The 40,466-nt window shown below is 59.4% G+C and carries 36 protein-coding genes and 1 riboswitch; of the genes, 16 read left to right on the top strand and 20 right to left on the bottom strand.

Going from position 1 to position 40,466, the window contains the following annotated elements:
- The first annotated feature begins 580 nt into the window (after window positions 1-580).
- The 5 genes from ppk1 to I2D41_RS04240 all read left to right on the top strand — a co-directional run bounded on the left by ppk1 (window position 581) and on the right by I2D41_RS04240 (window position 6,746).
- Window positions 581-2,989 (top strand): polyphosphate kinase 1, encoded by a 2,409-nt coding sequence (ppk1, locus tag I2D41_RS04260; protein WP_195363657.1) that lies wholly within the window; start codon window positions 581-583, stop codon window positions 2,987-2,989.
- Between the two features lie 98 nt (window positions 2,990-3,087).
- Window positions 3,088-4,416 (top strand): 23S rRNA (uracil(1939)-C(5))-methyltransferase RlmD, encoded by a 1,329-nt coding sequence (rlmD, locus tag I2D41_RS04255; RefSeq protein WP_195363656.1) that lies wholly within the window; start codon window positions 3,088-3,090, stop codon window positions 4,414-4,416.
- Window positions 4,417-4,522: 106 nt separating this feature from the next.
- Window positions 4,523-5,065, top strand: coding sequence for a DJ-1 family glyoxalase III (locus I2D41_RS04250; protein ID WP_055287259.1), 543 nt, complete (start codon window positions 4,523-4,525; stop codon window positions 5,063-5,065).
- A complete protein-coding gene (locus I2D41_RS04245) occupies window positions 5,062-5,643 on the top strand; it encodes a Maf family protein (protein WP_195363655.1) in 582 nt (193 codons plus the stop codon). Before I2D41_RS04250 ends, I2D41_RS04245 begins: the two co-directional genes overlap by 4 nt.
- A gap of 101 nt (window positions 5,644-5,744) precedes the next feature.
- Complete coding sequence (locus I2D41_RS04240) at window positions 5,745-6,746, top strand: P1 family peptidase (RefSeq protein ID WP_195363654.1); 1,002 nt, start codon at window positions 5,745-5,747, stop codon at window positions 6,744-6,746.
- A 372-nt stretch (window positions 6,747-7,118) separates the two neighbouring features.
- On the opposite strand, the gene I2D41_RS04235 is transcribed toward I2D41_RS04240, so the two are convergent.
- Together I2D41_RS04235 and glf are read right to left on the bottom strand one after the other, a co-directional pair.
- Window positions 7,119-8,150: a glycosyltransferase family 2 protein gene (locus I2D41_RS04235; RefSeq protein WP_195232077.1), complete on the bottom strand. Its 1,032-nt coding sequence runs from the start codon at window positions 8,148-8,150 to the stop codon at window positions 7,119-7,121.
- A complete protein-coding gene (glf, locus tag I2D41_RS04230; RefSeq protein ID WP_195363653.1) occupies window positions 8,143-9,345 on the bottom strand; it encodes a UDP-galactopyranose mutase in 1,203 nt (400 codons plus the stop codon). Before glf ends, I2D41_RS04235 begins: the two co-directional genes overlap by 8 nt.
- 231 nt (window positions 9,346-9,576) lie before the next feature.
- Here glf and pta point away from each other — a divergent pair, with 231 nt between their 5' ends.
- Window positions 9,577-10,557 carry a phosphate acetyltransferase gene (gene pta, locus I2D41_RS04225; RefSeq protein ID WP_006234296.1) on the top strand — a complete coding sequence of 327 codons (981 nt, stop codon included), beginning with the start codon at window positions 9,577-9,579 and terminating at the stop codon, window positions 10,555-10,557.
- Window positions 10,558-10,905: 348 nt separating this feature from the next.
- On the opposite strand, the gene I2D41_RS04220 is transcribed toward pta, so the two are convergent.
- The 9 genes from I2D41_RS04220 to rnd form a co-directional block, all read right to left on the bottom strand.
- Entirely contained in the window at window positions 10,906-12,084 is a 1,179-nt protein-coding gene (locus I2D41_RS04220) for an acetate/propionate family kinase (protein WP_195363652.1), read from the bottom strand.
- 164 nt (window positions 12,085-12,248) lie between these two features.
- Window positions 12,249-13,427 carry an acetate/propionate family kinase gene (locus I2D41_RS04215; RefSeq protein WP_006234305.1) on the bottom strand — a complete coding sequence of 393 codons (1,179 nt, stop codon included), beginning with the start codon at window positions 13,425-13,427 and terminating at the stop codon, window positions 12,249-12,251.
- Between the two features lie 120 nt (window positions 13,428-13,547).
- Entirely contained in the window at window positions 13,548-14,708 is a 1,161-nt protein-coding gene (locus I2D41_RS04210; RefSeq protein WP_195363651.1) for an MFS transporter, read from the bottom strand.
- A gap of 119 nt (window positions 14,709-14,827) precedes the next feature.
- The gene (locus I2D41_RS04205) at window positions 14,828-15,718 is read right to left on the bottom strand and encodes a LysR family transcriptional regulator (RefSeq protein ID WP_195363650.1); all 891 of its coding nucleotides are present in this window, start codon (window positions 15,716-15,718) and stop codon (window positions 14,828-14,830) included.
- A gap of 41 nt (window positions 15,719-15,759) precedes the next feature.
- Entirely contained in the window at window positions 15,760-16,095 is a 336-nt protein-coding gene (locus tag I2D41_RS04200; RefSeq protein ID WP_195363649.1) for a histidine triad nucleotide-binding protein, read from the bottom strand.
- A gap of 49 nt (window positions 16,096-16,144) precedes the next feature.
- On the bottom strand, window positions 16,145-16,411 hold the full coding sequence (gene xseB / locus I2D41_RS04195; protein ID WP_006234311.1) for an exodeoxyribonuclease VII small subunit: 267 nt from the start codon (window positions 16,409-16,411) through the stop codon (window positions 16,145-16,147).
- A gap of 42 nt (window positions 16,412-16,453) precedes the next feature.
- A complete protein-coding gene (xseA, locus tag I2D41_RS04190) occupies window positions 16,454-17,905 on the bottom strand; it encodes an exodeoxyribonuclease VII large subunit (protein WP_373161912.1) in 1,452 nt (483 codons plus the stop codon).
- A gap of 115 nt (window positions 17,906-18,020) precedes the next feature.
- The gene (locus tag I2D41_RS04185) at window positions 18,021-18,725 is read right to left on the bottom strand and encodes a zinc metallopeptidase (protein WP_117800356.1); all 705 of its coding nucleotides are present in this window, start codon (window positions 18,723-18,725) and stop codon (window positions 18,021-18,023) included.
- A 64-nt stretch (window positions 18,726-18,789) separates the two neighbouring features.
- On the bottom strand, window positions 18,790-19,923 hold the full coding sequence (rnd, locus tag I2D41_RS04180) for a ribonuclease D (protein ID WP_006234315.1): 1,134 nt from the start codon (window positions 19,921-19,923) through the stop codon (window positions 18,790-18,792).
- A 98-nt stretch (window positions 19,924-20,021) separates the two neighbouring features.
- Between rnd and I2D41_RS04175 the strand changes: the two genes are divergently transcribed.
- From I2D41_RS04175 to I2D41_RS04155, 5 genes are all read left to right on the top strand, one after another.
- A complete protein-coding gene (locus I2D41_RS04175) occupies window positions 20,022-20,939 on the top strand; it encodes a diacylglycerol/lipid kinase family protein (RefSeq protein ID WP_117800358.1) in 918 nt (305 codons plus the stop codon).
- Window positions 20,940-21,336: 397 nt separating this feature from the next.
- Window positions 21,337-23,265, top strand: a complete 1,929-nt coding sequence (locus tag I2D41_RS04170) for a C69 family dipeptidase (RefSeq protein WP_195363648.1) — start codon at window positions 21,337-21,339, stop codon at window positions 23,263-23,265.
- Window positions 23,266-23,665: 400 nt separating this feature from the next.
- Entirely contained in the window at window positions 23,666-24,235 is a 570-nt protein-coding gene (locus I2D41_RS04165) for a hypothetical protein (protein WP_195363647.1), read from the top strand.
- 213 nt (window positions 24,236-24,448) lie between these two features.
- The gene (locus tag I2D41_RS04160) at window positions 24,449-26,200 is read left to right on the top strand and encodes an ABC transporter ATP-binding protein (RefSeq protein ID WP_195363646.1); all 1,752 of its coding nucleotides are present in this window, start codon (window positions 24,449-24,451) and stop codon (window positions 26,198-26,200) included.
- Window positions 26,193-26,939, top strand: a complete 747-nt coding sequence (locus I2D41_RS04155) for an energy-coupling factor transporter transmembrane component T family protein (RefSeq protein WP_195232084.1) — start codon at window positions 26,193-26,195, stop codon at window positions 26,937-26,939. Before I2D41_RS04160 ends, I2D41_RS04155 begins: the two co-directional genes overlap by 8 nt.
- Window positions 26,940-27,064: 125 nt before the next feature.
- Here the strand turns inward: I2D41_RS04155 and I2D41_RS04150 are convergent, their stop codons facing one another.
- Both I2D41_RS04150 and I2D41_RS04145 read right to left on the bottom strand, forming a co-directional pair.
- Window positions 27,065-27,811, bottom strand: coding sequence for an aspartate/glutamate racemase family protein (locus tag I2D41_RS04150; RefSeq protein WP_040358337.1), 747 nt, complete (start codon window positions 27,809-27,811; stop codon window positions 27,065-27,067).
- A gap of 84 nt (window positions 27,812-27,895) precedes the next feature.
- Window positions 27,896-29,152 (bottom strand): carboxylate--amine ligase, encoded by a 1,257-nt coding sequence (locus tag I2D41_RS04145; protein WP_195363645.1) that lies wholly within the window; start codon window positions 29,150-29,152, stop codon window positions 27,896-27,898.
- A 234-nt stretch (window positions 29,153-29,386) separates the two neighbouring features.
- Between I2D41_RS04145 and I2D41_RS04140 the strand changes: the two genes are divergently transcribed.
- Window positions 29,387-30,019, top strand: a complete 633-nt coding sequence (locus tag I2D41_RS04140) for an MOSC domain-containing protein (RefSeq protein ID WP_195363644.1) — start codon at window positions 29,387-29,389, stop codon at window positions 30,017-30,019.
- A 234-nt stretch (window positions 30,020-30,253) separates the two neighbouring features.
- Window positions 30,254-31,387: a coiled-coil domain-containing protein gene (locus tag I2D41_RS04135; protein WP_195363643.1), complete on the top strand. Its 1,134-nt coding sequence runs from the start codon at window positions 30,254-30,256 to the stop codon at window positions 31,385-31,387.
- Between the two features lie 37 nt (window positions 31,388-31,424).
- On the opposite strand, the gene I2D41_RS04130 is transcribed toward I2D41_RS04135, so the two are convergent.
- From I2D41_RS04130 to I2D41_RS04100, 7 genes are all read right to left on the bottom strand, one after another.
- Window positions 31,425-32,798: a serine/threonine protein kinase gene (locus tag I2D41_RS04130; RefSeq protein ID WP_195363642.1), complete on the bottom strand. Its 1,374-nt coding sequence runs from the start codon at window positions 32,796-32,798 to the stop codon at window positions 31,425-31,427.
- Window positions 32,799-32,896: 98 nt separating this feature from the next.
- Window positions 32,897-33,319: a hypothetical protein gene (locus I2D41_RS04125; RefSeq protein ID WP_006234330.1), complete on the bottom strand. Its 423-nt coding sequence runs from the start codon at window positions 33,317-33,319 to the stop codon at window positions 32,897-32,899.
- A 32-nt stretch (window positions 33,320-33,351) separates the two neighbouring features.
- Window positions 33,352-33,795, bottom strand: coding sequence for an FxLYD domain-containing protein (locus I2D41_RS04120; RefSeq protein WP_006234331.1), 444 nt, complete (start codon window positions 33,793-33,795; stop codon window positions 33,352-33,354).
- A 164-nt stretch (window positions 33,796-33,959) separates the two neighbouring features.
- Entirely contained in the window at window positions 33,960-34,229 is a 270-nt protein-coding gene (locus I2D41_RS04115; protein ID WP_195363641.1) for a hypothetical protein, read from the bottom strand.
- Window positions 34,230-34,312: 83 nt separating this feature from the next.
- On the bottom strand, window positions 34,313-34,654 hold the full coding sequence (locus I2D41_RS04110; RefSeq protein ID WP_022094130.1) for a HigA family addiction module antitoxin: 342 nt from the start codon (window positions 34,652-34,654) through the stop codon (window positions 34,313-34,315).
- Complete coding sequence (locus I2D41_RS04105; protein WP_195363640.1) at window positions 34,626-34,907, bottom strand: type II toxin-antitoxin system RelE/ParE family toxin; 282 nt, start codon at window positions 34,905-34,907, stop codon at window positions 34,626-34,628. Before I2D41_RS04105 ends, I2D41_RS04110 begins: the two co-directional genes overlap by 29 nt.
- Window positions 34,908-35,009: 102 nt before the next feature.
- On the bottom strand, window positions 35,010-36,197 hold the full coding sequence (locus I2D41_RS04100; protein WP_229042115.1) for an N-acetyldiaminopimelate deacetylase: 1,188 nt from the start codon (window positions 36,195-36,197) through the stop codon (window positions 35,010-35,012).
- A 144-nt stretch (window positions 36,198-36,341) separates the two neighbouring features.
- Window positions 36,342-36,510, top strand: a riboswitch (Lysine riboswitch).
- Window positions 36,511-36,575: 65 nt separating this feature from the next.
- Between I2D41_RS04100 and dapA the strand changes: the two genes are divergently transcribed.
- The 3 genes from dapA to dapD are packed head-to-tail and all read left to right on the top strand — an operon-like array spanning window position 36,576 to window position 40,377.
- Entirely contained in the window at window positions 36,576-38,885 is a 2,310-nt protein-coding gene (gene dapA, locus I2D41_RS04095) for a 4-hydroxy-tetrahydrodipicolinate synthase (protein WP_195363638.1), read from the top strand.
- Window positions 38,878-39,618, top strand: coding sequence for a 4-hydroxy-tetrahydrodipicolinate reductase (dapB, locus tag I2D41_RS04090; protein ID WP_022094134.1), 741 nt, complete (start codon window positions 38,878-38,880; stop codon window positions 39,616-39,618). Before dapA ends, dapB begins: the two co-directional genes overlap by 8 nt.
- A gap of 39 nt (window positions 39,619-39,657) precedes the next feature.
- Entirely contained in the window at window positions 39,658-40,377 is a 720-nt protein-coding gene (dapD, locus tag I2D41_RS04085) for a 2,3,4,5-tetrahydropyridine-2,6-dicarboxylate N-acetyltransferase (RefSeq protein ID WP_271741649.1), read from the top strand.
- The last annotated feature ends 89 nt before the right edge of the window (window positions 40,378-40,466 follow it).

Genomic DNA, 40,466 nt, shown 5'->3' with positions numbered 1-40,466 from the left:
TCTCGGAAGGCACGTGCAGACCTTTCGTCATGGCCTCCTACCTTTCTTTCGGGCCTTTCGGCCGAATCTCTCAGCGCCCTTCCATAGCGGACGCTGCTTGCTGACAGCTCTAGTTATATCCAAATTCCACCCGCAATTCCACCTCGCCCCCGAACGGTCAACAAAGTGCGATGAACGGTATATCGCATGAGATTCCCCCATAATGTACTTCGGCGTTCTAAAGTAACTTTTCTAAGGTAAACGCTCTTTTTTCCTAAAAACTATTTGCAATTGCATCTCTAAACTTTTGATTCAGAATTGCATAGCTAAATCGGTTTTATGTATATAAATGATGTTTGTTTACGTTTCCGCCTGCATTCAATGATATTCAGCTATCCATCATTCTTATTCACACTTACGTACCAGTTGAGTGAGGATATAGACCGCTTGCAGACGAGCAGGGCGTCAGTCCTATGACTTGTCAGCGTAAGAAGTAGGTAAAGATACCGTTCGCACAATACGTCCGTGCCACAAGTCGACTAAATTGAGACAATAGTGAATAGGGTTAGGCTACCGTCCCCTGCGGGGACTGAACGGACAGATGCATATGCCGAGCAAAATCGAAAAAAAGCAAGCCGCCGCAAAGCTGCGCAAACCGCCTCGCGACTTCTCGTACACGCAGAACCGAGAGCTCAGCTGGCTACGCTTTGACAACCGTGTGCTTGACGAAGCCTTCGATGAGACCGTTCCGCTGTTCGAGCGTCTAAAGTTCGTGTCGATTTTCGAGTCTAACCTCGACGAGTTTCTCATGGTGCGCGTGGGCGGCCTGTCCGATCTGGCAGAGCTCAAAAAGCAACCTGTCGACAACAAGAGCAATATGACCGCCTCCGAACAGGTCGATGCTGTCATGGCCGAAATGCCCGGGCTCCTTACCCGTTGGGAGTCCATCTTTAAGAGCATCGAGGGCAAGCTCGACACCCTGGGCGTTCACCGCGCCCGCATCGATTCGCTTACGCCCGAGGAGCGCACCTTTGTAACCCGCTACTTCCAGGCCTACGTGTCGCCGGTCATCTCGCCGCTGGTCATCGATCCTCGCCACCCCTTCCCCAACCTACGCAATGGCGCGCTCTATCTGGCCTGTGGTCTGGACGGCGCCACCGACGAGGAGAGCCTGCTGGGCCTTATCGAGATTCCCGCCTCGATGAACCGCGTGGTCGAGATCCCCTCGCCCACCGGCACCTACTCCTACATCTTGCTCGAGGACGTCATCCTCGCCTGCCTGGACAGCTGCTTTGGCTCCTATAAGCCGCTGGATCGTGCGCTGATCCGCGTCACCCGCAACGCCGACATCGATCCGGACGGCGAGGGCGTCGAAGAGGAAGAGGACTACCGCCAACACATGAAGCGCATCCTCAAGAAGCGCCTGCGTCTGCAGCCGGTAGTGCTCGCGGTCTCGGGGTCGCTCGAGAAGGCGACGCTCAAGACCATCCGCAAGGCGCTCGAGCTTTCTCGCCGCTCGGTCTTTACCTGCGATATCCCGCTCGACCTGGGCTACGTCTTCGGCATTGAGGGCAAGATTCCCGAGCATCTACGCAACGAGCTGCTCTTTACGCCGTTTAAGCCGCAGCCCAACCCCACCATCGATATGACCCGCTCCATCCGCGAACAGGTGCTGCAGCACGACAAGCTGCTCTTTTACCCTTACGAGGCCATGAATCCGTTCCTGGACCTGGTGCACGAGGCCGCCTATGACCCCGAGTGCATCTCGCTGCGCATCACGCTCTACCGCGTGGCCAAGCAGAGCCGCCTGTGCGAGTCACTGATCGATGCCGCCGAGAACGGCAAAGAGGTCACGGTGCTCATGGAGCTCCGCGCGCGCTTTGACGAGCAGAACAACATCGAGTGGGCCGAGCGCCTGGAAGAGGCCGGCTGCACCGTCATCTACGGCTCCGAGGGCTTTAAGTGCCACTCCAAGATCTGCCAGCTCACCTATCGCGAAGGCATGGCGCTAACGCGTCTGACGCTGCTGGGCACCGGCAACTTTAACGAGAAGACGGCCAAACTCTACAGCGACTTTATGCTCATGACCGCCCACCCCGGCATCGGCGAGGACGCCAACCTGTTCTTCCGCAACCTGTCGCTGGGCAATCTGCGCGGCGATTACCGCTTCCTGGGTGTGGCGCCCGTAGGCCTCAAGCCGCTCATCATGCGCGGTCTGGATCGCGAGATTCAGCGCGCTCTCGCTGGCGAGCCCGCCCGTGTGTTCTTTAAACTCAACTCGCTCACCGACCGCGAGGTCATCGACAAGATCGCCGAGGCATCGTGCGCAGGAGTCCGCGTGGACATGATCATCCGCGGCATCTCGTGCCTCAAGCCCGGTGTTCCGGGCAAGACCGAAAACGTGCATGTCCGCTCCATCGTCGGACGCTTTTTGGAGCACGCGCGCGTCTATGCTTTCGGCGTGGACTCGGACATGATTTACCTGAGCTCGGCAGACATGATGACGCGCAACACCGAGCACCGCGTGGAGATCGCCTTCCCCGTGCTCGACCCCACCTGCCGCGCCCTGGTACACGAGTACATGGGCATGCAGCTGCGCGACAACGTGAAGGCCCGCAGCCTCACGAGCGACGGCACCTGGGTCCCCGTGGAGCGTGCAGAGGGTGAGAAACCCTTCAACTCGCAGGAAGCTCTACTGGAGCGTGCCTATCGCAACGCCGAGGCCGCGCCCGAGCCCGTCATTGAGGCGAAACCCGCCCCCGAGCCCGAGCCGCAGCCGGCAGCGCCCGAAGTCCAGCAGGTCCAGGCGACCGTCATTGAGCCCGAGCCTGCACCTGAGCCTCAGCCCGAGCCGCAGGTCGCCAAGCCCTCGTCCGAGACGAGCACCCGTCGCGAGAAGCCCGCTGGCAAGACCAAGGCCATCGAGCGTCATCGCCCCGGTCGCGTGCGTATGGGTCTGGGCCTGATTGGCCTAGGCCTTAAGACGCTCATTACCGGCAAGACCAAATAGACGTTTGTAGAAGGCGTTTGTAGAAGCGCCCCGCATTTGAGGAAAGCCTCGGATGCGGGGCGCTTTTCCCTGCTACCATGGTGCGGACAACAACACGAATGACAGGCAGGAATATGAAGCTCACTATAGAATCGATGACCTACGGCGCAGACGGGCTGGCGCACGCCGACAACGGCAAGGCCGTTTTTGTGCAGGGCGCCGTGGCGGGCGACACCGTCGAGGCCGAGATCGTGCAGGACGGCAAGTCGTTTATGCGCGCCCGCACCACCGAGATTCTGGAGCCGAGCCCCGATCGCATCCAGCCTCCCTGCCCCTTCGTGGGTATTTGCGGCGGCTGCTCGTGGGGCAATCTCTCGCGCACCGCGCAGCTTGCCGCCAAGGAGCAAAACCTGCGCTCCACGCTCGAGCGCATCGGCAAGTTCAGCCCCGATCAGGTCGATGAGCTGGTGCAGCCTATCCGTCATACCAAGGACGACTGGGGCTACCGCAATAAAATCGAGCTCGAGCCGACCGTTGTCAACGGTCGCGTGCGTCTTGGCATGCACGGCGTAGATCCCAGCAAGATCGTGACCGTCGATTCGTGCCCGTTGTTCGACAAACGCTTCCCCAAAGCACTCAAATCGGTCGTCGGCGCGCTCAATTATCTGAGCGGTAGCCACGACTTGGGCCTTGAGCGCGTGGGCATTCGCGCCTCGCGCCGCACCAAGGCGCTCGAGGTCGCACTCTGGACGCCCACGGGCTCTTTCCCACGCTCGCAGGTCTCGCGCGTACTGGCAGACGCCGCTCATCCCACGAGCATCGTGCGCGTGATGAGCAAGGGCGAGAAGAAGGCCCGCCGCGTCTCCAAGGTCGAGATGCTCGCCGGCGAGGGCTCGTGGACCGAGAATATCGCCGAGGGCCAAATGCGCCTTTCGGCCCCGTCGTTCTTCCAGGTCAACACCAAGGGTGCCGAGATTCTGATCGAACTTGTCATGGACGCGCTCGACCCTCAGGAAGATGAACTGGCTGTGGACCTGTACTGCGGCGCCGGCACCTTTACCCTGCCGCTCGCCCGCCGCTGCGATTTTGTCGCCGCCGTTGAGGCCTATGGCCCTGCCGTGCGCGACCTGCGCCGCAACCTCGAGATCAATAAGCTCGATAATGTCGACGTCATTGGCGGCGACGCCGTGCGCGAGTTCCCCGATCAGGATGCCGACGTTTTAGTGGTCGACCCGCCGCGCGCGGGCTTGGCACCCGAGGCCATCGACCTCATCGCCAGCACAAGCGCCCGCGATGTCGCCTACGTGAGCTGCGACCCGGCCACCCTGGCGCGCGACCTCAAGCGCTTTGTCGAGGAAGGCACCTTCTCCCCCGTCAAGATCACGCCGGTCGACCTGTTCCCGCAAACCTTCCACTGCGAAACCGTCGTCCACCTCAAGCGCAACTAGCGCCCTATCATTGCCCATAAAAATCATTCGGCGATTGAGCGTGGCAAGCGGGCACCTTCGGGGTATAAGACGGCTAATTGTATGCCGCCTTACGAAAGGAATCCTCATGCCCAGCGTTGCCGTTCTCGCCGCCGATGGCTTTGAAACTATTGAATGCTTGACCATGGTCGATGTCATGCGTCGCGGCGGCGTGCGTGCCACGCTCGTCTCTATCATGCCCACGCGTGAGGTCGTCAGCTCGCTGCAGATCCCCGTGACCTGCGATGCGCTCTTTGATGAGATCAACTTTGACGAGTACGACTGCGTTGTGCTGCCCGGCGGTCTGCCCGGCGCTACCAATCTGCGCGCCGATCAGCGCGTCTGCGACGTGGTCTGCGAGTTCGCCGCGACCAAGCACGTTGCCGCCATCTGCGCCGCCCCGTTTATCTTGGGCGAGCTCGACCTGCTCGAGGGGCGCCATGCCACGTGCTTCCCCGGCTTTGAGAAGAGCTTCCCCGAGGGAGCCTATACCGGCGAGAAGGTCACGCAGGACGGCAATATCATCACCGCCAGCGGCATGGCCCAGTCGCTCCCCTTTGCGCTTGAGCTGCTGCGCACGCTCGCCGGCGACAAGGCCGTCGAGAAGGTTGCCGAGGGCATCCAGCTATGATTTTGGCTTCGCAATCGCCGCGCCGCATCGAGTTGATGTGCGAGGCCGGCTATGACATCCGCGTCATCCCTGCCGATATCGACGAGACCCCTTTTGATGGCGAGGCGCCACTTACGCTTGTCGAGCGATTGGCACGGGCCAAAGCCGCTGCTGTCGCTGCCGAGCATGCCGAGCCCACCGAGCTGACCGTCGCGGCCGACACGATCGTTACCTTCGATGGCAAGATTTTAGGCAAGCCGGCAAACGAGGACGAGGCCCGCACCATGCTCAGCGAGCTTTCGGGGCGCACGCACCAGGTCGCAACCGGTGTCTGCATCGTTAAGGCCGGCGACACAGCCGCCCCGCATGCCGCCGAGAGCCTATCCTTTGTCGATGTGACCGACGTGACGTTCTATGAGCTCACTGACGAGCAGATCGAACACTACGTCGCCTCGGGCGAGCCCATGGATAAGGCCGGCGCCTACGGTATTCAGGGTGTCGGCGGACGCATGCTCGTGCACGATATTTCGGGCGACTTCTACAACGTGGTGGGCCTGCCCATCGCACGCGTCGCACGCGCGATTCAAAAACTCTCGTAATTGCATCTGGCGCTGGGTATCCCCCAGCGCCTACAATTTTGCCGTACCGTACGGATCCCGACCGGGCATAAGGCCCGGCGGAAAACCGATAGGAGTAAAACATGGACACACTGCTTGAGGCCATTGACGTTTGCGATGTCGATGGCTTTTGCTTTGGCAACTATACGGACGAGGAGGCCGGCACCGGTTGCACCGTAATCGTGGCAGCAGAAGGCGCCACCGGCGGCGTTGACGTTCGCGGCGGTGCCCCGGCATCGCGCGAGACCGACCTGCTGCATCCCGAGAACACCGTCGATAAGGTCCACGCTGTCTGCCTCTCGGGTGGATCGGCCTTTGGCCTCGAGGCAGCAAGCGGCGTTGCCCGCGAGCTCGAGAGCCGCGGTATCGGCCTGCCCGTCGGCCCCACGCAGGTGCCCATCGTATGCTCCAGTTGCATCTTCGATCTCGCCTATGGCGACCCCACCGTGCGTCCCGACATTGATGCCGGCATCGCCGCCGTTCGCGAGGCACTCGATAACACCCCCACCACGCTTGAGCAGGGCAACGTTGGAGCCGGCACCGGTGCCACGGTAGGCAAGCTCATGGGTCCTGCCACCTGCATGAAGGCAGGTCTTGGAGCCGCCGCCGTGGCGCTCGGCCCCGTCAAGGTGGGCGCCGTGGTCTCGGTCAACGCCTGCGGCAACGTCGTCGATCCCCTCACCGGCGAGTGGGTCGCCGGCATGCGCACTGCGGCCGATAGCGACCAGATCGTCGACATGGAGCTCGCAGCCTTTACCGCTGCCGGCTCCATGCAAATGCCGCTCGACCGCACCAACACCACCATCAGCTGCATCGTCACCAACGTGGAGCTCACCAAGGCCCAGGCCACCAAGGTCTCCCAGATGGCCGCAGACGCCTATGCACACGCCATCCGCCCCACGCACACCACCAACGACGGCGACACCATCTACACCCTCGCCAGCGGCAAACTAGGCACCCAGGCAAGCGCCGCCGTACCCCTAGACCTGCTGGGTATGCTTGCCGTAAGGGCCCTACAAACCGCCATCGTAAACGGAGCCAAAACCGCCAAAACCTCCCACGGCATCCCCGGCGCCGCCAAGTAAACTAGCTCGTCCGGTTGCCCGGTGGGGCTTGGTTATGTTTGCTGCTCTACAGTCCTGGCTCGCACGAAGAGCACATTAAGTGCTCTTCGGCTCGTGCGGAACTCGCGACAAACATAACCAAGCCCCACCGGGCAACCTACCAACCAGATTCTTTTCAGCCCAGGCCCCTGTGTACCGCGCGTCGAAGATCTTCAAATTCAAATAAACTGACAATCGATTCTTATAGCAGAGGCCCCTTGGCCTTTAGTTTGATACAAGTTCCGCACGAGCCGGAAAGCACTTAATGTGCTTTCCGTGCGAGCAGGACTGTTCGCAGTAGCAAACTAAAGGCCAAGGGGCCCAGTCAACCTATCAACAGCGATTACTCAGCAGCTAGTTGAATTTGAAGATCTTTGAGGCAAGACGGTATAGGCCGAGTGTGGTTTTGTCTCCGGCCCGTCCGCGCAGATTGGTGAAGAACCCGACCACGCCGTAGCGGGCACGACGATACATGCGCTCGTCGTAGGCCTTCAAATCATTCCACAGCATCTTTAGGCGCTCGTCGGCGCAATCTTCCTCGGAAAGCTTGGTGAGAACCGAGCAGATCGCCATCATCATGGTGAAGTAGCCCATCATGTACGAACGCAGACGCGACGACTCAACATCGCTGTACAAGTGGTACGACTCCATCATGATACGCGTAACACGGAACTGCTGGTCCAGACGCTTGACCATCGTTGCCTCGTTGACGCTCTGGCCTTCGCGACCGATAAAGTAGCGATAGAGGTCGATGTCGGCGTAGTACATGGTCTTGCAACGCGGCAGCGGCACGTAGGCGTAGATGTTGTCCACATAGAACGTGTGCGGCGGCATGGGAAGGTTGGACTCGCGCAGCACATCCGTGCGATAGCACAGGCTGTGCATGAGTAGGTTCTGGTCCAGGCGGAAATGACCGATCTGATCCCAAGAAAAGATCTTTTTGCGCGGCAGGGCAAATTTGTAGCCAATAGCGGTATGCGTGCCCTCGTAAACCTTCTCGTACACGTAGTTCGAGATAAACAGGTCAACGCGCTGGTCGCGCTCCTCAAAGCCACGCAGAATCGACAGCATGGTCGAAAGGGCAGCGCCGTCAAGCCAGTCGTCCGAATCAACAACCTTGTAGTAGGTGCCCTGCGCCTCGCGCAGACCCGAAAGGACGGCAATACCGTGACCGCCGTTCTCCTGGTGCACCGCGCGGATGATTCCAGGATAACGGGCCTCCCACTCGTCGGCCTTGGCGGCCGTCTCGTCCTTGGAGCCGTCGTCCACCACGATAATCTCGATATCGGTGGCGTAATTGCTCCCCTCCAAGATGGAGGTAATGCAATGGTCCATGTCCTTGGCGGCGTTATACGAGGGAATACCGAATGTTATGACTTTATGCATGGCAGGCGATAATCTCATCCGAAAGATCGAGGGCGGAATTGGTCACAGCGTCCATATCGTAGTAACGATACTCGGCCAGACGACCCACCGGGTGGAAGTTCGTCAGGTTCTGGACGCGCTCAAGATAGCGCTCATAGAGCTCACGGTTCTCGGGCTCAAGAATGGCGTAGTACGGCGTCTCGCCCGAGCCGGGCGTATAGGCCTTAGAGTACTCCTTCATGATGGTGGTCTTGCCGGGCAGGACCTGACCGGTCATGTTCTTGAACTCGGTGATACGCGTGTAGTCCTCGCTCGTGGTGTAGTTGACGGTGCCCACGGGCTGGAACTGGTCCATATCGAGCGTCTCGAACTTCATATCGAGTGTGCGGTACGGCAACGCACCCAAGTCGAGGTTGAACAGCTCATCGAGCGGACCGGTATAGACGATCTCGCCACCATAAACCTTGCCGTCGATCTTGACGGTGGTCTCGTCGATCTCAAAGAGATCGTGGGCGTCCACGTCGCAGAACACGTCGATCAGGTCGTGGTCGAGCATGTGCTCAAAGAGCGCCGTGTAGCCCTCCTGCGGCATGCCCTGGAAGGGGGCTTGCGGGAAGTAGCGGTCATCATCGCCCACAAAGACGGGAACGCGACCGGTGATCGAGGGATCGATCTGATCGGGCGTCTGGCCCCACTGCTTCATGGTGTAATGCAAAAAGACGTTCTCGTAGACGTAATCGGCGACCTCGGCCAAGTCGGGGTCGTTCTTCTTACGCAGCTCCATAATGGGCACCTTGACATCCTTGCCAAAGGTCTCCACGAGCTTCTGATACAGCTCCTCGCCGCGCTCGTCACCAAAGGCGAGCTTGAGACTCGCATGGTTGAAGGGCACGGGCATAAGGGTACCGTTGATGTTGGCGAGCACCTTGTGCTGATAATCCGTCCACTTGGTAAAGCGCGACAGGAAATTGTGCACGCGCTCGTTAAAGGTGTGATAGATATGCGGACCGTACTCGTGAATCAGGATTCCGGCCTCGTCAGTGCAGTCGTAGGCATTGCCCGCTATGTGGCTACGGCGCTCCAAAACGGCAACACGATAGCCGATGGTCTCGGCAAGACGGCGGGCGCAAACGGCACCGGCATATCCAGCACCGACGACAATCATGTCGTACGCGCCGGCGTTAAAGCCTTCAGGCAGGCCTGAGGTAATCTGCATCGATACTCCTTGTCAAAAGCCACGGGCTCGTTAGCTGGGCTTTTCTCGAACATTCTTCGAGACATATTTATCAGAGCGATTATAGCGCTAATGCGTCCTATAATGAGCTTGCCACACAAGGAAAGCTCAAGCACCGCGGCGTACATAATTGAAAGGTAAACCCGCTAGCAGCGGGTTTATTCGTGAACAGCCGGGCGCCTGGAGCTTAGCGAAACGCTTGTAAGGAGTAACATGAGCGATTTCCTTAACCGTATGAAGTCTGCTGCCAAGGCCGACCTTAAGACGATCGTCCTGCCCGAGGGCGAAGATCCGCGCACCATCGTCGCGGCCACCAAGATCATCGAGGAGGGCCTGGCAAAGATCGTCATCCTGGGCAACCCCGACGAGATCAACGTTCCCGGCGCCACCGTCATCGACCCGCGCAATGCCGAGAAGCACGAGGAGTACGCGCAGAAGTTTGCCGAGCTCCGCGCCAAGAAGGGCGTTACCATCGAGCAGGCTCGCGCCCAGGTGATGGACGCCACCTACTTTGGCACCATGATGGTCAAGATGGGCGACGCCGACGGCCTGGTCTCCGGCGCCTGCCACTCCACCGCCGACACCCTGCGCCCCGCGCTTCAGATCCTCAAGACCGCCCCGGGCACCAAGCTGGTCTCGGCCTTCTTCGTGATGTGCACCGATACCCCGCAGTTCGGCACCGACGGCACGCTGATCTTCGCCGACTGCGGCCTCAACATCAACCCGTCCTCCGACGAGCTCTCCGAGATCGCCATCGCCTCCGCTCACTCCTGGTCCACCTTCATGGGCAACGTTGAGCCGCACGTGGCCATGCTCTCCTACTCCACCATGGGCTCCGCCGGCGGCGAGGTCGCCAAGAAGGTCCAGGAGGCCGTGAAGTTCTGCAAGGAGAAGGCTCCCGAGCTCGCCATCGACGGCGACCTGCAGCTCGATGCCGCCATCGTCCCCACCGTCGCCCAGCTCAAGGCTCCCGGCTCCTCCGTCGCTGGTAAGGCCAACGTGCTCGTGTTCCCCGACCTCGAGGCAGGCAACATCGGCTACAAGCTGGTCCAGCGCTTCGCCGGTGCTGACGCCTACGGCCCCATCCTGCAGGGCATCGCCAAGCCGGTCAACGACCTTTCGCGCGGCTGCTCTGCCGACGACATCGTGGGTGTCGTGGCCATCACCGCCGTCCAGGCTCAGATGGCTGAGTAGCGAACATATCCCCTCGGGACCCTACAGGGTAAAGCTCTGAAAACGTCCTCGGACATGCATGAAACCCCCGCTGCGCACTTCGTGCGGCGGGGGTTTCATGCGTCCTGCGGAAAGTTTTCAGAGCTTTACCCTGTAGGGCCCCTGCCGCCACGTAGCAATCAGGGCATCTGGAGTGGACGGCGGCTTGGCTACGAGCTGGGGCTGAGGATCTGAATGGATGGGTGTCGTTGCTGGGAGCGCAGGCGTTACTGGTGATGATCACTTTGGGACTGGAATTTCCGCCTGCTAGCAAAAAGGCCTCCTGAGCTGCTGCTCAGGAGGCCTTTCGTTCAATCGCAAGCGAACGCACTAGTTGTTCTTGGTCAGACGCTCGACGTCGTGGGCGATCATGTATTCCTCGTCGGTGGGGATGACCATGACCGTGACGGCGGAACCGGCGGCGCTGATGACCTGCGGGCCGTTGCCCACGGCCTCGCGGTTCTTGTTGTTGTCGATGCGTACGCCCAGCCACTCAAAGCAGTCGCAGAAGGCCTTGCGGATCGACCAGTCGTTCTCGCCGATGCCGGCGGTAAAGGTGATGGTGTCCACGCCCGCCATGGAAGCGATCATGGAGCCGGCCTGCTGCATGGCCTTGTAGGCGAACATATCGAAGGCGAGCAGGCAGCGCTCGTCGCCCTCGGAGGCGCGTGTACGGATGTCGCGGGCGTCGTTGGAGATGCCCGAGATGGCAAGCAGACCAGACTGCTTGTTCATCATGTCATCAACTTCCTGATAGCTGTAGCCTCCCTCGCGCTGGAGGTAGCACACGGTGGCCGGGTCAATGGAACCACAGCGAGTGCCCATCATCAGACCGTCGAGCGGCGTCAAGCCCATCGTGGTATCGCGGCATACGCCGTCCTCGATAGCGGCGAGCGAGGCGCCGTTGCCCAGGTGGCACGACAGCAGACGGTGGCAGCGCGTGCCCAGGATCTCCTTGGCCATCATCCACTCGTAACGGTGACTCGTGCCGTGGGCGCCGTACTTGCGCACGTGGTACTTGTCGCAGACGTCCTTGGGCAGGGCGTAGGTGTAGGCGACCTCGGGCATCGTCATATGGAACGACGTATCGAAGACGGCCACGTTGGGCAGCTCCGGATATTTCTCGCGGCAATACTCAATTGCTGCGGCCTCACCGTAGTTGTGCAGCGGGGCAAGTGGCGCCACCTCAAGGATCTTGGCCATGACCTCATCGTCGACGACCGCGGAATCATCGAAGTGCCAACCGCCCTGAACGATGCGATGCCCAATGCCATCGATCGTAAAGTCGGTCTTCTCGAGCTCCTCGAGCACGCGAGCGATAGCAGAGCGATGATCGGGGAAGGGAATCTCCTCGGTCTGCTTGGCACCACCGTTCTCGGAGTGGCCAAAGATGCCCATCTCCGAGCCGATGCGCTCGCAGTTGCCCTTGGCGAAGACCTCGCGAGTATCGGTGTCCAAAAGCTGATATTTAAGGCTCGAGCTGCCGGCGTTGACAACAAGTACGTTCATGAGACTCCTTCGTGATTACAGTACGGTCGGCAAACCTATAAGGCGGCCGTATCCTTAATAAGAAGTTATCAGAGTTCAATAATTATCTATTAAACTCTTCGCTCAAAGCGCATAAAAGGGGGCTGAACGGCACAAGGCCATCCAGTCCCCTCCCCTTGCATCAATTACTTGCCGTTGACGATGCGCTCGACGTCGGAAGCGATCATGAACTCCTCGTCCGTGGGGATGACGAAGATCTTGACCTTGGAATCCTTGGCGGACAGGCACCAGGCGCCGTCGCCACGCAGGGCGTTGCGGGCATGGTCCATCTTGACGCCCATAAAGGCCAGACGGTCGGCCACACCGGCGCGGACAGCCGGAGCGTGCTCGCCGATGCCGGCGGTAAAGACAAGCGTGTCCATGCCGCACATGGAGGTTGCCATCTCGGCGGCCTTGGCGGCAATCTTGTAGACGAACATATCGAAGGCGAGCTGAGCCTCAGGGTCACCGGCAGCGGCGAGCTCCTCGACGTTGCGGCAGTCGTTGGTCTTGCCGCCGGTCACAGCCAAAAGGCCGGACTTCTTGTTCATCATCTCGTCGACCTCGTCGAAGGTGTAGCCGCCCTCGCGCTGCAGGTAGCACACGGTAGCCGGGTCGATGGAACCGCAGCGGGTGCCCATCATGACGCCGTCGAGCGGCGTCAAGCCCATGGTGGTGTCCATGCACTTGCCGTCCTCGATGGCGCACAAGGAAGCGCCAGAGCCGATATGGCACACGACAACCTTGCGGGCCTCGCCGTTGGTCATCTCGGCAACCTTCTTGGAGATGTAGCGATAGCTGGTGCCGTGAGCGCCGTACTTACGGATGTGCAGCTTGTCGCAAACGTCCTTGGGCAGAGCGTAGGTCTTGGCGACCTCGGGCATGTTGAAGTGGAAAGCGGTGTCGTAGACCGTGACGTTGGGCAGATCGGGATACTGCTCCAGGCAGTACTCGATAACGTTGGCCTCGGGGTTGTTGTGCAGCGGCGCCAGCGGGGCGACCTCGCGAATCTTGGCGAGGACGTCCTCGTCGACGAGGGAGGAATCACCAAAGTACCAACCGCCCTGAACGATACGGTGGCCGATGCCCTCGATCTTGACGCCGTTGGCCTCAAGGTCCTTCAGGACGACCTCGATGGCGACCTTGTGGTCGGGGAACTCGATGTTCTCGGTCACCTTCTTGGAGCCATTGGCAGCATGGGTGAAGGTACCACCGGTAAAGCAGACGCGCTCGCAGGAGCCCTTTGCGGACACCTTATGGGACTTGGTGTCGATGACCTGATACTTAAGGGTCGAAGATCCCGCGTTGACGACCAGAACGTTCATGTGTCTCCCTACTAACAGGCGGTGTGGCGCCGCCAGGTTACATACGCTTCAATAGTAAACCCAAACGCCCTCGCGCTCGGGTTTATTGCGTTGATATATAAGTTATCGATGCCTGGATGCTCATGGCCTTTGACTTGTAAGACGAAACAGCGCGGGAATATACGCCAACGAAGAAATCCCAAGCGCAGCAAGCAACACAACCCGAATACCCACAACGCTACTCAACACAGCATTGAGCAGATAGAAAAGAACGGCGCCCACCGCCACCATCTGGCTTTGAACCGAAATCAGCGAACAGCGCATCGATGAATCGGCAGCATTTTGAAAAACTGAGTATTTGATCGGAGCAAACAACGCGTAAGCGACCGTCTGCAGCACATAGAACACAGGCAATAAATAGGCTGGAGTTAAGGGGTTCAAAAACAAAGCAGCCAAGAAAAGACGAACGATGCCGCAAATACGCGCAAAACGGCCCTTGTCGACATGAGCAACCACACTGGGCACAAAAAACCCTATGGAGGCGGAGACAAGGAGCTGGACCGCAATGGTCACGCCAGAAGCGACGGCATTCATTCCGCGACCTGCAAGCAGCAGTGAGAAAAAGTCTTCCAGAGCGACGAAAGCAAATGCTTGGGAACAATCCATGATGAACGCCGAGCAAAGAATGCTATTGCCCGCAATAGCGGCCTTGATCATCTTCGGGCTAATTCTACGCACGGGTATTGCAGCAGTGCCTCCGCTTCGCCCCTCAGGAATACAGACAACGACAACCAATGTCAGCACCATTGCGATGATATCGACCGAAAGCCCAATGAGATACGCGCCGGCGGACGAAATGAAACCGCCCACACAAGCGGAGAGGGCATAAGACGCGTAGAAGACAAATCGTTCAACGACATTAAGTCTCACGAGTTGGTCCTGAGAGACACTGTCAATGTAAATCGCTTCGATGGATCCGCTCACACATGCAACGGCAAGACCTTTGAGAGCAAACGCACCGATTAAGAGCAGAGGAGATCGGACGAGGAGCAGAGCGGTGTAATATCCGAGCATTCCCGCGACGCCAACGAGGCCGCTTACCTTTCGCCCAAACCTGTCAGCAATATAGCCAGTAGGAACCTCCAGAATGAACTTGCTCACTTGGTAGGCGATCATCATGCTGGATATCGCCACCATCGAGAAGCCGACAAACTCAAGGTAAACCGTCAGAAAATACAAGATGGTGCTGAAGTTCGACAGGAAAACGAACGTCATATAGAGCAAAACCATACGGTTTCTCATACCTCGCCCTCCAAGAGTCAATAATCCAAACCGAAATCTTGGAAAAGTATGAGAGCAAAGCCGTCAACCATGCGTTACGAAGCGTCACTATTCACTTGACGACGCGATGCCAAATGGTCTCACGAAGCGAGATGGCGCAATAGGTGAAGGAAAACCGCCTGGTGTCGATCAGTCCACGCATTTTGCCGATAGCAAAAGTAGATAGGCAAGGTTACGTCACGCGATCCTTCAATGGAGCACTCGCTCACTTCTGATCCATCCGATGCAAGAGAAGAGCCAGATAAACTCAATATCAATCCCCCAGCTTGAAGAAACTCAATCTGAGCCCTGCTTCCGTATTCGACATCACGGAAACGGAAATTAACAAGCTGGGCTTCGGGACATTGGTTAATTGCATTGAGACAGGGTGACAAATTAATTGGAACAGCGAGCCTGCCGCCCAGTAGCTCACGAATAGTCATAGCTTCCACAGATTGATGACCCGCTGGGCACGAAAGAACCTTGAGCTCCTTTTCGCCCAAGTATTTCGAAGAAAGGACACTGTCCCTTGGTTCCTCAAATGAGATGGCCGCATCCGAAATGCCAAGCACAAGTGATTCAAAACATGTAGCCGTTGGCTGATGCCACACATCAAGGTGAATCTGAGGGTGCGAACTTTCAAACGAGTCGTACCAATTTTCGAAAAAAAGGCGCCCCCGCCCGTGAAGACAGGGGGCGTAAAGACGGAAATGGCCGTCGGGCGAAACGCCGCCGTTCCCCGATTGAGCGCACTTTTTGAGATCGTCGACTTGCGCCAGGATCACGCGTGCACGACACGCAAACTCTCGGCCCGCAGGAGACAAAATAGCCTCCCCCGCCGATCGGTCGAGCAAAACAATCTGATACTCAGATTCCAACTTTTTTATTGCCGACGAAACGGCCTGTGGGCTCACATGAACGGCTCGAGCCGCTTTGCGCACGCCGCCGTAGTTCGCTACCGCTTGAAGGTATTCGAGTTGAGAAAGCTGCATAGGTTACTCCAAAGGCAGCCAAGTCGACGGCCTACGCGTCCTCAGATGAGGTTCTCGCCCAGGTTCTTGCCGCCGAGGACGTGCATATGGAAGTGCATGACGGTCTGGCCGGCGTTGACGCCCTTGTTGGAGATGACGCGGAAACCGTCCGCCAAGCCCTTGGCCTTAGCGACCTCCTGGATGGCGTGAGCCATGGCGCCCATGGTCTCGGCCGGCACGTTATCGGCGATATCGCTGTAGTGCTTTTTGGGGATCACGAGCGTATGGACCGGCGCCTGGGGATTGAGGTCGTCGAAGGCGATGACCTGGTCGTCCTCATAGACAACGGTCGAGGGGATCTCGTGGTTGGCAATTTTGCAGAAGATGCAATCGCACATGGTTGGTTCCTTTCTCACAGACCAAGGTAATTATATTTGGTCGGGATGGTTAGAACGAGAGGTTGTCGTCGGTGTTGGCGGCTTCGCCGTCGGCGAGCACGTCGTTGCCGTCGACGTCCTTAAGAAGCACCGAGACCTTCTGCTCGGCATCGGACAGGCGGGTGCGCAGGCTCTTGAGGAGCTCGACGCCGCGGGTATAGCTCTCGAGCGACTCCTCGAGCTCCATATCGCCCGACTCCAAGCTGCGGATGATGAGCTCCAACTCCTGCGAAGCCTGCTTGTACGTAAGCTGCTCGACCGGGGTTTTCTCTGCCATATCTGTTTCCTTTCCTAAAGGTTTATCGCTATGAAACGCGGCCTACTCGACCGTATCGACCGTTGCCGTCACGTTGCCGTCTGCCATGCGCACGCGGATGGCGTCACCGGCCTTAAAGGTCTTGGCGCTCGTGGCCACCCCATCATCGCTGTACGCGATGGAATAACCACGGGCAAGCACCTTGAGCGGCGACAGGGCATCTAGCGAGGCTGCCGCACGGCCCAGGTCGGACGCGGGCTTGTTGAGCATCGTGCGCCCCTGATGCTCCAGACGGGAACTCGCAAGCGCGAGCGCATGGCGCTTGCCATCGAGCCCCGAGGTGCTTGCAACCAGACGCTCGGGCAGGCGCTCAAAGTTGGAGCGGAATGTCCCGACCGAGCGTACTATGGCGCCCGACAGGCGATCGGCCGTCAGGGCAAGCTCAGACTCGCGACGCTCGACCATAAACGTTGGGTCGTTGAGGCACGGGCGGCACGCAGCCGCATCGAGCGCATCGCCCAAGCGGGCCGTATAGGTATCCCAGGCGCGGCGACCGCGCTGGTCGAGCATCTCCAGATCAACCTGATTCGACCCAATCATCGATGCCATCGCGGCACCCAGACGCTGATGGCGCGCCTCGAGCACATCGGCCAACTCCGTCATAGCCGGCGCCACCGATTCTGCCGCCGCCGTGGGCGTGGAGGCGCGGCGGTCGCTCACCATGTCACAAATCGAGGTATCAGGCTCATGGCCAATGCCGGTCACCACGGGCACAGGACAAGCCGCCACCGCGCGAGCAAGCTCCTCGTCGTTAAAGGTCATGAGGTCCTCAAAGGAGCCGCCGCCGCGCACCAGCAAAATACAGTCGGGCGCCGGCGTGATGGCGGCGGCGCGGCGCAAGCCCTCAATGAGCTCAGCCGGCGCACCCTCACCTTGAACCTTGGCGCCCACGCAGACGAGCTCGACGAGCGGGTTGCGACGACGCAATGTGCGCTTGACGTCGTCGATTACGGCACCCGAAAGCGAGGTGACGACCGCCACGCGGGAGCAGAACACCGGAATACGGCGCTTGCGCGCTTCGTCCATCAGGCCCTCGCGACGCAGCTTTTCGGCCAGTTGCGCCACTTGTTGACGCAGCAGACCCTCCCCCGCCAGCGAGAATGAGCGAGCGACAAAGCTCATGCGGCCCGTGGCCTTATAAAGATTGAAGCTGCCCTTAAAGCTCACCTGCATGCCGTCGCGCAGATCGAACGTGCGCTTGAGATAGGCACCCTTCCAGATGATGCAGTCGACGGCCGCCGAGTCGTCCTTGATCTGAAAGTAGCAGTGGCCGCTTCGGGCATTGGGGCCACGGAAGCCCGTGACCTCGCCCAAAACGCTCAGCTGCGGAATGGCATCGAGCGCGCCGGCGGCGATCTCCACCGCCTGGCTCACGCTGAGTTCCTTACGCTCCTGCTCGTCCGAACCGTCGAACTCGGCGGAAACGGCATTGCCGGTCAGATTCCAGCCTGCCACGCAGCCTCCTTTCGTTATCGTGCACAAGGGCTCCGGCCCTGCGCAAATTCAAGTCCAACACATAGTACAGCGCCGCGGGGACACAAATCTCCGCGGCGCCTGTCAAGCCAATTTGTTATCGGTTGGAGTTTCTGTTGTAGCGAGCCATAAGATAGAGCAGCTGAATGATCGAAGTGAGCGCTGCGGCAACATAGGTAAGCGCGGCTGCCGTCAGGACCTTCTTGGCACCGTTGACCTGCTTGGAGCTCATACCCGACTGCTCGATATACGCCACGGCGCGGCGGCTGGCATCAATCTCGACCGGCAGCGTAACCAACTGGAACAACACACTAAACGAGAAGAAGATCAGCGCGAGGGTCGTGAGTCCCGCGATGTTCATAAACAGACCCATGAGCAACACGATGGTCCAAGTGTTCTGGGTAAAGTTGACGACCGGCACGAGGGCTGTGCGTACCTTCATCATGGCATAACCACTTTGACGCTGGGCGGCATGGCCCGCCTCGTGGCAGGCGACGGCAACGCTTGCGACCGACCCGCCTGAACGGTTGGCATCCGACAGATACAGGTTGTTGTCCTGCGGGTTGTAATGATCGGTGAGCTCACCAGCGACACCCTTGATACCCACGGCGTTGCAGCCGCTGGCGTCGAGCATGCGGCGAGCGACCGTGGCGCCCGTGTCGCCGTCCGAGCGAACCTTGGACCAGGTTTTATATGTCGAGTTGATATAGTTCTGTGCGGCAAGGCCAAGCACCGTGCAGACAAGAACAACCAGCAGGTACAGCGGGTCGATACCAAAGCCGTATCCATAGTAATAAGGCATGCGAATTCCTCCGAATCGAGTTACACGTTGGAGGCATTCTACCCACTCAAGCGGCTAGGCTTCCTTACAGCAATTCAATTTTGCCATCTTTGACCGTCAACCCCATGTTGCCCGAGAGCAGATCGTCCAGGCGCGAGCCCACAAGCTCAAAGCGCCAGCCTTCGCGCAAGGGGCTCTGCTCGGGATGCTCAATGTAGTCGGCCAGGTCATCGCGCGAGGCAATGACCGAGGTCGCCACTCCCGAGCGTTCGGCAACCAGGCGGATGAGCGCGTACATGAGATCCGTCACGCTCTCCAACTCCGGAGAGATCTGGCGATGCCCGCGCACCATGAGCGGCAGGCGATCGTGCGGGCAGCTTGCGCCGCGCTTGATGGCCATGAGCGCACCGTCCACGTCGCGCTCCCCCAACTGATCGGTACCGCGAATGCTGCGGAACTCCTCAACGCGCACGGGATTGCGTTTAACGAGCGCAAGCAGCGTGTCGTCGGACATGACCCATTTGCGCGGGATGTTGCGGCGCTCGGCGCGGTCCTCACGCCAGGCGGCGAGCTCGCGCGCGATACCCAGCTGGTGACGACTGCACGAGTTGATGCGTTTGACCTTGCGGAACGCCTCGTGGCGATCGGCGCGATAGTGCGACTCGTCAGCCAGCGGGCGCAGCTCGTCGAGCACCCAGTCCACGCGGCCCAGCTCGCGCAGGCGGCTCATCATCTCGGTATAGGCGACGATCAGATACTTGACGTCATCGATCGCGTACTCAATCTGCTTATCGGTCAGCGGGCGACGCGACCAGTCGGTCAGTGACTCGGTCTTGGGCAATGAGACGCCGCAAAACGTCTGCACGAGCGCGCCGTAGGAAATCTGCTGACGCTCGCCCAAAAAGGCGGCGGCCACCTGCGTGTCAAAAATCGGACGCGGCAGCACGCCTACGGTATGGAGCATGACCTCCATATCCTGCGAGCAGGCGTGGAAGACCTTGGTCACGCTCTCGTCGGCCATAAGCTCGGCCAGCGGCGATAGGTCGTCGATTACCAGGGGATCGACCGCTACACTCTCGGCAGGGGTGGCAATCTGAACCAAACACAGACGCGGATGGAACGTGCGCTCGCGCAAAAACTCGGTATCGACGGCAATCGCGTCGAACTCACGGGCGCGCTGGCAAAAGTCGAGTAGAGCCTGATGTGTGGAAATGTACATATCAACCCATCGAATAAGGTTAGGCCCGAAAAACACGGGTAGGATATCGGCATTGCCTTACAACTATACTCGGTTAGTCACAGAACGGGAACGTAAGTATGCGCTGCCTTATCATCCACAACCCGGCATCGGGCCCCAGCTCAGATGAAATCTACGCATTCACGCACGCCCTTGCACAGGGCGGCGACGAAGTCGTGATGCGCTTTATCGGCGATGGCATGGAGCCCGAGGACGCCGTGGCAGACGTTCGCGAGTTCGACCGCGTGGTCGTCTCGGGCGGCGACGGCACCGTCTCCAACGTGCTCGACCAGATGCGCGGCTGCGGCGTCCCCACGCTCGTTTTCCCCTCCGGCACGGCCTGCCTGTTCTTTAACAACATCGGCAATGCCCCCGAGGCAGCGGCGCTTGCCAAGGCATGTCGCGCCGGCCGCACGGTCAAAGTAGACATGGGCGAGCTCTTTTGGCTCGACGAGAACGGCAACGAAAAGCGCCATGGCTTTATCATCATCGCCGGTTCGGGCTTTGACGCCGAGATCATGATGAAGGCCGCCCCCACCAAAAACGACATCGGCGAGATCGCCTACTTCCTCTCCGCTCTCGCCACGCCCAACCCCACGGTGGCGCACTTTACCATTGAGCATGATGGCATTGTTGAGGAGCTCGACGGCATCTGCTGCATGGCGGGCAACACGTCTGTCATCCAAAACGACATCAACCTGTTCCCCAACTGCCGTATGAACGACGGCATGGTCGACATCGTCGTTATTGAGCCCGTGCGCACGGTGCAGTTGCTCCCCACGGTAATCACCGCCGCGCTCGACCCCGCCGGCAAGGTACTCGGCCGCCCGCAGTTTAAGATCATCCAGACCAAAGAAGCCAAGATTACCTGCACGCCATCGCTCGGCATGCAGTTTGATGGCGAGATCATCTCCAGCAACTCCGGCGTCTTTGGCGCCCGCGCGCTACCGCAATGCCTTGATATCATCGTCGACGAATTCTCGCCGCTCGGAAAATAGGAGGACCCCCGTGAACGACAACCCCATCCTTGGCTTTATCGTCATCGTTTTGGCCATGCTCGTCGGCTATGCCATTAACGTGATTCACCGTCGAAAGAAGTAGCCATTACTCTTAGACGGCCCGTGCAGCCCGGACCCCTCGCCGGCATGAAACCACATGCCGGCGAGGGGTCCGCTTTTTTCTTGACGCTTTATTTAGCTACATTTTTCGCTGGCGTTATACAAATTGATTTCCCACTAAATGAGTTCAATTTACCGTTAATCGCATATTTCGCTACGCTTATCGAGTAAATAACTTTCATGAATGTATATTGTTTCGAATTCGTTACGCTAAGGGGGTGTAATTATTGGGTGAAGCCCTCTGGAGACAGAGGGCTTTCGCACGCTGGGAGGGAATATGAGTAAAACTCATCCCGTCAACGCGCTCAAGAAGCTTGGCATAGGCCTTGCATTTGGAGCTGCAACCATCATGTCCATGCCGACATCTGCGCTCGCCTGCACGCAGATGTACATGGGCAACAAGCTGACGGCCGACGGTGACACGTACTATGGCCGCGCCGAGGACTTCGATAAGCGCTACCTCAAGCACTTTGGCATTGAGCCTTCTCACGGCCCGGGGCATACGTACGGCTCGGACGAGTCCGCATTCATGTATACCTCGACCAAGACCACGTATCGCTACACCTATGTACGCGACCATCCCTCCCAGTGGCACGGGCGCTATGATGCCTACTCTGAGGCAGGCATCAATGAGAAGGGCGTGTCCTGCTCCGCAACGCTGACCACCGGCATGAATGCTGATGCTGAGGCAGCAGACCCCCTGATCAAAACCGGTATTGGCGAGTACAGCTACGGCAGCGTTATCTTAGGTGAAAGCGCCAATGCACGTGAGGGCGTCGAGCTCCTCGGCAAGATCATCGACGAGCAGGGCGCCTGCGGCAACGATCAGATTATCATCGCCGACAGCAACGAGACTTGGCTGTTTGCCGCACTTTCCGGCCACCAGTGGATCGCCATGAGGCTCACTGACGATATCGCCTCGCTCAACCCCAACATCGGCAACCTCAACTACAAGGTTGACCTCACCGACACCGCGAACTGTCTCCACTCTGCGACCATCGAGTCCATGCCTAAGGAGAATGGCTTCGCCAAGTACTTCGATGACGGTCAATTTGACGTTGCCCAGACCTACGGCGAGGCAATTAGCGAAAAGGCCATGCATTATTGGGCCCGTTATGTCCAGGGTCGCGCCTACTTCGGTGTGCCGCTCACCGAGGGCACCGACTACGAGATCGTCAAGGACGAGCGCGAAGATGCTCGTGCCACGACCGGCGCCCTGGTTAGCAAGGCGCAGCCGCTGTTCTTCCAGCCCGGCAAGTCCGACTGGAACACCTTTGAGATGATCCGCGCGTTTGGCAACCGCGGCGAGAAGGTCCCGGGCCTCAACGCCAACACCGACGGCGCCTACGCCATTGGTACCGAGACCAACACCGAGGTCAATCTCTTCCAGATCCGTCAGGGCATGGACCCCGAGATCGCGACCATCCAGTGGGAGATGCTCTCCCGCGCCGCCTACTCCGTCGCCATCCCCTACTACTCCGCACTGCTCACCGAGGTTAGCCCGTACTACAGCGACCAGACCGTCTCCTTCGATCACTGCGAAGAGGAGGACATCGTGAACAACGAGGAGCCCGAGAACTCCATCAACTATGTCCTCATGGACATCAGCTCCCTGTGCTTCGAGCACCGTGAGCAGCTCGGCACCGGCGTTCGCGCCTACCTCGACGCTCTCCAGAACGAGCTCATCGAGCAGAACCTCGAGGTCGACAAGGCCATGCTCGCCGAGACCACCACTGAGGGCCGCACCGCCCTGGCCAACAAGGCCGGCAACGCTGCCACCAAGAACACCTATGTCAAGTGCAAGGCCCTGCTTCAGGAGATGCGCGCTTATCTGAAGGCTGAGGACTTCAGCAAGCCCTTCACCCCGAGCGACCTGAACACCGAGACCAACGGCCTCAAGGTGTCCATCACTTACGCCAAGGATGCTCTTGCCACCGATCCGGTCACCCCGGATCAGCCCGGCACCCCCGAGCAGCCCGGCACCCCCGAGCAGCCCGCTAAGCCCGAGCAGCCCACCACCAAGCCCGAGAAGCCTGGCAAGTCGGACACCACGACCACAGTAACCACCAACAAAACGAACACCAAGGGCGGCCTGCCCACCACCGGTGATCGTTTTGATGGCCGCGTGGTGGCTGCATTCGCCATCGCTGGCGTTGCCGTCATCTCCGCGGGCGGTTACTTCCTCTACCGTCGCAATAAGGAGTAACGTCTTAGCTGAGCGGGCGAGGCAGCAATGTCAGCCTCGCCCGCTCAGCCCGCTCTTTTGACCGGCGGGAAACCCGCCCGAAATCTTTTTAAAAAAGATTTCCCCGCACACACTTCGCTGTGCTATAGTGCAGCGAAACAGCAACTAGGTGCGACCGCGCCACGGCATCACGAAAGGAGCCACCAACATGAAGAACACGATGAACTCTCTCAACAACTGGTGGTGGCGTGATGCGAATACGATCGGTCGACAGTGAGTCCCTCACGCCTGTTTTTGAGCTCTAGGTGATTGGAAGGCCTCCGGTTTCGACCGGGGGCCTTTTTCTATCTCGAGCCCGATCGCATTCGCATCACGCGCCTCCGCTTTTCTCTTGCACTCCCATTCCGAAAGGATTTTCACCATGTCTCAGAACACCGCCGCCCAGCCCCGCACCGTCCAGACCGCCGACCGCGGCAAACTCGATGTCCGCGCCCTCGTCCTGCTCGCCATCCTGCTCGCCGCCGGCTTCATCCTCAACTTCACCGTCGGCAAGGCAATCTCGGGCATCTCGGGCGGCATGATCAGCCCCGAGTTCATCATCTCGGCCTTCTGCCTCACCATCCTGGTTGTTCGCCCCAACATCGGTCAGGCGCTCGTCATTGGCCTCATCTCGGCTGCCGTGATCCAGATCACCACCACTTCGCCGTTCGTCGATTTTGCCGCCGAGGGCATCGCCGCCATGCTCATGGCCGGCATCGTCAACGCCACCGGCAAGGACGGTCAGGTCAAGCCCGCCATCGCCATTGTCGCAACCTTCCTGACCACCTTTGTCTCCGGCGTCATCTTCATGGTCATCAAGATGGCCATGCTCGGCGTGGTAGGCGAGCTCGCCGCCGCCATGTTGCCCGTCGTCGCCATGACCGCCGTCTTTAACGCCATTCTGGTCGGCGCCCTCTACCTGCCCATCCAGAAGGCCCTTAGGCTCAACTAACCCGCTCGGCTTTACGAGCCACCCCATCTTGGCGTTCATTCGTCGCTCGCGTACCCAAGTACGCTTCGCTCCTCTTTCGCGCCAACCTGGGCCCCCTCGTAAAGCCGTCTCCGTGCTTCACCACCAAAGACCGTCCCAAACAACGAACTTTTTTGGGACGGTCTTAAACAACTGGTCATTTAAGACTGTCCCCAATGACTATGAAAGGTATCCATGGAAACGATCATCAACGTCGACGATGTCTCGTTCTCCTATGGCACGCAGACCGAGCAGGCGCTCAGCCACATCTCGCTCAGCGTGAACAAGGGAGATTTCATCGGCATCATCGGGCCCTCGGGCGCCGGCAAGTCCACGCTTGCCGCCTGCCTGTCGGGTGCCGTGCCCCACCACTACACCGGCACGTTCTTTGGGTCCGTCATGGTCGACGGCCACGACACCTGCGAAGTCTCGCTCACCGACGTCTCGCAAATCGTCGGCAGTGTGCTGCAGGATATCGACACGCAGATGGTCGCTTCGGTCGTCGAGGACGAGATGCTCTTTGGCCTCGAGAACTTTGGCGTTCCCCACGACCAGATCGAGCAGCGCGTGAGCGAAACGCTCGAGACCGTCGGCATCAGCGACCTGCGCGACCGCGAGATCGCCACTCTCTCGGGCGGACAGAAGCAAAAAGTGGCCATCGCCGCCATCCTCGCCATGCGTCCGCGCGTCTTGGTTCTCGACGAGCCCACCGCGGCACTCGACCCCGCCAGCTCCACGCTGGTTTTCGAGACCCTGCGTGAGGCCAACCGTGCACTCGGCATCACCATCGTCGTCGTTGAGCAAAAGGTCGCCCTGCTTTCGGAGTACTGCAACCGCGTGCTCGTGCTCAATCATGGCGAAATCGCGCTGCAGGGCGAGCCACACGAGGTCTTCGCGCATACCGACGAGCTCCGTGCCATCGGCGTCGACTGCCCTCGCGTCACGCGTATCTTCAATAGCCTCGAAACCGATGGCCTGGTAAGCGGCACCCCCTGCTTGGATGTCGATGAGGCCGAGCGCCTGATTTCGGGCATCGTCGACCCCGCACACGCGGCTATCGAAGCCCAGGCGCCCGCCGGTTCCCCGCATGCACCGTCGTTGCGTCCTCATGCCAAGGACGCCGAACCCGTACTCACCTTCGACCATGTTGAGTTTGCCTATCCCAATGGCGGAGCCGCCGTACACGACCTTAGCCTGACGCTCTATCCTGGCGAGCTCGTGGGCATCGTCGGCCAAAACGGCGCCGGCAAGACCACGCTCACCAAACTGCTCACAGGCCTGCTTAAGCCCGCCTCGGGCAGCGTGCGCGTCACGGGACTGGATACCGCAGCCGTTCCCACGAGCCGCATCGCTCGCGAGGTCGCGACCCTCTTCCAAAACCCCGACCGCCAGATCTGCAAGGACACCGTGCTCGACGAGGTCGCCTTTGGCTTGGAGCTTGGCGGCATGGACCGTGCCGAGGCTCTGCGTCGTGCCCAACTCGTCATCGACCGCTTCGGCTTGCCGGCCGACGAGGCGCCCTTCTCGCTCTCGCGCGGTCAGCGACAAATGGTGGCGCTTGCCTCCGTCGTAGTGGTTGAGCCCAAGATCGTCGTGCTCGACGAGCCCACGAGCGGCCTTGATTACCGCGAGTGCATGACCGTCATGGAAACGGTGCGCACCATGGCCGAGCGCGGTTGCGCCGTTATCATGGTTTGCCACGATATGGAAGTCGTCTCGGATTTTGCCGAGCGCATTGTGGTAATGGCCGACGGTCGCATCCTCGACCGCGGCCGCACGCACGAGCTATTCTCGAACATCGATCTCATGCGGCGTGCCTACGTGGAGCCTCCCCAGGTTATTGAACTCTCGCGCCGTCTGGCATCTTCCGTCTCGCCCGCTTTTGCGCAGGTGAGCGAGGTCACCGATGTCGTTCGAATTACCAAGGAGATGGTCCACCGTGGTTAACGTCATCGACTACATGCCGGGCGATACGCTACTGCATCGCCTGAACCCCGTCGTCAAACTGGGCCTCGCCGCCGCCATCATCGTCGGCATCTTCTTGTCCGACACCTACGTGGCGCTGTTGGGCTTTTTGGCACTCACCCTTGCGCTGGGTGCCTATGCCGGTGTCATCGACCGTCTGCTCTCGCTGCTCAAGTTGCTGATTCCGCTCGCGCTTATCATGCTGGTGCTCCAGCTGGCCTTTATGCGCGATGGCAACGTGGTGTGGAACTTTATCACCGACACGGGTCTCATCACAGGATCGAAGGCCTGCCTGCGCCTGCTGGGCGTGGCGTTACCACTCATCCTCATGCTCATGGTGACCAAGCTCAACGACCTTGCCAACGCCTGCGTCGAGGTGCTGCACGTGCCGTATCGCTATGCCTTCACCTTTACCACGGCGCTGCGCTTTGTGCCGGTGTTTGGTCAGGAGATGAACGCCATCATGGAGGCGCAGACCGCACGCGGCGTCGAGTACGACACCAAGAACCCCATCAAGAAGCTTAAGCTCATGCTGCCACTGTGTGTGCCACTGCTCATCTCGAGCGTGGGCAAGACCGATGCCACAGCCTTGGCGGCAGAACAGCGCGGCTTCTATCTGCGTACGCGCGCCAGCTCGTACAAGCGCTACCCCATCAAGGGCCTGGACATCGCCGTACTCATCGTCAGCATCGCCCTCATCGCCATCGGCTTCCTGTTCTAGTTCACCACCGACAGCAACCGCCCAACGCAAAAGGCCTCGGCTCGCACCAAACGAGCCGAGGCCTTTACTGTTTCACCAGATAAAACCTACCAAAATTAACCTGTCCCTTTTTGACAGGTCGGAAGCTAGAGGCGGTAGGGAGCGCCGCTGCGGATGATGGATTCGCGCACCAGGACATCCATGGCGTCGAGGGTGATCTCGGGCATCTCTCGGTACTTTTGCAGCACCGAGAGCTCGGTGCAGGCCAGAATGACGCGGTCGCAGCCGCTACGGGCAAACTCCCACATCACACGGTCGAACTTATCCATATCGGGCTCACGCCCGGCCTTCACATCATCGTAGATAAGCGACATCACATCGTTCTGACGTTTCTCGCTGGGATAGACAACCTCAACACCCGCAGCCTTACATTCGCGGCCGTAGACGCCCGCGCCCACGGTGCCATCGGTTCCCATAATGCCAATCTTGTGCACCGGCTCGGCCGGCATACTCAGGTTGGGATCGAACTCGCACTCCCCCATCACCGCACCGGCCAGAGCATAGCGCACCGACTCACGCGGCATGTGGATAATCGGCACCTTCGTAAACGACTGGATCTGGTCGTAGAAGTAGTGCGACGTGTTGCAGGGAATGGCAATGTGCGCACAGCCCAGCGACTCGAGTGCCTGGGCGCACTCTTTCATGGTCGCCAGCAGCTTGGCATGCTCGCCGGTCTTAATGGCCAACGTGCGGTCGGGCATGGTCGACTTGGAGAGCACCACCATGTCGATATGTTCCTGATCGCAGGCAGCAGCCGTATGACGCACCACCTGGTCGTAGTAATACGACGTGGCCTCGGCGCCCATGCCGCCGATAACTCCCAGCTTTTCCATCGCCGCCTCCTTGGTAACGCTTGCGCAATTGCGCGTATCATACCCGCGCCCGCCCGATGCAAACCGGACGGGCGCCGCACTCATCTACTTGTAATACGTCTTGAACAGCTTAAAGTGGCGCAGCTTGGTGTGCCACATGCGCAGCCAGCGGTTAAAGACAAAGTCGCCCTTCATAAACGAAGGGTCGGCGCCCTTACCTTCCTTGTCCAGGCGATGCACCTTAGCGCGCAGCTCGGGATCCTTGACGTACTTGTCGACGACGCCCATGGGGACGACCATCCACAGGGCCTCGTCCTGCGCCGTCACAAACTCCGGCTCAAACGGGCGGTTGAACACATACTCGTCCACCACATACTTGGCAACGTTAAAGCCACTGTTAGTGACGTAGTAGTTGCTGCGGCCCTGGCGCGTGTTGAAATCGAAGAACTTAAACGAGCCGTCGCGCTCGTCGTACTTAACGTCAAAGTTGGAATAGCCCACAAAGTGAAGGTCCTCGAGCAACTTGCGCACGCCGCCCATGAGTTCGTCGTTAGGCTCGGTAATGATACAGGCATGGTTGCCGACACCGTGGGGCTGATGCTCCTCGAGCAGCACATGGCCCAGGCACATCATGCGGACCTTACCGTTGCGGTCGGAATAGCTGGTGAGCACGCGCATGTACTCGTCGTTGCCGGGCACGCGATCCTGCAAGATCAGATCGTCGGTGTAGCCGCTGGCATACGAATCGCGAATGACCTGTTCCAGCTCGGCGCGGTCGGCAATCTCATAGGCCTTCTTCTGGCCCTCGAACTCATGCTGCCACCACATGATGCCGTCAGAAGGCTTCAGAATCATCGGGTAAGGAAAATCGATCTGGTCGAGCACTTCGGCAGGCGCCTCACCCTGAGCATTGAGCATCGCCTTGGTAAAGGTAAACGTGTGTGGATAGGGCACGCCATGCTTCTCGCACAGCTCGTAGAAGATCTCCTTCTTCTGGCACTGCTCGAGCATGCTGTAGGGCGCGTAGGGAGCGACGATGTTATCCGCCAGCTCATGAGCATCCTTGGCTTGAGCCACGAGAGCGGCATAGTTGTCGCCGCAGCCCACAAGGACAATAGTCTTGTCGGCATGCGCTTGGGCAATGCCGTTGACGGTTTTGAGCATCACGGGCATGGTGTCGATATCCACGTTGGGCGTGTAGTCGATAATCTGGCTGCGGTACGCGGGACCCGTCTGATACTTGCCAAAGACCAGACTCTTGACCTGGTACTCCTCGTAGAAGGCGCGCGCCACCGAATAGGCGTTGATGTCGCCACCAAGCAGCACGGGAATGAACTCGCGCTCTGTAAATTGCAATGCCATGGAAACTTCCTATCATGAACTGCCCACACAACGGGCGGTCTTTGCGCAACTGATTTATTTTAGCGTGCCAAGCCGCCGGCGCCCAAAGCTCCACCGTATCTATGGCAATCGACGTAATCGTCCAGCACGAAGGCCAGCACGAAGACGGCGCTCACCGTTGTATGACAACGGGCAATGAACCTACCATTGTTGTAGGATTCAGTGTATTGACATCCTCGAGCGAAAGGCGCGCACGTGCCCCAAGACCATCCGACCGATAATCCCATCCTCAATGCCGCGAGGCGCGAGCTGGCGAAACGTGCGAAAGCGACCGCTCCCCTGTGCACGGCAAACGACGCCTACAACGGACCCGCCCACATCGTCTCGATCAACACGTTGGTACACAAGGGCACTCGCAAGTCGCCCGTCGCCGATGGACGCGACACCGTTATAGAGCAATTTGGCCTCGCCACCGATGCGCACGCCGGACATTGGCACCGTCAGGTTTCCTTTTTAGCCGCGGAGTCCATCCAGACGGCGCAGGCACGCGGGCTCGACGTACACGAGGGTGACTTTGGGGAGAACTTCACAACCCGGGGCATCAACCTGCTCTCGCTCCCTTTGGGCACACAGCTCAAGCTTGGAAGCGACGTGCTCGTCGAAATCAGCCAAATCGGCAAGGTCTGCCACACCCGTTGCGCCATCTACTATCTCGCCGGCGACTGCATCTTTCCCCACGAGGGCGTTTTCGGCGTGGTACTAAAGGGCGGAGAGGTCAACGCCGGTGACGAAATCCAGGTAGTCAAGCTCGGCGACGGCACCTGTTCGTTCACCCCCGCCGAGGCCCTCGAAGAGATTGAGCAGGCTCGCCAGAAGGGCACGCTGTAGTTATAAAACCCCACGTTGAGATGGCTTTTACAGCCCAAAACTCCTCTCAAACAGAGCTCTGTAACGTTAAAGTTGAACTCTATGGTTTCTCAACAATTCATCATAACTGCAGGTCAAAGCCAAAGCCTCAAGTTCAACTTGACCCTTTGGAACCTTTAAGGTTCAAGTTGAGGTCGAAAGCAGTAGTAGAATACCGTTCGAACCATAACCTACGATTGATTGCAGAGGGACTGGATGCAGCATTCGAATCATCGCACCGCAGCGTTCATTGCGTCGAAGCCGGCTCGTATCATCACGAGCGCCGTGCTCGCCGTTGCGCTGACGGCCACGCCGATGCTCTCCCCCGTTGCGGCGTATGCCGCCTCGCAGGCAACGCAGGACCAGCTTTCCGCAGCCCAGCAGAAGATCGAAGCCGCCACGAGCGCCTACAACGACGCCCGCACCAAACTCGATGACCTGCAAAAGCAGATTGACTCCAATGAGGCAAGCATCGAGGAAATCGAGGCCAAGCTTCCCGAGCAGCAGGCCAAGGCAAGCTCCGCCATGCGCGATCTGTACAAGTATCAGAAGGGCACCAATCCCATCGTGAGCTTCCTGGTCAACGCGCAGAGCCTGGGTGAGTTCATCACGACCTGCAAATACACCAACCAGATCACGAGCTCGAGCGTCGACGAGATCGAAGAGCTCAATAACATGCAAACCGAACTCGAGCAGAACAAGGCCGAGCTCCAGCAAGCCAAGTCTCAGCTTGAGGCAGAGCAGAAAAACGCCGAGGATGCGCTGGCGCAGGCCCAGCAGCTCCGCAGCGAGGCACAGGCAAAAGCAGAGCAGGAAAATGCCGCCGAGCTTGCCAAGCTTGAGGCCGATAAGGCCGCTGCCGCCGAGAAGCTCTCGGGCGAGGGCGTAAGCGGCAGCAATTCCAGCAGCCAGGCCACCAACACCAACACCACCATCGACACCACGGTGAACAACGCCAATACCGGTAGCTCCGATTACGATTCGTTCATTAATGAGTGGACGAGCCGCATCGACAATTATCTCGCCGGCTCCCCCATGGCAGGCCAGGGCTACAACTTTGCCGTCGCCGCTTGGAATACCGGTGTCGACCCCCGTTGGTCCCCCGCCATCGCCTGCATCGAGAGCACAAAGGGTGCTTATTGCGCCAATTCTTATAACGCCTGGGGCTGGAGTGCACGTGGCGGCGGTTGGCGCAGCTTTGGCAGCTGGAGCGAGGGCATCTCTGCTCACGTTGCCTATCTGGGCGCCAACTACGGCTCCACCCTTACCCCGGCTGCGGCCAAAAAGTACTGCCCGCCCACGTGGCAGGACTGGTACAACAAAGTCGCCGCTCAGATGAACCGCATCTAAGTGCAACTGCAAAGGGCCCCAACGGGGCCCTTTTCTTTTAGGTAGCGGAGGTATCGACGACGCCGGTCGCATTGGCAACCGCGACTATGACGATCATGCATAGGAGCAGCACACCCAATGCCTTGAGCCAGAGTTTCGCGAGTTTCTTGCCGCGATAGCTGTCGAGCAGTGCGAATCGCCGACGAAGACGGCGCTTATCGAGCAGCGCAAAATGCATAAGCACCATAAGGCCATCGACAAAGAAATAATACTCGATTATGAGAAACCACGTCGGGTAGCTTTGGTTTGCTCCGGTGGGGTGAAAGACGGCAAAGTGACTTCCGACAAAGAACACAAGCAGCGAGAAGCAGACGAGCGTATTCCAAATGCGCCCCAGAGACTCCGGAACGCGAGAGAGCAGACCACATGCAGCGGAGGCGGCGGGCCTAGGAAGCCCTGCGGGGTTTCGGGGCCCTTGGGGCGTCAACACCGTCTCCGAGGCCGGAGTACGGACAGGCGCAGGAGGCCGCACGGGGCGACTCAGATCGTATGCCGCGCGCGTCGCCCGTCCCAACGCTTCCGCACTCGCAAAACGCTTGACCGGGTCGAGCGCCATCGACATGCAGACGACATCAGCAAGTGGAGTGGGAATGCCGCGCGCCTCGCATTGCTCGCGCATGTCGAGCCCTGGTTTAGGGTCGACTCCCGTCAAGCAGAAGAACAACAGGGCGCCAAGCGCGTAGACGTCGCTGCGCACACTCGTCTGCCCAAACCCATACTGCTCGGGCGGCGCATAGGGTCGCGTCCCAAACTTGACGGTATCGGCATCGGCGCCGTCGCGCCATACGCGAGCGATCCCCAAGTCGATAATCACCAGCGATGAAAATGTCAGGCCGTCATCAGGCGTATAGTTGGCACCTGTCACGATGATATTCGACGGCTTGAGGTCACGATGGATCACCGGCGCCGACGTCTCCCCCGCTATTGCAAAACCGGCGTGGAGCTCGCCCACGGCATCGCATAGGGCAGGATACAATTCACGCGCATAATCGGGGGTGGCTCCCAGACGGTCCACCAGCGCCCCGAGCGTCTCCCCTTCGATGTATTCCATAACCACGTTGAGCTCGTCGCCCACACGACGACAATCGACGATTCTGGGCAGGTGCTCAAAACGCCTGCCTGCCCGCTGAGCGGCAAACAGACGCTCGTATGCCCCGCCGATTTGAGCCGAAGCATCGATGCGTTTACGGACAAAGGGGCCGAGCGAACCACCGCCGGTTCCTTCAAAGTACACGAGCTCGGTTGCTTCAACGGACGAGCGCTTAAGTACACGCTCCACGCGATAGCTGTCGTCGCGATCGAGCGACGCCAGGTGCTCGGCAAGCGCTGCGGTCAGCTCGTCATCGGAATATGTTGGGCTCTGAGTATCCATAGCCTCCATCATAGCGCAGGGCGCAGACACCCCATGGCATCCGCGCCCCGTTCGTTTGCATCGTTGTTCGACAGCTCTACCGGCTCAGATATCAGCCGCTAACTCACCGTCTCCTCGCCAAAGCGATACAGTTCCTCGTTGACCTTTTGGAGACTGCACCCGCGATCGATGCAAAAGATGATAATCGCATCGCGGCGGTCCTTGCAGTTAAGGACGCTTACCCCGGCAGCCGTCAGCGCACGGTTGGTCTCTTTGAGCGTCAGCGCCATCGCAAAGGCAATCTGCAGCACCTTATTGCGACTCGGATGACGCGCACCGGTAAAGATCTGATAGCCAAAGGTCTCATTGAGATCAGCCATACGGACCACGCGCGAGCGCTCCAAGCCCTTTTCCTGCAGTAGCTGCTTCAGGTAGTCCGAAAGCGACGGGGCGGCAAAGTCGTGCTCCCTGATATAGCCATCGATGTTCGGCGCATCGAGAAGCTCATTGAGCAACTCCTCGGTCAGCTTTTTATCGGACATACGACTTCACCTCCCCCAGTGCATGCAACATGCTAGAAACCGCTTACGTCCGAACGCTCCCAGCTAGCAACCTGGTCGGGAGACACCGTACCCAGCGCCTCGAACTTCCAGGAGCCGCCCGCCTTCAGATGATTGGTGTTTGCAAGAGCCGTTCCAACCTGGTTGCCATCGGCATCATACAGAACATATTCAATCTGAATGTAGCTCTTTTCCTTGTCCGTGTTATTGGTCAGGGTGCCCGTGATCTTATAGGTAAACTGATTGGAAGTGTCTTCAGCCTCGTCAGCAATGGTATACGGTTCTTGCGGTTCTTTTTGCTCCTCAGCCTGCCGTGTCGTCTCGGCAGGTTTTGCCGAATCGCTCGCAGACGAATCGGTTGAGTTGCCGCCCATAGAGCCCACGGCACCGACAATAACCAGCACCACGATGATGCCTAGGACAATCTTGCCGATTGGCTTCTTTCCCTCTTTTGCCATTATTCATCCTTCCTACGATCCGGCTACCGTGCCGGTACACAGCACATCGTAGGAAGGATTGAACTTGAATTCATTAGCTGAGAGCTAAGGCTGCGGTAAACGACCAATGCAGTTATCCAAACGCCGAGCAAACGCACTGCGCGCGACCGTCTGCTGGCAGTGCATCAACCCACCGTGACGGATTCCCCGGTAAAGGCACTGATCATCAACAGGACAAAGAAAACAAGGTAGCTGGCACTCAGCAGGTACGCAATGATCAGAAAGACGACCCAGCCGACATTGGTTTTACCGTCGACACGGCGTTGCTCGCGATTGCGGCAGAGCCAAATCGTCACGCCGATGGCAGTGATAAACAGCACGAGCGCCGCCGCGGCAAGCCCGGCAAGCGCAAACATCACGCCAATGCTCACGGCAATAACCGGAAGCAGCAGCAAACCGCACCCGCATCCACCCGGACTATATACGGCAGACTGTCGGCGTCGCCTCATCGCCGCGCCACCCCCATCATCTTTGAGCACTACAGTGCGATAGCCTGCTGAACAGGAACGATCTTGTCGAGTTCCGGTTCGATCCGCCTTTTCTCGGCCTCAAGGTCAAACGCCACCTGAGCGCGCAGCCAATAACCATCCGTCAGGCCAAAATAACGGCAAAGACGGAGGTCGGTGTCGGCCGTCACGCGACGTTTTCCCAAGACAATCTGCCCGATACGCTGAGCCGGAATCCCGGTCTCTTTCGCAAGGCGATATTGAGAAATGCCCATGGGAACAAGAAACTCCTCTTTGAGAAGCTCACCAGGAGTCACTGGCGACAGCAAATCGGACGAGGTCTCATCACTTGTGATAATCGACGATTTCGACATTCCAAGCCATCTCCTGTCTCCACTCAAAACAGACCCGATAGCGCTCGTTAACACGGAAGCTATATTGACCGGCACGATCGCCCTTCAAAGCTTCCAGGCGATTGCCCGGCGGAACGCGAAGATCATCAAGCGAAGCACAAACCTGCAGTTGGCGAATCTTCCTCAACGCAACACGCTCAAAGGGCACGAACCTCCTGACCCGCACACCCATGGCAAAGCGTTCGGTATCCTCATCTTCATACGATGCAATCATCGTATCGCCTTACGTTAGTAACGTCAAACGTTTCTATAGACTTACATCTCTATTATATCGTACGTTTGTTCGTGTTTTCTAGAACAAATAGTCCTTCACACCTTAGTCAAGCAAAAGCAATCGTTTGTAGACATCGAGGCCCTTGAGTAGAATTTCCTCGTCAAAGAGCATGCTATCGGTATGCAGAGCGCTTGTGGCATAGGCGGGGCAGCCATCCGAATCACTCGGGTTGTCTTGGTCCTCTGGCATACCCGTGCCCAGCAGGAAAAACACGCCCGGCAGATGGCGCTGATAGAACGCGAAATCCTCGGCGATTAGCAGCGGCTCGTCCACGAGCTGCAATTCGGGCAGAGCGGGCGCGATTCGGGCAAACAACTCAGGGTCGTTATCGACCGGTGGATAGCCCTCGGCAAAGTCAAGATCATACGTGCAGCCCGTTGCGGTGCACGCCTCGTCGAGCACACGGCGTACGCCTTCGCGCGCACGGTCGAACATGTCGTCCGTAAACACACGTAGGCTGCCGGCAACATGGGCCTCCCCCGCCACCGCGTTGCAGACGGCACCGGCCTGCAGCAGACCAAACTTACCGATACAGGGCTCGTCGGTGCCCAGCTCGTCCATCAGCTCGCGCTCGGCAACCAAAAACTTCGCTGCCGCCAACGCGGCATCGTGCGACTCCCCAACCGGCACACCATAGGTCTTAGCGATGTGGATGCTCGTACCGTGAATATGGATATGCGTCTCGCTCGAACGCGCCAGCAGCGGACCGGAACAACTCGCCAACGTGCCGGCAGGCAGATCGGGCCACACATGGAAGCCAAAAATGCGGTCGGCCCCATAGCGCTCGAACACACCACTCTCGCATACCGTCTTGGCACCACCGGTCGTTTCCTCGGCCGGCTGGAACACAAAGAGAACGTTGCGCCTAATGGCGCCCGGCTGTTCGCGAATCGTACGGTCGACATACGTCGCGGCGGCAAGCGCCATGGCCATATGTCCGTCATGTCCGCAAGCGTGCATCTTGCCGGGATGGGTCGAGGCAAAGGCCGCTCCCGTCGCCTCCGCGATGGGCAGCGCATCCATATCGGCGCGAATCGCCGTGGCATGCGCGGCATCAACGCCGGCGTCGAAGAAAGCACAGACGCAGTTGGGGCACGGATGGGTCACTTCGCAGGTGAGCGGTGCCAACACGCCCTCGATATAGGCAATGGTTTGCGGAAGATCGAAATCGAGCTCCGGAATGCGATGGAGATCGCGGCGATAGCGACGGAGTTCTTGGAGCTCGGTCATAGAGGATCCCTTCGTGAGGCACATCTGTTGCAACTTATTGTGATACAGGATTGTGGCGCACATGTTTCCAGCATATCCCTGCATTTTTTAAACGTTATATACGAATACTCTTGTTTGGTAAAGTGCAACGTGATAGGGTCTTTACCACTTGATAGAGGCGCGGGCACGAAGAGCCGCGGGCGAGCCGGCAGGCTTTGACCCCGTGGGGAGGCGAAACCCGCCGAACTGGGTTTTACGGGCACGAACAACCTGGTGGGCCTGTGGGAAACACCCACAGGACTGTCTGCAGCAATGCGGGAGCGCTATCCGGACATTGGGTCCACGTTATGCGGATTCGATGCGCAGATGGCGCCGTCTGGATAGCGAGGTTTACGGGACATGGCATTGACCCCCAACGAGGCATATGCGGCCAAGCAGCCGTTTGTGGACAAAGAGACACTCGAGCATATCGTCGAGCAGTTCCCCACGCCGTTTCATCTATACGACGAGGCGGGCATCCGCCGCAACATGCAAGAAGTGCGCGACGCCTTTGCATGGAACCCGGGCTTTAAGGAATACTTTGCCGTCAAGGCCAACCCCAACCCGGCGCTCATCTCCATTCTCAACGAATACGGCTGCGGCTGCGATTGCTCGAGCTATACCGAGCTCATGATCGCCCGTTCGCTGGGTATCACGGGACACGACATCATGTTCTCGTCCAACGACACGCCGGCTGCCGACTTTGAGCTCGCCGACAAGCTGGGTGCCATCGTCAACTTTGACGACATCAGCCACATCGAGTTCTTTGAGCGCGTTGCGGGGCCCATCCCCAAGACGGTCAGCTGCCGCTTTAATCCAGGCGGCCTGTTCCAGCTCTCCAACGGCATCATGGACAACCCGGGCGACTCCAAATATGGCATGACCACCGAGCAGCTCTTCGAGGCCTTCCGCATGCTCAAGGCCAAGGGCGCCGAGGACTTTGGCATCCACGCATTCCTTGCCAGCAACACTGTCACCAACGACTACTACCCCAAGCTCGCGCGCATCCTCTTTGAGCTTGCCGTACGCCTGGAGCGCGAGACCGGCGCACACGTCGCCTTCATCAATCTGTCCGGCGGCGTCGGCATCCCCTACCTGCCCGAGCAGCAGGCCAACGACATTCGCGCCATCGGCGAGGGAGTACACGCGGCATACGACGAGATCCTGGTTCCCGCCGGCATGGGCGATGTGGCCATCTGCACCGAGATGGGCCGCTTTATGTTGGGCCCCTACGGCTGCCTGGTCACCAAGGCCATCCACGAGAAGCAGATCTACAAGGACTATATCGGTGTCGATGCAAGCGCCGTCGATTTGATTCGCCCTGCCATGTATGGCGCCTACCACCACATTACGGTGATGGGTCAGCCGGGCGGCGCCGACAAGGCCACAGCGCCCGTCACGAACACCTATGACATCACGGGCAACCTATGCGAGAACAACGACAAGTTCGCTATCGATCGCAAGCTGCCGCATATCGACATGGGTGACCTGCTTGTAATCCACGATACCGGTGCGCATGGCTACTCCATGGGCTACAACTACAACGGACGTCTGCGCTCCGCCGAGGTCCTGCTGCGCCCCGATGGCGCGGCCGACCTCATCCGCCGCGCCGAGCGCCCGGGCGATTACTTTGCCACGCTCGACGTGCTGCCGTGCGGCCGCGAGCTGCTGGCCAAATCGCGCGCCGAAAGCGCCCGCCGTCGCGCTCAGGACGAGCGCCTAGTAGTCGCCGCCCAATGGAACAAACGCGTCCAGATCGCGGAAGCGAAGGAGAAGAACATGGATATCCGCAATCTCGAGGGCTCAATCGTCGCCCTTGTCACGCCGTTTAAAAAGGACGGCAGTGTCGACTTTGACGCGCTTGAGCACCTTATCGATTTCCACCTGCAAAATGGCACTGACGCCATCCTCACCCTGGGCACCACCGGTGAGAGTGCCACGATGACCGATGACGAGGACAACTCCGTCGTCGCCGCTGTGGTCAAGCATGTTGCAGGACGCGTCCCCGTTATTGCCGGCTCGGGCTCCAACTCCACACAGACCATGCTCACCAAGTCGCTCACCTATCAGGGCCTGGGCGCCGACGGTCTGCTGCTCATCACCCCCTACTACAACAAGTCCAATGAAGAGGGTATCTATCAGCATTTTAAGACCGTCGCCGACGCCGTGGACATCCCCTGCATCCTGTACAACATCCCCGGCCGCTGTGGCTGCGGCATCAGCGAGCGCAACGTAGAACGCCTGGCCGCGCACCCCAACATCATGGGTATTAAGGAGGCCTCGGGCAACGTCGCCTACGCGGCCAAGATCGCCCACCTGCTGTCAGACGACTTCCGCATGTACTCGGGCGAGGACGCGCTTACCGTACCGCTCATGAGCCTGGGCGCCTCGGGCACCATCAGCGTGTGGGCCGATGTTCAGCCGCAGCTCGTGCACGACATGTGCCGCGCCTATCTGGACGGTGACGTGGAGCGCGCCCGCGATATCCAGATTGCCGGCCAGCCGCTCATCAATGCCCTCTTTAGCGAGGTCAACCCCATCCCCGTCAAGGAAGCGCTCGCCCAGATGGGCATGATCGAGGCAAACTACCGTATGCCGCTGTGCCCCATGGCAGACGACACGCGAGCCGCACTTACCGATGCTCTGAAGGGAGCTGGTCTGCTTGATTAAGACCGTCATTATGGGAACGGGCCGCATGGGCTCGCTCATCCGCACCACCGCCGAGGGCACCGTTGATGCCGCCGGTCAGCCCGTTTTTGATATCGTCGCCCAGATCGGTTTTGATCTGTCCGAGCTCGAGAGCGCCCCGGCGGCCGACGTTATCATCGACTTCTCGAACGTCGTGACCTTCGATGCCGTCGTCGCCTATGTCGAGCGCACGGGCGCCGCGTTGGTCTCGGGCACCACGGGCTATACGCCCGAGCAGATGGACCGCCTGCGTGAGCTGGGCCAGAACACCCGCGTTATGCACTCGGGCAATTACTCCATCGGTATCGCAGCCCTGCGCCATCTGGTAGCGCAGGCTACACGCGAGCTGCCCGGCTTTGACTGCGAAATCGTCGAGACGCACCACAACCAAAAGGTCGACGCCCCGAGCGGCACTGCCAAGCTACTGCTCGACGCCGTCGTCGAAGCTGAACCCGAGGCAGGCTACCACCCCGTCTATGGCCGCGAGGGCATGTGCGGCGCGCGCGATCCCAAGGAGATCGGCATGCACTCGCTGCGCGGCGGCACCGTCGCCGGCGTGCACGAGGTGGGTTTCTTTGGCCAGGACGAGGAGGTCACGCTCACCCACCGCGCCACGAGCCGTCAGATCTTTGTCAACGGCGCCCTGGCAGCCGCGCAGAAGCTCGTCACCCGCGACCCCGGCTTCTACACCTTCGACCAGGTCATGTTTGCCTAACCAGGTATCAACCGTATTCACGAAAAGGAGAAACAGCATATGAGTAACGCAGCCGAGATGGATGCCCAGGAGATTATCAACTACATCGCCACCGCGCCCAAAAAGACACCTGTCAAGCTGTACGTGCGCGAGAAGCCCGGCATGAAGGTTGCCTGGGGCGACGCACATGTCTACGGCGGCCGTCGCGGCAAGACCGTCTTTGGCGACTGGGATGAGCTCAAGGCCATCCTCGATGCCAATGCCGACTCCATCGACTACTACGATGTCGAGAATGACTGCCGCAACTCCGCCGTGCCCATGCTCGACCTTAAGGGCATCAACGCTCGCATCGAGCCGGGCGCGATCATCCGCGACCGCGTCGAGATCGGCGATCGCGCCGTCATCATGATGGGCGCCATCATCAACATCGGCTCCGTCATTGGTGAGGGTTCCATGATCGATATGGGCGCCGTGCTGGGCGGCCGCGCCACCGTGGGCAAGAACTGCCACATCGGCGCCGGCACCGTGCTGGCAGGCGTCGTGGAGCCCGCCAGCGCCACGCCCGTCATCATCGAGGACGACGTTATGATTGGCGCCAACGCCGTGGTCCTGGAGGGCGTGCGCGTGGGCAGGGGCGCTGTTGTTGCCGCCGGCGCCGTGTGCGTCGAGGACGTCCCCGCCGGTGCCGTCGTGGCCGGTGTCCCCGCCCGCGTCATCAAGATGCGCGACGAGAAGACCGACAGCAAGACCGGCCTGGAAGAGGGCCTGCGCCAGCTGTAGAAGTTACGCGGTTTTACCAAACCGCGTAACGGCTCGACGCTGCAAACGCCCCTAAGCGGCAATCTGACGTTCAATCGTCGGGCATGACC

It is taken from the genome of Collinsella aerofaciens, assembly GCF_015552075.1.
In the GTDB taxonomy this organism is placed as follows: Bacteria; Actinomycetota; Coriobacteriia; order Coriobacteriales; family Coriobacteriaceae; genus Collinsella; species Collinsella aerofaciens_Y.
Note: the sequence above shows the minus strand (reverse complement) of the source record. Positions and strands in the feature narration are given on the sequence as shown.

Excerpts from the sequence above, each read along its gene's own strand:
- glf (WP_195363653.1), bottom strand. The coding sequence starts at position 9,345 with ATGCAGATTACCTCAGGCCTGCCTGAAGGCTTTAACGCCGGCGCGTAC.
- ppk1 (WP_195363657.1), top strand. The coding sequence starts at position 581 with ATGCATATGCCGAGCAAAATCGAAAAAAAGCAAGCCGCCGCAAAGCTG.
- I2D41_RS04240 (WP_195363654.1), top strand. The coding sequence starts at position 5,745 with ATGGACACACTGCTTGAGGCCATTGACGTTTGCGATGTCGATGGCTTT.
- I2D41_RS04220 (WP_195363652.1), bottom strand. The coding sequence starts at position 12,084 with ATGAACGTACTTGTTGTCAACGCCGGCAGCTCGAGCCTTAAATATCAG.
- I2D41_RS04200 (WP_195363649.1), bottom strand. The coding sequence starts at position 16,095 with ATGTGCGATTGCATCTTCTGCAAAATTGCCAACCACGAGATCCCCTCG.
- rlmD (WP_195363656.1), top strand. The coding sequence starts at position 3,088 with ATGACAGGCAGGAATATGAAGCTCACTATAGAATCGATGACCTACGGC.
- I2D41_RS04135 (WP_195363643.1), top strand. The coding sequence starts at position 30,254 with ATGCAGCATTCGAATCATCGCACCGCAGCGTTCATTGCGTCGAAGCCG.
- I2D41_RS04120 (WP_006234331.1), bottom strand. The coding sequence starts at position 33,795 with ATGGCAAAAGAGGGAAAGAAGCCAATCGGCAAGATTGTCCTAGGCATC.
- I2D41_RS04250 (WP_055287259.1), top strand. The coding sequence starts at position 4,523 with ATGCCCAGCGTTGCCGTTCTCGCCGCCGATGGCTTTGAAACTATTGAA.
- I2D41_RS04185 (WP_117800356.1), bottom strand. The coding sequence starts at position 18,725 with ATGCCTTATTACTATGGATACGGCTTTGGTATCGACCCGCTGTACCTG.
- I2D41_RS04170 (WP_195363648.1), top strand. The coding sequence starts at position 21,337 with ATGAGTAAAACTCATCCCGTCAACGCGCTCAAGAAGCTTGGCATAGGC.
- I2D41_RS04165 (WP_195363647.1), top strand. The coding sequence starts at position 23,666 with ATGTCTCAGAACACCGCCGCCCAGCCCCGCACCGTCCAGACCGCCGAC.
- I2D41_RS04110 (WP_022094130.1), bottom strand. The coding sequence starts at position 34,654 with ATGTCGAAATCGTCGATTATCACAAGTGATGAGACCTCGTCCGATTTG.
- dapD (WP_271741649.1), top strand. The coding sequence starts at position 39,658 with ATGAGTAACGCAGCCGAGATGGATGCCCAGGAGATTATCAACTACATC.
- rnd (WP_006234315.1), bottom strand. The coding sequence starts at position 19,923 with ATGTACATTTCCACACATCAGGCTCTACTCGACTTTTGCCAGCGCGCC.
- I2D41_RS04100 (WP_229042115.1), bottom strand. The coding sequence starts at position 36,197 with ATGACCGAGCTCCAAGAACTCCGTCGCTATCGCCGCGATCTCCATCGC.
- I2D41_RS04245 (WP_195363655.1), top strand. The coding sequence starts at position 5,062 with ATGATTTTGGCTTCGCAATCGCCGCGCCGCATCGAGTTGATGTGCGAG.
- I2D41_RS04205 (WP_195363650.1), bottom strand. The coding sequence starts at position 15,718 with ATGCAGCTTTCTCAACTCGAATACCTTCAAGCGGTAGCGAACTACGGC.
- I2D41_RS04145 (WP_195363645.1), bottom strand. The coding sequence starts at position 29,152 with ATGGCATTGCAATTTACAGAGCGCGAGTTCATTCCCGTGCTGCTTGGT.
- xseB (WP_006234311.1), bottom strand. The coding sequence starts at position 16,411 with ATGGCAGAGAAAACCCCGGTCGAGCAGCTTACGTACAAGCAGGCTTCG.
- dapA (WP_195363638.1), top strand. The coding sequence starts at position 36,576 with ATGGCATTGACCCCCAACGAGGCATATGCGGCCAAGCAGCCGTTTGTG.
- I2D41_RS04125 (WP_006234330.1), bottom strand. The coding sequence starts at position 33,319 with ATGTCCGATAAAAAGCTGACCGAGGAGTTGCTCAATGAGCTTCTCGAT.
- I2D41_RS04175 (WP_117800358.1), top strand. The coding sequence starts at position 20,022 with ATGCGCTGCCTTATCATCCACAACCCGGCATCGGGCCCCAGCTCAGAT.
- I2D41_RS04210 (WP_195363651.1), bottom strand. The coding sequence starts at position 14,708 with ATGAGAAACCGTATGGTTTTGCTCTATATGACGTTCGTTTTCCTGTCG.
- I2D41_RS04215 (WP_006234305.1), bottom strand. The coding sequence starts at position 13,427 with ATGAACGTTCTGGTCGTCAACGCGGGATCTTCGACCCTTAAGTATCAG.
- I2D41_RS04235 (WP_195232077.1), bottom strand. The coding sequence starts at position 8,150 with ATGCATAAAGTCATAACATTCGGTATTCCCTCGTATAACGCCGCCAAG.
- I2D41_RS04130 (WP_195363642.1), bottom strand. The coding sequence starts at position 32,798 with ATGGATACTCAGAGCCCAACATATTCCGATGACGAGCTGACCGCAGCG.
- I2D41_RS04105 (WP_195363640.1), bottom strand. The coding sequence starts at position 34,907 with ATGATTGCATCGTATGAAGATGAGGATACCGAACGCTTTGCCATGGGT.
- I2D41_RS04160 (WP_195363646.1), top strand. The coding sequence starts at position 24,449 with ATGGAAACGATCATCAACGTCGACGATGTCTCGTTCTCCTATGGCACG.
- I2D41_RS04150 (WP_040358337.1), bottom strand. The coding sequence starts at position 27,811 with ATGGAAAAGCTGGGAGTTATCGGCGGCATGGGCGCCGAGGCCACGTCG.
- pta (WP_006234296.1), top strand. The coding sequence starts at position 9,577 with ATGAGCGATTTCCTTAACCGTATGAAGTCTGCTGCCAAGGCCGACCTT.